Annotated in this window: 51 protein-coding genes (1 of these 51 running past the window's edge); 42 read left to right on the forward strand and 9 right to left on the reverse strand. The window is 60.3% G+C overall.

Going from position 1 to position 57,671, the window contains the following annotated elements:
* The first annotated feature begins 224 nt into the window (after window positions 1-224).
* The 24 genes from C7U61_RS02975 to folD all read left to right on the forward strand — a co-directional run bounded on the left by C7U61_RS02975 (window position 225) and on the right by folD (window position 23,067).
* Window positions 225-1,205, forward strand: a complete 981-nt coding sequence (locus tag C7U61_RS02975; RefSeq protein ID WP_106996623.1) for a flagellin — start codon at window positions 225-227, stop codon at window positions 1,203-1,205.
* A gap of 238 nt (window positions 1,206-1,443) precedes the next feature.
* Window positions 1,444-2,076: a hypothetical protein gene (locus C7U61_RS02980; protein ID WP_106996624.1), complete on the forward strand. Its 633-nt coding sequence runs from the start codon at window positions 1,444-1,446 to the stop codon at window positions 2,074-2,076.
* A complete protein-coding gene (locus C7U61_RS02985; RefSeq protein WP_106996625.1) occupies window positions 2,073-3,500 on the forward strand; it encodes a MotB family protein in 1,428 nt (475 codons plus the stop codon). Before C7U61_RS02980 ends, C7U61_RS02985 begins: the two co-directional genes overlap by 4 nt.
* A gap of 3 nt (window positions 3,501-3,503) precedes the next feature.
* A complete protein-coding gene (gene motC / locus C7U61_RS02990; protein WP_106996626.1) occupies window positions 3,504-4,808 on the forward strand; it encodes a chemotaxis protein MotC in 1,305 nt (434 codons plus the stop codon).
* 1 nt (window position 4,809) lies between these two features.
* Window positions 4,810-6,420 (forward strand): flagellar hook-length control protein FliK, encoded by a 1,611-nt coding sequence (locus C7U61_RS02995; protein WP_106996627.1) that lies wholly within the window; start codon window positions 4,810-4,812, stop codon window positions 6,418-6,420.
* A complete protein-coding gene (locus C7U61_RS03000; protein ID WP_106996628.1) occupies window positions 6,368-6,955 on the forward strand; it encodes a transglycosylase SLT domain-containing protein in 588 nt (195 codons plus the stop codon). The genes C7U61_RS02995 and C7U61_RS03000 overlap by 53 nt, the downstream gene beginning before the upstream one ends.
* A 279-nt stretch (window positions 6,956-7,234) precedes the next feature.
* A complete protein-coding gene (locus C7U61_RS03005; RefSeq protein ID WP_106996629.1) occupies window positions 7,235-7,906 on the forward strand; it encodes a winged helix-turn-helix domain-containing protein in 672 nt (223 codons plus the stop codon).
* A 273-nt stretch (window positions 7,907-8,179) separates the two neighbouring features.
* Entirely contained in the window at window positions 8,180-8,395 is a 216-nt protein-coding gene (locus C7U61_RS03010; RefSeq protein WP_106996630.1) for a hypothetical protein, read from the forward strand.
* Window positions 8,396-8,419: 24 nt separating this feature from the next.
* The gene (gene flgK, locus C7U61_RS03015) at window positions 8,420-9,910 is read left to right on the forward strand and encodes a flagellar hook-associated protein FlgK (RefSeq protein WP_106996631.1); all 1,491 of its coding nucleotides are present in this window, start codon (window positions 8,420-8,422) and stop codon (window positions 9,908-9,910) included.
* Between the two features lie 3 nt (window positions 9,911-9,913).
* On the forward strand, window positions 9,914-10,957 hold the full coding sequence (locus tag C7U61_RS03020; RefSeq protein WP_106996632.1) for a flagellar hook-associated family protein: 1,044 nt from the start codon (window positions 9,914-9,916) through the stop codon (window positions 10,955-10,957).
* A 37-nt stretch (window positions 10,958-10,994) separates the two neighbouring features.
* Entirely contained in the window at window positions 10,995-11,342 is a 348-nt protein-coding gene (flaF, locus tag C7U61_RS03025; RefSeq protein WP_106996633.1) for a flagellar biosynthesis regulator FlaF, read from the forward strand.
* Window positions 11,339-11,791, forward strand: coding sequence for a flagellar biosynthesis repressor FlbT (gene flbT, locus C7U61_RS03030; RefSeq protein WP_106996634.1), 453 nt, complete (start codon window positions 11,339-11,341; stop codon window positions 11,789-11,791). Before flaF ends, flbT begins: the two co-directional genes overlap by 4 nt.
* Window positions 11,779-12,285 carry a flagellar hook assembly protein FlgD gene (gene flgD, locus C7U61_RS03035; RefSeq protein WP_106996635.1) on the forward strand — a complete coding sequence of 169 codons (507 nt, stop codon included), beginning with the start codon at window positions 11,779-11,781 and terminating at the stop codon, window positions 12,283-12,285. The genes flbT and flgD overlap by 13 nt, the downstream gene beginning before the upstream one ends.
* 29 nt (window positions 12,286-12,314) lie before the next feature.
* Window positions 12,315-12,581, forward strand: coding sequence for a flagellar biosynthesis protein FliQ (fliQ, locus tag C7U61_RS03040; protein ID WP_106996636.1), 267 nt, complete (start codon window positions 12,315-12,317; stop codon window positions 12,579-12,581).
* A 250-nt stretch (window positions 12,582-12,831) separates the two neighbouring features.
* Window positions 12,832-14,919: a flagellar biosynthesis protein FlhA gene (gene flhA / locus C7U61_RS03045; protein WP_106996637.1), complete on the forward strand. Its 2,088-nt coding sequence runs from the start codon at window positions 12,832-12,834 to the stop codon at window positions 14,917-14,919.
* The gene (fliR, locus tag C7U61_RS03050; RefSeq protein WP_106996638.1) at window positions 14,916-15,668 is read left to right on the forward strand and encodes a flagellar biosynthetic protein FliR; all 753 of its coding nucleotides are present in this window, start codon (window positions 14,916-14,918) and stop codon (window positions 15,666-15,668) included. The genes flhA and fliR overlap by 4 nt, the downstream gene beginning before the upstream one ends.
* Window positions 15,669-15,738: 70 nt before the next feature.
* A complete protein-coding gene (locus C7U61_RS03055; protein ID WP_106996639.1) occupies window positions 15,739-16,158 on the forward strand; it encodes a hypothetical protein in 420 nt (139 codons plus the stop codon).
* A 131-nt stretch (window positions 16,159-16,289) separates the two neighbouring features.
* Window positions 16,290-16,886, forward strand: a complete 597-nt coding sequence (locus tag C7U61_RS03060; protein WP_106996640.1) for a rod-binding protein — start codon at window positions 16,290-16,292, stop codon at window positions 16,884-16,886.
* 14 nt (window positions 16,887-16,900) lie between these two features.
* Complete coding sequence (locus C7U61_RS03065) at window positions 16,901-17,269, forward strand: hypothetical protein (protein ID WP_106996641.1); 369 nt, start codon at window positions 16,901-16,903, stop codon at window positions 17,267-17,269.
* The gene (locus C7U61_RS03070) at window positions 17,266-17,793 is read left to right on the forward strand and encodes a hypothetical protein (RefSeq protein WP_106996642.1); all 528 of its coding nucleotides are present in this window, start codon (window positions 17,266-17,268) and stop codon (window positions 17,791-17,793) included. The genes C7U61_RS03065 and C7U61_RS03070 overlap by 4 nt, the downstream gene beginning before the upstream one ends.
* Window positions 17,794-18,043: 250 nt before the next feature.
* Window positions 18,044-18,883 carry a WecB/TagA/CpsF family glycosyltransferase gene (locus C7U61_RS03075; protein ID WP_106996922.1) on the forward strand — a complete coding sequence of 280 codons (840 nt, stop codon included), beginning with the start codon at window positions 18,044-18,046 and terminating at the stop codon, window positions 18,881-18,883.
* Between the two features lie 251 nt (window positions 18,884-19,134).
* A complete protein-coding gene (locus C7U61_RS03080; RefSeq protein WP_106996643.1) occupies window positions 19,135-19,710 on the forward strand; it encodes a dihydrofolate reductase family protein in 576 nt (191 codons plus the stop codon).
* Between the two features lie 423 nt (window positions 19,711-20,133).
* Window positions 20,134-22,050 carry a succinoglycan biosynthesis transport protein gene (locus tag C7U61_RS03085; RefSeq protein ID WP_106996644.1) on the forward strand — a complete coding sequence of 639 codons (1,917 nt, stop codon included), beginning with the start codon at window positions 20,134-20,136 and terminating at the stop codon, window positions 22,048-22,050.
* 117 nt (window positions 22,051-22,167) lie between these two features.
* Window positions 22,168-23,067 (forward strand): bifunctional methylenetetrahydrofolate dehydrogenase/methenyltetrahydrofolate cyclohydrolase FolD, encoded by a 900-nt coding sequence (gene folD / locus C7U61_RS03090; RefSeq protein ID WP_106996645.1) that lies wholly within the window; start codon window positions 22,168-22,170, stop codon window positions 23,065-23,067.
* A gap of 7 nt (window positions 23,068-23,074) precedes the next feature.
* On the opposite strand, the gene C7U61_RS03095 is transcribed toward folD, so the two are convergent.
* On the reverse strand, window positions 23,075-24,106 hold the full coding sequence (locus C7U61_RS03095; RefSeq protein WP_106996646.1) for a substrate-binding domain-containing protein: 1,032 nt from the start codon (window positions 24,104-24,106) through the stop codon (window positions 23,075-23,077).
* 310 nt (window positions 24,107-24,416) lie between these two features.
* Between C7U61_RS03095 and C7U61_RS03100 the strand changes: the two genes are divergently transcribed.
* The 6 genes from C7U61_RS03100 to C7U61_RS03125 all read left to right on the forward strand — a co-directional run bounded on the left by C7U61_RS03100 (window position 24,417) and on the right by C7U61_RS03125 (window position 31,420).
* A complete protein-coding gene (locus C7U61_RS03100; RefSeq protein ID WP_106996647.1) occupies window positions 24,417-25,778 on the forward strand; it encodes an ABC transporter substrate-binding protein in 1,362 nt (453 codons plus the stop codon).
* Between the two features lie 124 nt (window positions 25,779-25,902).
* Window positions 25,903-26,919 (forward strand): sugar ABC transporter permease, encoded by a 1,017-nt coding sequence (locus tag C7U61_RS03105; protein ID WP_106996648.1) that lies wholly within the window; start codon window positions 25,903-25,905, stop codon window positions 26,917-26,919.
* A gap of 1 nt (window position 26,920) precedes the next feature.
* Window positions 26,921-28,075: a carbohydrate ABC transporter permease gene (locus tag C7U61_RS03110; RefSeq protein ID WP_106996649.1), complete on the forward strand. Its 1,155-nt coding sequence runs from the start codon at window positions 26,921-26,923 to the stop codon at window positions 28,073-28,075.
* A 36-nt stretch (window positions 28,076-28,111) separates the two neighbouring features.
* Window positions 28,112-29,764, forward strand: a complete 1,653-nt coding sequence (locus tag C7U61_RS03115; RefSeq protein WP_106996650.1) for an alpha-glucosidase family protein — start codon at window positions 28,112-28,114, stop codon at window positions 29,762-29,764.
* A gap of 22 nt (window positions 29,765-29,786) precedes the next feature.
* The gene (ugpC, locus tag C7U61_RS03120; protein ID WP_106996651.1) at window positions 29,787-30,875 is read left to right on the forward strand and encodes a sn-glycerol-3-phosphate ABC transporter ATP-binding protein UgpC; all 1,089 of its coding nucleotides are present in this window, start codon (window positions 29,787-29,789) and stop codon (window positions 30,873-30,875) included.
* 191 nt (window positions 30,876-31,066) lie between these two features.
* Window positions 31,067-31,420: a hypothetical protein gene (locus C7U61_RS03125; protein ID WP_106996923.1), complete on the forward strand. Its 354-nt coding sequence runs from the start codon at window positions 31,067-31,069 to the stop codon at window positions 31,418-31,420.
* 135 nt (window positions 31,421-31,555) lie between these two features.
* On the opposite strand, the gene edd is transcribed toward C7U61_RS03125, so the two are convergent.
* The 5 genes from edd to C7U61_RS03150 form a co-directional block, all read right to left on the reverse strand.
* Window positions 31,556-33,379 carry a phosphogluconate dehydratase gene (gene edd / locus C7U61_RS03130; RefSeq protein ID WP_106996652.1) on the reverse strand — a complete coding sequence of 608 codons (1,824 nt, stop codon included), beginning with the start codon at window positions 33,377-33,379 and terminating at the stop codon, window positions 31,556-31,558.
* 168 nt (window positions 33,380-33,547) lie between these two features.
* On the reverse strand, window positions 33,548-34,246 hold the full coding sequence (gene pgl, locus C7U61_RS03135; RefSeq protein WP_106996653.1) for a 6-phosphogluconolactonase: 699 nt from the start codon (window positions 34,244-34,246) through the stop codon (window positions 33,548-33,550).
* Between the two features lie 14 nt (window positions 34,247-34,260).
* The gene (gene zwf / locus C7U61_RS03140) at window positions 34,261-35,736 is read right to left on the reverse strand and encodes a glucose-6-phosphate dehydrogenase (RefSeq protein ID WP_106996654.1); all 1,476 of its coding nucleotides are present in this window, start codon (window positions 35,734-35,736) and stop codon (window positions 34,261-34,263) included.
* A 132-nt stretch (window positions 35,737-35,868) separates the two neighbouring features.
* Window positions 35,869-37,167 carry an FAD-binding oxidoreductase gene (locus C7U61_RS03145; RefSeq protein ID WP_106996655.1) on the reverse strand — a complete coding sequence of 433 codons (1,299 nt, stop codon included), beginning with the start codon at window positions 37,165-37,167 and terminating at the stop codon, window positions 35,869-35,871.
* 12 nt (window positions 37,168-37,179) lie between these two features.
* A complete protein-coding gene (locus C7U61_RS03150; RefSeq protein WP_106996656.1) occupies window positions 37,180-38,616 on the reverse strand; it encodes a glutamine synthetase family protein in 1,437 nt (478 codons plus the stop codon).
* 136 nt (window positions 38,617-38,752) lie between these two features.
* On the opposite strand from C7U61_RS03150, the gene C7U61_RS03155 reads away from it, so the two are divergent.
* The 3 genes from C7U61_RS03155 (at window position 38,753) to C7U61_RS03160 (ending at window position 43,093) form a co-directional block, all read left to right on the forward strand.
* Window positions 38,753-39,934 (forward strand): NAD(P)/FAD-dependent oxidoreductase, encoded by a 1,182-nt coding sequence (locus tag C7U61_RS03155; protein ID WP_106996657.1) that lies wholly within the window; start codon window positions 38,753-38,755, stop codon window positions 39,932-39,934.
* Between the two features lie 153 nt (window positions 39,935-40,087).
* Window positions 40,088-40,231 (forward strand): hypothetical protein, encoded by a 144-nt coding sequence (locus C7U61_RS19435; RefSeq protein WP_181315772.1) that lies wholly within the window; start codon window positions 40,088-40,090, stop codon window positions 40,229-40,231.
* Window positions 40,232-40,552: 321 nt separating this feature from the next.
* Window positions 40,553-43,093 (forward strand): HAMP domain-containing methyl-accepting chemotaxis protein, encoded by a 2,541-nt coding sequence (locus C7U61_RS03160; protein ID WP_106996924.1) that lies wholly within the window; start codon window positions 40,553-40,555, stop codon window positions 43,091-43,093.
* On the opposite strand, the gene C7U61_RS03165 is transcribed toward C7U61_RS03160, so the two are convergent.
* A complete protein-coding gene (locus C7U61_RS03165; RefSeq protein WP_146143942.1) occupies window positions 43,066-43,428 on the reverse strand; it encodes a hypothetical protein in 363 nt (120 codons plus the stop codon). The genes C7U61_RS03160 and C7U61_RS03165 overlap by 28 nt on opposite strands.
* Between C7U61_RS03165 and C7U61_RS03170 the strand changes: the two genes are divergently transcribed.
* The 5 genes from C7U61_RS03170 to C7U61_RS03190 all read left to right on the forward strand — a co-directional run bounded on the left by C7U61_RS03170 (window position 43,418) and on the right by C7U61_RS03190 (window position 48,578).
* The gene (locus tag C7U61_RS03170; protein ID WP_106996925.1) at window positions 43,418-44,290 is read left to right on the forward strand and encodes a LysR family transcriptional regulator; all 873 of its coding nucleotides are present in this window, start codon (window positions 43,418-43,420) and stop codon (window positions 44,288-44,290) included. The two genes, C7U61_RS03165 and C7U61_RS03170, sit on opposite strands and share 11 nt — an antisense overlap.
* Window positions 44,291-44,483: 193 nt before the next feature.
* The gene (locus C7U61_RS03175; protein ID WP_245410734.1) at window positions 44,484-45,572 is read left to right on the forward strand and encodes a polyamine ABC transporter substrate-binding protein; all 1,089 of its coding nucleotides are present in this window, start codon (window positions 44,484-44,486) and stop codon (window positions 45,570-45,572) included.
* A gap of 130 nt (window positions 45,573-45,702) precedes the next feature.
* On the forward strand, window positions 45,703-46,845 hold the full coding sequence (locus tag C7U61_RS03180) for an ABC transporter ATP-binding protein (RefSeq protein WP_106996660.1): 1,143 nt from the start codon (window positions 45,703-45,705) through the stop codon (window positions 46,843-46,845).
* Between the two features lie 2 nt (window positions 46,846-46,847).
* Window positions 46,848-47,759: an ABC transporter permease subunit gene (locus C7U61_RS03185; protein WP_106996661.1), complete on the forward strand. Its 912-nt coding sequence runs from the start codon at window positions 46,848-46,850 to the stop codon at window positions 47,757-47,759.
* A 3-nt stretch (window positions 47,760-47,762) separates the two neighbouring features.
* The gene (locus C7U61_RS03190) at window positions 47,763-48,578 is read left to right on the forward strand and encodes an ABC transporter permease subunit (RefSeq protein ID WP_106996662.1); all 816 of its coding nucleotides are present in this window, start codon (window positions 47,763-47,765) and stop codon (window positions 48,576-48,578) included.
* 15 nt (window positions 48,579-48,593) lie between these two features.
* On the opposite strand, the gene C7U61_RS03195 is transcribed toward C7U61_RS03190, so the two are convergent.
* Window positions 48,594-50,495: an AsmA family protein gene (locus C7U61_RS03195; protein ID WP_106996926.1), complete on the reverse strand. Its 1,902-nt coding sequence runs from the start codon at window positions 50,493-50,495 to the stop codon at window positions 48,594-48,596.
* Window positions 50,496-50,659: 164 nt separating this feature from the next.
* Here C7U61_RS03195 and C7U61_RS03200 point away from each other — a divergent pair, with 164 nt between their 5' ends.
* The gene (locus C7U61_RS03200; protein ID WP_106996663.1) at window positions 50,660-52,612 is read left to right on the forward strand and encodes an acetoacetate--CoA ligase; all 1,953 of its coding nucleotides are present in this window, start codon (window positions 50,660-50,662) and stop codon (window positions 52,610-52,612) included.
* 354 nt (window positions 52,613-52,966) lie between these two features.
* Window positions 52,967-54,877: a DEAD/DEAH box helicase gene (locus C7U61_RS03205; RefSeq protein ID WP_106996927.1), complete on the forward strand. Its 1,911-nt coding sequence runs from the start codon at window positions 52,967-52,969 to the stop codon at window positions 54,875-54,877.
* Window positions 54,878-54,961: 84 nt separating this feature from the next.
* On the opposite strand, the gene C7U61_RS03210 is transcribed toward C7U61_RS03205, so the two are convergent.
* Window positions 54,962-55,984 (reverse strand): class I SAM-dependent methyltransferase, encoded by a 1,023-nt coding sequence (locus C7U61_RS03210; RefSeq protein WP_106996664.1) that lies wholly within the window; start codon window positions 55,982-55,984, stop codon window positions 54,962-54,964.
* A gap of 373 nt (window positions 55,985-56,357) precedes the next feature.
* Between C7U61_RS03210 and C7U61_RS03215 the strand changes: the two genes are divergently transcribed.
* Together C7U61_RS03215 and chrA are read left to right on the forward strand one after the other, a co-directional pair.
* Window positions 56,358-57,170: a sulfurtransferase/chromate resistance protein gene (locus C7U61_RS03215; RefSeq protein ID WP_106996665.1), complete on the forward strand. Its 813-nt coding sequence runs from the start codon at window positions 56,358-56,360 to the stop codon at window positions 57,168-57,170.
* Window positions 57,171-57,176: 6 nt separating this feature from the next.
* Window positions 57,177-57,671 carry the start of a chromate efflux transporter gene (gene chrA, locus C7U61_RS03220; protein WP_106996666.1) on the forward strand. It continues 909 nt past the right edge of the window, so the window shows 495 of its 1,404 coding nt (coding positions 1-495); it begins with the start codon at window positions 57,177-57,179; the stop codon falls past the right edge of the window.

Raw genomic sequence — 57,671 nt, forward strand, 5'->3', positions numbered from 1 at the left:
GCGGCATTTCCCTCTTGTCGTCGCGTATAAGCTTTTGTTAACGTTGCCGCTAATTGATTTGCAGTCTATGCGCAGGTCCGGCTTTCGTTCTCCTTCCAAGCGGTTGCCGGACTGCGCTTTAGCGACGGGCCGTGCTGGGATCTTTCCCGCTGGTGGGCATGAGGCCAATCGTTGCTGCCGGATCGGTCCGGCTTGCCAGTTCCAATGGAATTACGGATTTTCAGATGAGCAATGTGACGACGAATCCTACCACGTCGGCGGCGCTGACCGTGTTGCGCGGTATCAACAAAGATCTCGATGTCGTACAGCAGCAGGTTTCGTCCGGTTACCGCATTCAGACGGCGAGCGACGATCCCACCTATTGGTCGATGGCGACCACCATGCGCTCGGACCGGAGCAGCCTTTCCACGATCACGGATGCGCTTGGTCTCGGCGCCTCGAAGGTCGATACCGCATCCACCGCCATGGATACGGTCGTCAGCCTGCTGACCCAGATCCAGTCCAAACTGGTTTCCGCAAAGGAATCGGGCACAAACAAGAATGCGATCAATGCCGATATTCAGCAGCTCAAGGACCAGCTGCAATCCGTTACCCAATCGGCATCCTTCTCCGGCGAGAACTGGCTTTACAACACCGATCAGCAAGCCACTACGCAGCAATCGGTGATCAGCAACTTCACGCGGGGCACAGGCGGCGAGATTAACTTTACGACGATCGATTACGACAGTTCCCAAACCCTGATGATCGATACCGCCCAACCGCAGCGGGGCTTGCTGACGAAGAATGTCGACGCAAGCACGCTCGGCGCTCCGGGAACCAGCGGCGGGACGGCCCGCAACTACTACCTCCTTGCCGCCAGCGGCGGTTCGACACCATCAGGTGGAACGGAGATCGCGATCTCCAGCAGCACGACGGACGACGAATTGACGGACATGATCAATGTCACCAATTCGCTGCTGAAATCGGCCACATCAGCCGATTCGACCCTGGGTCTGATGTCGTCCAACATCAGCGACCAGTCGGATTATATTTCCAAGCTGGGCGACGCTATCAAGAGCAGTGTCGGCGACCTGGTCGACACCAACATGGAAGAGGCCTCGGCGCGGCAGAGCGCCCTGCAGACGGCGCAGCAGATGGGTGTCCAGGCATTGTCGATCGCCAATAGCATGGCGAGCAAGGTTCTGATCATCCTTCAATCGAAATGACCGTCGGGCGGCACTCGGATCGGCCATGCCGCATCGCATTCATCCTCGCACAAGTTTGACTGCCTACGGTCCTTTGCAGTGGCTTGGCTGCAAAAAGTGCCGGTGACATCGGTCCCGGAAGCTGCCTGAGGACGGAAATCGGAAGCGTGATGATCGACGTTTTGAGAATGGGAATGGATCGGCCGGCTGCCAGCATCGACTTGCAGCGTCTCTGCGACGCAAATGGGGAGATGCGCGCGTGAGCTTGACGCTGTCCCGATATCTCAAGGATTTCGGCGCCGAACAGGTTCCTCCACCGCATGTCGAGGATATGGTCTTTGCGGAGCCGATGGAGTTTGCCGAAATTCCCGGCGAGCCGCCCGTCGATGTGGAGGCCGAGCGTCGTGCAGCCTATGCCGAAGGGCATGAGGCGGCGACACAGGAATTGACGCAGAAGCATCAGGCCGAACTCGATGCCATGGCCGAGTCGTTCCGCGCCGAAACGGATGCGCTGCGGGTGCATTACGAAGAGCAGGCGGCGGAGAAGATCGCGGCGGATATGAACCGCATTGCGGCGATGCTCGGGCAGGCGATCAGCACGGAAGCCGCCGCCATCCTTGCGCCGATCATGACCGAGACGCTGACGACCAGGGCGGTCGGCGATCTTGCCGAGCTGGTCAAAACTTCGATCCTCGACGGCAGCGTCGGGCCGATCTCGGTCAGCGGTCCGCGCCATCTATTCGAGGTTCTCCATAGCCGCCTCGGCGATGATGGCGCGCTGTTGCGCCATGTCGAGGCAGAGGATGTCGATCTCACCGTCACCATCGGCGAGAGCGTTCTCGTGACCCGTATGTCCGCCTGGGCCGCCAGTCTGAAAGAGATCCTGAAATGAGCGACGGCGATCAAAATCACGGCAAGCACGAGATCATCATCGTCAAGCGCCGCGGCGGCGATCACGAAGGCGGCCATGGCGGCGCGTGGAAGATCGCCTATGCCGACTTCATGACCGCGATGATGGCCTTCTTCCTTGTCATGTGGCTGGTGAACGCCGCCAATGAGGAGACGAAGGCCTCGGTCGCCTCTTATTTCAATCCCATCAAGCTTGCGGACGAAAAGCCGACGGAAAAAGGCCTCAAGAAGCCGGTCGACCAGGCCCAGGGCGAAAAGAATCAGCAGAAGTCCGACAAGCCGCAGGAAAAACCGAATGACGGCAAATCGGCCAAGACCGGCGAGGATCTGACCTCGACATCCGGCGACCAGACGAATTATTCCGAAGCCGATTTCTTCGAAAATCCCTATTCCGTCCTGGCGGAGATCGCACAGGAAGTCGGTCAGCAGGCCAATGTCAGCGCCAAGGGCGAGGGCGGTGCCGCGCAATCGGGTCCGGCGACGGGGGCGGATGGCGGCCAGGCTTATCGCGATCCGTTCGATCCGGATTTCTGGACGAAGCAGGTTCAGGTTTCCAGCGCGTCGAAAAAGGCAAACGAGGAACAGTCCGCCAAGTCGGATCAATCCCCCAGGGGTGAAGTCATCGCTCTGTCGAAGGCAACGGCCGCCGATACGGGCCAGCCGGCCGATCAGCCGCAAACGCCCGAACAGCAGCCGACGGTGAGCCCGCAGCAGGCGCCCGGCAAAGCGCAGGAGAAGCAGGCGCAGGCTCAGCAGGTTGCCAAAGCCACCATGCAGAACGACGCATCCCCGCCTGAAGACAACGCCGCTTTGCCGGAGAATAAGGATGTTCAGCCGACAAAGGCGCAGCAGCAGGAGGCCAAGGATCTTCAGCAGGCAATTCAGGCCGAGATCAAGGGCGTTGCCGGACAGCTGGCCGAAGGACTGCAGGTGACAGCGGCCGAAGGCGGTGTACTGGTCACGATTTCCGACCAGACCAACGATCCGATGTTCAATATCGGTTCGGCGGTCCCCCGGCGGGAGATGGTGCTGGCGATGGAGAAGATCGGCAAGCTTCTCGCGGAACGCAATGGATCGATCCTGATCCGCGGCCACACCGACGGGCGGCCTTATCTGGTCGGCGGGCGCAACGACAATTGGCGCCTGTCGCTCGATCGCGCCCAGAGCGCCTATTACATGCTGACCAGCGGCGGGCTGGATGAGAAACGGGTCGTTCAGGTCTCCGGCTTCGCGGACCGGCGTCTGAAGCTGCCCAACGATCCCTTCAACGACGCGAACCGCCGTATCGAGATCCTGATCGCGAGCCCGTCCGCTCAGGCGGCGACGGACCCGGCGGCTTCGGGCACGCAAGCCCCCGTCAAGCCGGCTTCAGGCAAGGGCAAGTCCGGTCAAGGCAAGCAAGGATAGTTCATGGCGCGCAAACAGCATCGTCATCGCCTTGCGCTCACGCTTACCCTCGGCATGTTGATGCCGGGGGTTGCAGGCGCCGAGGGACAGGACGGCCTGCCGCTCTACAAGATGCTGCGCTCGCTCGAATTCGTGCAGGATTCCGTTGTCGCGGGCGACAGTTCTGCCGCGGAAATGCAGCGGTTCCTGCTCGGAACTATAGACGAGCGCCTGCGCAGCGCCGACAAATCCGTCTTCGAGGACAACCGCAACGTCGATGCGGCACTGATCTATGCCATGAGCGGCGGCAACCCCGAAACGCTCGAATATCTGATGTCGCGCGACGTCAACGGCAATTTCGACAATCGCGTTGCGGATGTCCTGAGGAAATATCTGAACGGCAAGGGTCTGCTCGTGGTCAACACGCTTGCCGACATCGCCAAGGAGTATCGCGGCAAGCCGATCGGCCCCTACCTCTCGCTGGTTGCAGGTAATGTCATGTCGGGCAAGAATGCCAAGGCGGCCTTGCAGCTCTACGACTGGGCGCGTTTGATGGCACCCGGCACGATCGTCGAGGAATCGGCATTGCGCCGCTCGCTGGCGCTGTGCGCCGATGCGGGCATGGTGCCGCAGGGGCTCGATTATGCAAGGCGCTACACGCGGCGCTTTCTGCATTCGCCCTATGCCAGCCAGTTTGCCGATCTTTCCGTGCAGCTGGTGGTGGATCACGATTCCGACGTCAAGCAGCAGGATATCGTCGATATCCTGTCCTTCATGGATCCGCCGAGACAGCGGGAAATCTATTTGCGCATGGCGCGCCGGGCCGCGATCGCGGGCAAGGCCGATCTCGCCGCGCTGGCGGCCGACCGCGCCCAGGCGATCTCCAATGACGGCGGCGATGCCTTTGGCGCGCTGGCGAACTTCTATGGCGGCGTGGCGGGCATATCCACGCCAGAATTGAAGGCGGCGATCAACGATGTGAACCAGATGCCGGCGGGCGAGCTGAATGCGCGCGACCGCGCTTTGCGCGACGCCGCAAAGGCGGTGGCGGCGGAGATATTACGGACACCCGATGCTGCAAGCCTCGGGCAAGGCAGCGTTCCTAACCTGCCCAACCAACGCAAGACTGAACACGATGCTGCTGTGACGAATCAAGCGGGAGGCCAATCTCCCGGCACGGCGGGTGTTGAGCAGGGGGCCCCGGCAAACGCGGCTCCCGCCCCGGAGGGAGGGCGGCAGGAGGCCGACTCTTCGTTCAACGCATTCGTCACGACGAGCCGCTCGAAGCTGGAAGCCATCGACGGCCTGTTGAAGCAGGAAAGTCATTGATATGAACGACATCGGTGTGTCCGGCGCCTCATCGGGGGCGGATATTCGTGCTGTTGCCCAAGGCAGCCGCTCGACGAAGCAGGATGACAGCACGAGTTTTATCGATGCGCTGACGAGCTCGCTCGGCAATGGTGGCAAATCTTCAAGCTCCAATGCCGGTGCCGATACCTCGGCCAATGCGGACCCGACCGTCGATATCGACAAGGATACGGGCGCGGCAAAGACCGTCGCGGGGAATTCCTCTGCGGCAGCTCTCTCCCTCGATGACAATACCAAGGCCGGAATTGGGATGATCGATACTTCCGGAGCCAACCTCCCCAATCTCCCCGCCCTGGCCAAGAGCGCGAAAGCTGCGCAGGCCGCAGGCCCCGCTTCGCTCTCGAAATCGCTGATCGAGCTGCAGAATGCAGTCTCTGCCGCGGGTGAGGCCAGCGCAACATCCGCCGGATCCGAACAGCCTGCGGCAGCCCCAGACCCGGCGATGCCCGTGGCGGCCGATACGAGCAAAGCGCCGGTGCAGTCTGCCGCACTCGATCAGCTTGCCGAGATCGCGCAGCAATTGGCCGACGTCGCACCTACGGGGGGGCAGACGGCACCGGTCAAGAGCGACGGCAAGACCTCCGTCGCAAAGGATGGAAAGGATGCCCAGGTCGCGGATGACGGTAAGCCTGCATCGACGCAAGGCAGCCAGCCGATCAATACGATTTCCGATGCCTTGTCGCTGTTGAACGTTGCGCAGCCGATCGTCGCCACGCAGGTTAGCACAGCACAGGCAGGCAAGACGGCAGACGATGCCAAGGTCCAGGCATTGCCATCAGGCAAGGCGGTACTTGCGAATGATGCCTCGGACACGGCCTTGACGTTGCCGGATGATGGCAAGGGAGCAAATGCCGTGCAAACATTCCGCCTGAGCCGGGCGGACGGCCGTGGCGGCGCGCTCGATCTGTCGATCAGCAAGGGCGGCGAGGATGTTGCCGATGTCAAAGTCGGCGCTGCTGCAGGTGGCGATGCGGTGGCAGTCACCGTGCTGGATTCGCGCCGCTATCTCGGCCTTGCCGCCAATTCCAACGCGGCGTTGGTCGCTGGAAGCCTGGCCGGCGACCGCGAATGGTCGGCCGCGATGCAGCCTGGATCGGCGCTTTACAACGCCGCGAACCTGACGAGCACCGGCAAGGTCGTCAACACGCTGAAGATCCAGCTGCGTCCGGACAATCTCGGTGAGGTTACGGCAACCATGCGGCTTTCAGGAGATCAATTGAGCGTCGATCTGAAGGTTCAGACGGGCGAAGCCTACAGGCAGCTGCATGCCGATCAGAGCCGGATGGTCGATGCGCTGCGCGCGCAAGGCTATCAGGTCGACAATATCACCGTCACCCTCACGTCCAATGCCGAACAGCAGTCGGATGGCGGCCGCAATTCCGGATCGAACCAGCCACAGCAGCAGTCCCTGTTGAACCAGGGGCAGGGGGGCGACGCGCGCTCCAGGGGCCAGAACTATTCAGGGCAGCAGGCAAATGCAAACGAAGGCAATCGCAGTTCGGGTGAGCGCAGCGTTGAGGATGGTGCTGGTGGTGGCCTGCAGCGTTCTCGCTCTGGTGCGGTTTACCTCTGAGGCGCACGCATCGGGCAATCCGGCGCCGCCGGACAATGGTGCCGCAGGACTTTGCGAACGCGAAATCCAGTCTGCCGCCGCGAAATACGGGATACCGGAAGGAATCCTTTATTCAGTCGGCCTGACGGAGACCGGGCGCAAGGGATCGCTTTACCCCTATGCTCTCAATGTCGAGGGGCGGCCGATCTTCCCGCCATCGGAGGGCGCCGCCCTGCAGATATTTGCCGCAGCCCGGCAGAGCGGGGCAAAGCTCATCGACGTCGGGTGCATGCAGATCAATCAGTATTTTCATGGTGAAAACTTTGCCTCCGTCGCCGCCATGTTCGATCCGCGCAGCAATGTCGAATATGCCGCAAAGTTTCTCCGCAATCTGCATGACAGGCACGAGACCTGGACGATGGCGGTAGCAAGATACCATGCCGGACCGAACAACGACCCCGCCCAGAAGGTCTATGTCTGCCGCGTGATCGCCAATCTGGTCGCTACCGGTTATGGAAAATGGACGCCAAACGCGGCCACGTTCTGCCGGGAATAAGCACCCGCAGGTTGCATATGGGATCCGGTTAGCCCACGCTAACCCAACCGAAGCAGTTGACTGCCGTGGTTTTGCCCAAAATGCTAGTCTTAATTATACGTCTGCTAACAAGTTTTTTATCGGTGTGGAACGCCGATCACCTACTATATCTAGTGCAAATCGCACCCCTATGGTTAATCAATTATTAATTTCCGTCACTCATTTCCGACAGTTGTTCGTGATTCGCCCGATTCGTACCCATAGGTCATCGAAACACCACACTGATTCGGAGGCGGACGAATGATCGTAGTGGTTGATGAGCGAGAGCTCGTTAAAGACGGATACACATCACTCTTTGGACGCGAGGGCATTCCTTCGACGGGATTTGATCCGCGTGAATTCAGCGAATGGGTCTCGACCGCGGCAGAGGGCGACATCGCTGCGGTCGAAGCCTTCCTGATCGGACAGGGGCAGCAGGTGCTCGAGCTGCCGAGGGCGATCCGCGACAGGACGGCGGCACCTGTCATCGCGGTCAGCGACCAGCCCTCGCTGGAAGCCACGCTTGCCCTTTTTGATTGCGGCGTGGACGATGTCGTGCGCAAGCCGGTCCATCCCCGGGAAATCCTGGCTCGGGCCGCGGCGATCCGCCGCCGGCTGAAGGCGATCAGCAACTATACCGATATCGGCCCCATTCGCGTCTTCGCGGACGGCCGCGATCCGGAAATCAACGGTTCCGTATTCGCCTTGCCGCGCCGCGAGCGCCGCATCCTCGAATATTTGATCGCCAATCGCGGCCGTCGCGTGACGAAGACCCAGATCTTCAACGCCATCTACGGCATCTTCGACGAGGAAGTCGAAGAGAACGTCGTCGAAAGCCATATTTCCAAGCTGCGCAAGAAACTGCGCAAGAAGCTCGGTTTCGACCCGGTCGATTCCAAGCGCTTCCTCGGCTATTGCATCGACTGGAGCTGATGCCGCCGGTCGCGCATTCCAGATATCAAAAATTGCTTAGAGGCCCGGAAATCCCTTGATTTCCGGGCCTACTCTTTTGCGCCGCATGGGACGGTCATCGCGCAGATGGTGCGTTCTCTCTTACCGTTCCGCGTCGTAATAGCGAACGGCAACGTCCGGACTTCGACCTTGCTTCGAAGCTTTTCGCGATGATCGCTTTTTCGTTCTCTCAGACAGCTTCACGCAAGGCCCGCCACCTACTCTCAGTCGTATGAAGGATAACGAGGATTCCAGATGAGGAATTTCGGCAGCAGAGAGACTGCGTTTGCGGAAGTGAGTGCAGAGGCAGCCCGCTTCAGCGCCGCTTTTGGCGGCGGCCTTAATGTGACACGGGTTTCCTGCGGGAATCGTCCGTCCGTTGCCGATGACGATCTGGTCTATTTCGCCGGCCTTGCTCCGACAGGCTATTCCGACACTTGCAGTGCGTCTTCGGCTGATCTGTCGCGCTAAAACGAATAGGGTATCGAGTCAGTCATGTCGCTTACAACAGCTCTCAACAACGCGCAGGCAATATTCAACAATACCGGCACGCAGAGCAGCGTCGTGTCGAACAATATCGCCAACGCCAACAATACGAACTATTCACGGCGCCAGGCAATGTTGACCACCGACATGGCCGGCGCTCAGGTGGTGCAGATCTCGCGCAGCAGCGAACCTGCGCTTCAGAAGGCCTATCTCAGTTCGACGTCGTCGGATTCGGCGCAGCAGCTGCTGCTGAACGCCTACAGCAATCTTCAGTCGGCAACGATCGGCGGCAACGACAACGAAATTGCGCCGGCGACCTATCTGTCCGCATTTCAGGATGCGATGCAGAATTACGCCGGGTCGCCATCGAATGCCACGGCGGCCCAATCCGCGATCAATGCGGCTCAGAGCCTGGCTACATCTCTCAACAATGCCACGACGGCTGTACAGGGCGCCCGCGCCGATGCCGACAAGCAGATCAGCTCCGACGTCGACACGCTGAATAGCCTTCTGAAGCAGTTCCAGACGGCCAACGAGGCGGTAAAATCGGCCACGGCGGCCGCCAATCCCACGTCTAGTGCCCTTGCCGACGCGATGGACCAGCGCGATTCGATCCTGAACCAGATCTCAAAGATCGTCGGCGTCACGACGGTGACGCGCGGCAACAATGACATGGCGCTCTATACCACCAGCGGAACGACCCTGTTCGAGACTATTCCGCGCACGGTGACGTTTCAGCCGACCCCGACGTATACGGCCACCACTCCCGTCCCCGGCAACAGCGTCTATATCGACGGCGTTGCGCTGACCCCCGGCCAGGGTGCGAATACGACGGCGCAGGGCACTCTTCAGGCGGCGCTTCAGATCCGCGATGATGTCGCGCCGACCTACCAGAAGCAGCTCGACGAAATCGCCCGAGGATTGGTGAGCGTCTTTGCGGAAACAAACAGCGATCCTTCGAAGCCGACATTACCTGGCCTTTTTACCTGGAGCGGCGGCAGTGTTCCTGCCAGTGGTACCGCGGTCACCGGCTTGGCCGGTTCGATCGCCGTTAATTCGAAATTAATCACATCCCAAGGTGGCGATCCGTCGTTGCTGCGAGACGGTGGTATCAACAATGCCGGGACTGAGACCGGCTATACGAAGAATACCAGCGGCGGCAGCGGCTATTCCACACAGCTCGATGCTTTCATTACGGCAATGAACGCAAAGATGGCGTTCGATCCTACCGCAGGCTCCAGCACCAATGCCAGCCTCATGGATTATTCAGCCAGCTCCATTGGCTGGTTGGAAGGCCAGCGCAGCGCGGCGACGACCGCGGCGGAAAATACGTCCGCCGCTCTCTCGCGCTCCTCGGGCGCCTATTCGAATGCGACCGGCGTCAGCCTCGATGAAGAGCTGACGCTGATGATGGATATCGAGCAGTCCTACAAGGCTGGGACGAAGATACTGAACACCGTCAACCAGATGCTTCAAGCTGTCCTGGATCTTGCGAGCTAAACCATGAAACTCTCTTTCATTTCGAGCACAGCCATTCAGAATGCCATGCGCCAGACGATCCGTCAGGCACAGAATGAGATGACGAGCGCCTCCACGGAGGCGACCACCGGCGTTTACGCCGATATCGGTGTTTCGCTCGGCGGCAGCACGTCGCTCAATGTAAACCTGACGCGGGAGGTGTCGCGTATCGACTCCATCCTCAGCAGCAATTCCATTGCCAACCAGAGGATGACGACCTCGCAGACCGCCCTGACCGGCATGGGCACGCAGGCGCAGAAGCTGATGGACCAGCTGGTGGCACTGAGCGGCAACACCGACGGCAGCAGCGTCGCCTTGGCGCAGCAGGCGGCCTCATCGACCCTGTCGAACGTTATCGCTTCCGCCAACACCATGGTCAATGGCGAGTACCTTTTTGCCGGGACGAATACCGATGTCCAGCCGATGACCGATCAGTCCGCGACAACGAACGGGAACATTCAGTCGGCGCTGACGACCTACATGTCCACGAAAGGGGTAACCGCATCGACCATATCGGCAGACCAGATAACGGATTTCATCAAGACCCAGGTCGAGCCGATGTTCACGTCCGACGCCAGCTGGTCGAGCTGGTCGAGTGCATCCGATCAGAATATGACCAGCCGCATCAGCAATTCGGAAGTCATCGAAACCTCGACGAATGCGAACTCGTCCGGCATCCGGTATCTGGCATTGGCGACCAGCGTGACCAATGCGCTCATGGGCACGCCTCCCGGCCTCAATCAAAGCGCCGTGAATGCCGTCACGAAGCAGGCCATCAGCTATACGCGTCAGTCTGTTGACGGGTTGAACAGCCAGGCAAGCCAGCTCGGCCTGTCGCAGTCGCGCCTGTCGGACGCGAATACGACGCTCAATGCCCAGAAGACCATTCTCAACACCAGCATTGGTGACCTGACCGGAGTCGATCCCTATGAGGCGTCGACCAAGGTCAACAGTCTCCAGACGCAGCTCCAAACGGCTTATACTATTGTTTCCAAGATCCAGCAGCTAAGCCTTGTAAATTACCTTTGATGATCAAAGGGATGTAATGACCAGGAAGGATGCATGAATGTATCAGTTCTCATATGCGGAAGTCATGCAGGATGCTGTGGCCGACGCCAAGGAACGAGAACGCCAAGTTCTGGACCGGTCGATAGCTCTTCTCTCCGCGGCCCGTGATGCGGAAAAATACGGTCGTGAGGCGATCGAGGCACTCTTCTATACGCGCCGCGTATGGGTGAGCTTCGTCGACGACCTGAAAAGCCCGGAGAACCAGCTCAATGTCGAACTGCGGGCCAACCTTATCTCGATCGCCATTTGGATTTTGAAGGAATGCGATCGAATTCGGCTGCGCCAGTCGGAAAATTATCAAGGCATCATAGATGTCACCACCATCATCAGGGATGGACTTAAATGAAAAGTACGCTTCGCATATCGCTCAAAGCCGGGGAAAAGATCTTTATCAATGGGGCCGTCCTGCGTGTCGATCGCAAGGTTGCCCTGGAATTCCTGAATGATGTGACGTTCCTGCTCGAAAACCACGTGCTTCAGCCCGAGGACGCGACGACGCCTCTGCGTCAGCTCTATTTCATCGCGCAGATGATCCTTATCAATCCGGAGGGCAAGGAGCAGTCGACGGCTATGTTCCGCAAGTCGATCGTCATGCTACTGTCGTGCTTCCACAATGAGGAAGTGCTTGCCGAGCTCAAGCGCATCGACGGCCTTGTCTCCACCGGCCGCGCCTTTGACGCGCTGAAGGCGATCCGCAGCTTGTACCCGATCGAGGACCATATTCTGAACAGCCAGGAAATGCCGGCGGCAACGATCGAGCACATCCGCCGGGAGATCGCTCCATGGCAGCGGTAGACAGCGTCGGCAGCAGCACCGGCACGAACTCTTCGAGCACCGCCAACAATGCTGCCGCCGCATCCGCAAAGGCTACGTTGAACTATAACGATTTCCTGCAGCTCCTCATCGCGCAGATGAAGAACCAGGATCCGACCAGTCCGATGGATGCCACCCAGCAGATTTCCCAGCTGGCGAGCTTCTCCCAGGTCGAGCAGCAGATCCAGACGAACTCGCATCTGGAAACCGTGCTGCAGAACCAGTGGATCTCGCAGGCCTCCGATTATATCGGCAAGCAGATCATGAGCGCCGACGGCAAGACCACCGGCACGATCAAGCAGGTAAGCGTCTATACGGACGGTATCATTGCCGAAACCAATGCCGGCGACAAGATTCTGATTCAGGCCGGCGTGACGATCGCTCCGGCGGGCACGACCATTGATACCTCGCCCACGTCGAGCGATAGTAGCAGCAGTGATTCGTCATCGAATACGAATCAGACCAGCGGCACATGACGTGCCGCTGAACCGGGAGTGGACAGGTCATGAATGAAGCCGATGCATTGGATATTTTCCAGGCTGCGATCTGGACCGTGCTTGTGGCTTCCGGTCCGGCTGTCGCCGCCGCTATGGTCGTCGGTCTGGTCATCGCTCTGATCCAGGCGCTGACGCAGGTGCAGGAGGCTACCTTGACCTTCGTGCCGAAGATCGTCGCCGTCATGGTCACGATCGGCATTTCGGCGCCATTCGTCGGCGCACAGATTTCGATCTTCACCAATCTCGTCTTCTCGCGCATTCAATCGGGTTTCTGACATAGATCCGCAGGCGGCTACGGCCTCGGGATCGCGGGAATCCATGGCAACGGCCATGCTCGCGCAAGCTTCGGCCTTTAGAGATCGGTTCCACCAGAGCATTTCCAGGAAAAGTGCGTAGCGGTTTTCCGTCCGGAATGCGTAGGGAACAAGAAGACAGAGCGTTTTCGCGATTCGAAGAAAAACGGAAATGCTCTAGGGCAGGCGGTGCAGCCGTCTGCCTCCTCTCATGAAGAGACGGAACCGGTCGATGGCACAACCACCCGCAATAGCCCTTCCCAAAGCCAATCCCAGCATTCGCGATATCGGGTTCGCCCTTGGTATCATGGTCATCCTGTGCGTGCTGTTCCTGCCGATCCCACCGTTTCTGATCGACCTTGGACTGGCCTTCTCGATCGCCCTTTCCGTCCTGATCCTCATGGTGGCGCTCTGGATTAAGAAGCCGCTGGAATTTTCGTCGTTCCCGACGATCCTGCTGATCGCCACGATGACGCGTCTGGCGCTGAACATCGCCACCACCCGCGTCATCCTTTCGCATGGTTATGAAGGGCACGATGCCGCCGGCGGCGTCATCGCCGGTTTTTCCAGCCTCGTCATGTCGGGCGATTTCGTCATCGGCCTGATCGTCTTCCTGATCCTCATCACCATCAACTTCATCGTCATCACCAAGGGCGCGACGCGTATCGCCGAAGTCGGCGCCCGCTTTACGTTGGACGCCATCCCCGGCAAGCAGATGGCGATCGACGCCGACCTTTCAGCCGGCCTGATAGACGAGAAGGAGGCGCAGCGCCGCCGCCGCGAACTGGAAGAGGAAAGCTCCTTCTTCGGCGCGATGGACGGTGCCTCGAAATTCGTGCGCGGCGATGCGGTCGCCGGCCTTCTGATCACCTGCATCAATGTCTTCGGCGGCATCATTATCGGCTATTTCCGTCACGGCATGCCGATCGGCCAGGCTGCGGACGTTTTCGTGAAGCTCTCCGTCGGCGACGGTCTGGTGTCGCAGATGCCGGCCCTCATCGTCTCTCTTGCTGCCGGCCTCCTCGTTTCGCGTGGCGGCACGTCCGGTTCCACCGATCAGGCCGTGGTCAATCAGCTGAGCGGCTATCCGCGTGCGCTCGCCGTCTCGGCAGTCCTCATGGGCATCCTGGCGATCATGCCCGGCATGCCCTTCCTCCCCTTCGTTTTCCTAGGGGGCCTGATGGCGGCCGGCGCCTGGTTCATTCCGCGCCAGATCGAAGCCGAAAACAAGCTTCGCCGCGATGCCGAAGAGCAGAAGGTGATGCAGACGAAGGAAATGGAAAAGGATTCGGTCAAGTCGGTTCTGAAGACTGCGGAGATCGAACTGGCGCTCGGCAAGATCGTCTCGACCCGCCTGCTCGGCGCCCACCAGGAACTGGCTTTCCGCGTCGGCAAAATGCGCAAGAAGTTCGCGACGCAATACGGCTTCGTCGTGCCGGAGATCAAGGTGATCGACGATATGGCGATTGCCGACAAGTCGTATCAGATCCGAATCCACGGCACGACGATCGCCTCCAACATGCTGCGCGTCGGTGAAGTGCTCGTGGTCACCGGTTCCGGCCGCAAGCCGACCGTGCCGGGCGACGAGATCCGCGAACCCGCTTTCGGCATGCCGGCCTTCTCTGTCCTCGAAGCCTTCGCCGAGGATCTGAAGCGCGAGGGCTTCCAGCCGATCGACAATGTCTCCGTCGTGCTCACCCATATGAGCGAGGTTATCCGCAACAACCTGCCGGCGCTGCTGTCCTATAAGGACGTGAAGGTCCTGATCGAGCGCCTCGATCCGGAATACAAGAAGCTCGCCGACGAAATCTGCTCGTCGCATATGTCCTATTCCGGTTTGCAGGCGGTACTGAAGCTGCTGCTTGCCGAGCGTGTCTCGATTCGCAACCTGCACCTCATCCTCGAAGCCGTTGCGGAGCTGGCGCCGCATGTGCGCAAGACCGAGCAGATCGTCGAGCATGTGCGCGTGCGTATGGCGCAGCAGCTCTGCGGTGATCTCGCCGACAACGGCGTGCTGCGCGTCCTGCGCCTCGGCAGCAAATGGGACCTCATCTTCCATCAGGCGCTGAAGCGTGACCAGAAGGGCGAAGTCGTCGAATTCGACATCGACCCCCGCAGCCTGGAAGAGTTCAGCGAGCAGGCGGGCAAAGTTATCCGTGAATACATGGACCGGGGCATGCCCTTCGTTCTTGTCACGTCGCCGGAAACGCGCTCCTATGTGCGCATGATCATCGAACGTCTGTTCGCGACGCTTCCCGTCCTGTCGCATGTGGAACTGGCCAAGGGGATCGAGATCAAGATTCTAGGTTCGATTTCATGATATCAGATCCCCAGGGGACCATTCTGGCGCTGTTCGTCGCCTTCTGCCGCATCGGCGGCTGCATGATGGTCCTTCCGGGATTTTCTTCGGGCCGTGTTCCCCCGCAGATCAGGCTGCTGCTTTCCGCGGCTCTGACGATGGCGATCCTGCCGTTGCTCTGGAATACGATCTATCCGCAGGTGTCGAAAGGCAATGCGAGCTATATCGGCCTCATCTTCACCGAAGCCGTCATCGGATTGATGTATGGGATGATGGCCCGCATCTATACGCTGGGCCTGCAGTTTACCGGCACGGTCATATCGATGCTGATCGGCTTCAACGCGCCAGGCGGCGCCGATATCATCGAGGAATCGAGCGAGACGTCGCTCACCAGCCTCATCAGCTTTTGCGGGCTGATGATCCTCTTTATTCTGGATTTTCATCACTATGTTCTGCAGGCGCTGGTCGATTCCTATACGGTCATTCCCTTCGGGGGGCATATCGAGCCGCGTGCCGCGCTGATCTCCATCACCGACACGCTGGCAACGACCTTCTTCATCATGCTGCGATTGGCAAGCCCTTTCCTGCTTTACGGCCTGATGTTCCAGATATCGATCGGTTTCATCAACAAGCTGGCTCCGCAGATCCCGATCTATTTCATTTCCACGCCCTATCTGCTGATGGGAGGGCTGTTCATGCTCTATCTCAGCATTGCGGCGTTGGTCAGTCAGTTTTCTAATGCGTTCCTAACCGTCTTCAATGGGCATTAGCCGTATACGGGACAAGGGCGGACAATGATTCGAGCGCAGCCGGCACAAGGTAACCGGCGGGCAGGGAGCGATGGCGGAGAAAAACCGGTCTGAAAAACTGAAACGCCTGGTCGCCGTGCAGCGCCATCTGGAACGGATGGCGGAAAACGAACTGGCCGACACCACCCGCCAGCGCTCCGAAGTCACCGAATCGATGGAGCGGGTCATGGTTGCGATCGGCTCGGACGATCCCGTTCACATGGCATTCTCGATCCATTATGCCGAGCGCTACGGCCGCCTGATGATACGGGACCAGCAGCTGGAAAGCATCCAGACACTCATTCAGATGAAGGTCCAGCAGGAGCGCACCAAGGCCGACAGGCTGGAAGAGCACATGAAGGATGCCCGCGAGCTGGAGGCGCGTGAGGCGGACGACAATGCCGTCTACGACGTCATCGATCAGCGCTTCGCCGGCGCAACGCCAGCCTCCAGCAAGGTTCAAAAACCATAATCCACACGATCATGGAGCAGGATTCGCGGCGTTGGTTTGCCAATCCGTTCCGACAGTTTGATTCGACATGCCCTGGCACGAGCGCCGAGCCGCTCGTTTTCAGCGTATGCGAGAGCAGAAGGAGACGTGACATGGCTATTTCGCCTCCGAGTGATTTGGTCCTTGATGTCGTCAAGGCCGCCAATCCCGCCGATGTCGAGGCCGCGCAGGCCAAGCTTGCCGCCAACCGCGCCGCTTTTGCCGCCACCAGCCTCGCCGAAAATGGCAACGGCTTCGGCGCGACGGTGGATGCGATGAACAGCGCCGCCACCCAGGCAGGCCTTGGCAATGCCAATACGCATATGGCCGGGACCAAGGTCCCGCAGGCCTATCGCAACTTCGAGTCCATGGTGCTGCAGAACTTCGTGAAGAACATGTTGCCGAGCAGCGAGACGCTCTACGGCAAAGGCTCTGCGGGCGAGATCTGGAAGGGCATGATGGCCGAGCAGCTGGGCGACACCATCTCTAAGAACGGTGGCGTGGGCATCGCCGAAAAAATGTACAAGGAACAGGTCGATAAGATGCGCAATACCGGCGCCATCCACACAGCGACCGACGAGAACGACAAGAAATTGGCGCTCAGCGCGATTACCGATTTTCAGCGCAAGACGCTGGCCGCTGCCAATGCCGACAACGACGGCAACACCAGCATCACCAACCAGAATTCGTTGACGTCCCAGAAAGCATGAGCGAGGTAACAAACATGGAAATGATGTCGCAGGACTATCGGATCAAGTCTGTCCTTGGCCGCCTGGAGATGATTATCGACAATGAGAACAACCGAATCGGCACCGACCCGGAATTCGATCTCAAGGTATCGAACGCACATAAGAGCCGCTGCCTCTACGAGTTGTCCATGCTCTTTCGCGATACCGATCCGGCCGATCTCGCAGCCGCCCATGTCGAGCAGCTGCATGATCTGAAGAAGAAGCTGGTTCTGAACGCCCGCCGTGTCGAGGCGCATCTGGAGGCCGTGCGTGCCGTCGCCGACATTTTGAAGAATGCCGTGCAGAATGCCGATGGGGACGGCACCTATTCGCAGGAGCAATTCCGCGTCCGTGAGGCTGGATGATCAAGCTCGTTATCACCGGCCTGTGGGTCTGCGCCGTGACATTGGCCTCGGTCTATTTTTCGGTGCAGGTGGCGACGGCGCCCGCGATCAGCCCTGACGATGCCAAGAAGGCGCAGCAGGAGCTCGTCAAGGGCGAGTCGATCAATGTACCCGTTATCGCCAACGGTCAGGTGACCGGCTATTTCCTGACGCGCATCTCCTTCATGGTGGAGAAGGGCAAGGCGAATGCTCTGCAGATCCCGCTGCCGGAATTGACGACCGACGAACTCTTTTCCTTGCTGATCGGCAACAAGGCGATCGATATCGCTCATGCGCAGAATTTCGATATCGCCGCCTTCCGCAGCGATCTGAAAAAACGGATGAACGAGCGGCTTGGCGGTGATTACGTCGCCGACGTGCTGATCGAACAGCTCGACTATCTTTCCAAGGAAGAGACCCACGGCGGGGAAAGCGTGGGCAAGAGAACGGTCAAGCCCATCAAGATCGTGCAGGACGCGGCAAAGGACAAAGTGCCGGTCGAGTAATATGTCCTGGCCGCAAGTGGGTCGATCGCGATTGACGTAAGTATTTCTTACGTTTGAGAACATGCCTAATAAATTCCTGATGGATTCCAGCAAATCCGTCCTTCCTTCCTAACGGAAAGTTGGATTTGTCTTGCTATAAATATTTCCAAGCCATGCCTTCCAGTCGCCGCACCCATGAATGGTGCGGGGCATGAGCCCTATATGTCCCGGCATCATGCGCTTTGACGATGCCGGGCAGGAGGTTGTTGGATTGAACCAGGTAGCCGACTTTGCCGTCGTCGCGTCACGCCGCATGATTTTCGATCTGCCGGTGTGCGATCTCGATTGGGATGACGCGCTGACCTTCGTCAACGAACTCGCTTGCCTGCCGGTCGGACAGACGTCGATCTCCTTCGTCAACGCTCACAACATGCTCGTGATGCTGCGCGATGTAACCTACCGCCATGTTCTCGAGCGCAATCTGGTGCTTCCCGATGGCGTCGGCCTCGACATCGCCTCGCGCGTTGCGCATGGCGAACCCTTCCCCGCCAATCTGAACGGTACGGATTTCGTCCCCGCGCTGCTGACATTCATGGAGCGGCCGAAACGGATCGGCCTCCTGGGGGGCAAGCGCTCCGTCGTCGAAAAGGCAGCTGAGAAATTTCGCCAGCATGCTCCGTGGCACCAGTTCGTGATCGTATCGGATGGCTTCTTCGACCCGGCCCGCAGCAGCGCCGTGACTGCCGAAATCAGCCGCCAGAAGATCGATGTGCTGATCGTCGGCATGGGCACGCCGCTGCAGGAAAAATGGGTCGCCGAACATATCGGCCCACAGCACGCCCGTCTTGTCCTGACTGTTGGCGCTTTGTTCGATTTCGTTTCGGAGACGGTGCCGCGGGCGCCGAGGCTCGTGCGCGCGATGCGCGGCGAATGGCTCTTCCGCCTGGTGTTGGAGCCCGGCAGACTCTGGCGGCGCTACATGCTGGGCATACCGTTGTTCCTCTACCAGGTTGTGAGGCATCAGTTCGGCCGCAAGGAGCGCGTCCTTCGTGCAGAGCCGCTTCCGCTGCCGCAGCGGCGCATCGTCTCGCCGGACAAACTGGCAAGTTAGGGTCGGACTACCTCCTCGACGATCCGGCTCAGTAGCGACCGGCTTCCCGGTCGCAAACGGCGAAGTCGAAGGCCTTATCCGCTCTGCCGCTATTAGTCGCGACCCGCAGCATCCGGATCAACGTCGTAAGCCCGAGAAGTTGGGAAGCTCCAAGAGGCCGAGACGAGTTATTTTTTGCCCAGATGTAGGCTTGACCGACCCTCATTCGTCATGAAGGTGTGACCTCAATCGATCGGTCACGGAGAACGCAAATGACCAAGGTCGCTTTCAATATCAGCATGTCACTCGATGGTTTCATTACAGCAGGAAACCAGACCAGGGAGGAACCACTCGGCAAGAACGGCGAATTTCTTCACGAATGGTTCTTCAACAGCGGTGCAGAGGGCGATGCATATGTACAGCGCCTCATCGGCAATATTGGCAGCGTGATCTGCGGGCGGAAATGCTATGACGACTCGATTCCATACTGGGACGAGAACGGGCCGACGGGGTCGTTAAAGCTGCCGCTTTTTGTCGTCACCCACCGACCATTACTCGCCTCGCACAGCACTGGGATCTATCACGCGGCTGGGACAATTGCCGACGCAGTGAAGCAGGCGAAGTCGGCGGCCAGAGGCAAGGATGTGAGCCTCATGGGCGGAGCTGACGTCTTTCGCCAAGCACTGGCCGGCGGGCTTGTCGACGAGATCGAGTTGCATATCGTGCCGGTGCTCTTTGGGGCTGGGACTCGCCTGTTCGACACGCTGCCCAATCAGATCAAGCTTGAGCCCACCAGCATGCTCGACACGCCGCTCGCTCGGCATATCGCTTACCGCATCGTGAAGTAAGCGAACGCAACCAGCCCTGTCTGATCGGGACGTAGGCCAACGGACGCTCCCGCGGCGGACTGACGATCAGAATCCATGCCCTGACCGAGGCCCTCTGCCGGCTGATTACATTCCTGTTGACGGGCAGCCAAGTCGCTGATCGTACTGGCCGCTTTGGATCTGCTCGAAAGTCTGCCGAGGTGTTGGATCCTGTACACCGCCGAAGGCTACGACACCGACCCCATTCGCCGCATCCCGACACGCTAAGGCGGTCGCGCAGCCACGTTTCTCGCCGCCGTCCAAATCGCGGCGACGTCGTCTAATGGTTATGAGTCCGGAACCAGGTATTTGCGGGTTTGGCGTTAACTCTTTCTTTGGCATGAAATTTTAGAGTGGGTTAACCATTTGCATTGGTCTCGGACCATGCGCGCGAGATAGCCCGCTATGTTTGAAAGCAAAGCCAGGACCGGATTTCATCCTAACGATGCGCAAACCCCTGAGGTTTCGCGGCGCGCCGGCACACGTGCCTCTCCCTATGGCGACGACGACGGTTTTGGTAGTGCAGCCGATCTGCGCGCCGCCAATGCCGACGATCCGCGTGATGTGGCATTACGTGCCATCTTGCGCAGACGGTTGAATGGCGACCCCTATCCGGTGTCCGGCCGCGAAAGATCGCAGGAGAGTGGGCCAGCGGCCGCACAGGCTGAAAATATCTCGCATGTCCACCATGCGGAACGCCGCCGGCTGCTGGAGCAAGCATCGGAGCCTACACCCGATTTGCTGGATTTCGTGCCCGATCTGCTTGAAGGCATGCCGGAGCTTCCACCACGGACCGCCTCCACTCCGGTAGCCGTTGAACATATATTTCGGGGCGGACGCTGGTCCCTCAGTCTCCGTGCGCTCTGCTTCGTTGCCGCCACAGCGCTGATGGGTGCGGCCATTCCCATCCTGCTTGCGCCGCCGCCGCGCTATGTCTCGCAGGCGGTGCTCCACGCGGAAGGCGAGGGCCGCGGGCGTCAGGCTCTGTTGGATGTTGCGGCGAAGCGTGTCGTCGCTCCGTCCGTATTGTCCGACGTCGTCGCCAGGATGAAGCTTGACCGCGATCCGGAATTTACCGGCAGCCGGGCAGGTGCCCTCGGCGTGGCCGTCGAGCTGCTTTCCGGCAGCGGCAACGCGTCCGACGCGCCGTCGCGTGCGCAGACAACGCTGCGCAAAGACGTGGCCGTCGATATCGATAATCAGACGGGTCTGCTGCGCCTGGCCGTCACGTCGGGCGATCCAGCCAGATCGGCCGATATCGCCAACCGGCTTGTGATTGCAACCCTCTATGATCCGGCTGTTGCGAAGGCGGCCGGTACGTCGCTCGGAGGCGAAACGGCGGACGACCGCAGCCGCAAGGAACTCGATCGCGCCTCCGCCGCCCTTGCCGAATTCAAGGCGCGTTATGGCGAAGACAGGATCGCTGCGACGGAAGCGTTGCGGCGGCAGCGTCAGCAGTTGGATGTGCAGATAAAGGCAGCCGATCTGGCGGTACGCAACGCCAGGGCCCGTCTCGCAGCTGTCAAATTGGCAACGCCGGCATCGGTGCTTAGCGGCGCATTGTCGGGTGATCTTTCGTCGCCGGCACTTGATGACGTGCGCAGCCGCTACAACGCCGCCAAGTCACAATTGACGCAGCTTTCGGTGCAGCTTGGCCCGCGTCATCCCCGCCTGCTGGCGCAACAGGCAACGGTCGATGATCTTGCGGCCAACATGCGCAGCCAGCTGCAGCGGCTGGCGGTCAGCAGCGAGGCGGACGTGAAAGCGGCTCTGGAAAAGCAGACCGCTCTGTCGGCACAAATGACGGCCGCAAGTCAGACGGCGAGCGATGTCGACCTCGCTCGCCTTGGGCAGCTGCAGGATGCCGTAACGGCGGCGCAGGCTCGCTACGAGGCCGATCAGCAGAATGCTGGCATGGCGATTTCCGAAGTCAGGCCGCCGCTAACGGTATTGTCTCAGGCCGTCGCGGCCGCCGCACCGTTGGACAACCGGCTCGTGAGCAATCAGGTTGTCGGTTTTCTCGCAGGCCTCGGCCTGGCACTTTGCGTCGTATTCCTGCGCAAATGGCTGACGGGTGCCGCGCCGGCGGAAGAACAGGCAGACGACCAAAGCATCGGGCCGGCAGCCCAAGTTTTAGGCCGTGAGGACGATCCGGAGCCTCCGTTATTGCCCGTGATCGCGCCTGAACCATCGGCTGCTCTCATCGATGATGCGGACCGGCTCGATATCGCCGACGAGTGGGGCCGCATCCGGCAGGAGCTCGCATCGCTGCGTGCCAAAGTCGAAACCTACGCAGTGCGCAGGCATCCGGACCGCGCCTGATCGTCTCATCCTTTTCTCTTGCAATTACCGCTTTCAGACACCATAGGGCGTTTGCAGGCAATTCCATCGGAGAGATGGCCTGTAGATTGCCAGCGAATTCATGATCGGGAGACGAGCGTGACGACAGTGATCGACGGGAAACAAGCGGCGGCTTCGGTGATCGAGGCCGTGAAGGCTGCGGCGGCGGGACTTGAGAAAGAGGCCGGTGTGAAGACCGGGCTTGCGGTCGTCATCGTCGGTGACGATCCGGCCAGCCACACCTATGTCGGCGCCAAGGGCCGCATGGCCAAGGAATGTGGCTTCAACTCCATCCAGCACACGCTGCCGGCAGAGACGACTCAAGAAGAGCTGGCCAAGCTCGTGGCTTCGCTGAACGAAGACCCGTCCATCCATGGCATCCTCGTACAGCTGCCGCTGCCGAAACATCTCAATTCCGATGCGATCATCCAGTCGATCAAGCCGGAGAAGGATGTCGATGGCCTCCATGTCGTCAATGCCGGCAAGCTGGCGACCGGCGATCTCGAAACCGGCCTGATTTCCTGCACGCCGGCCGGCGCCATGCTGCTGGTACGCCGGGTGCATGGCGAGGACCTGTCGGGTCTGAATGCCGTCGTCATCGGCCGCTCCAACCTGTTCGGCAAGCCGATGGCGCAATTGCTGCTTTCGGCCAATGCGACCGTCACGACAGCCCATTCGCGGACGAAGGATCTCGCCTCGGTAGCGCGCGGCGCCGATATTCTGGTAGCGGCCGTCGGCCGTCCGGAGATGGTCAAGGCCAACTGGATCAAGCCCGGAGCGACCGTTATCGATGTCGGCATCAACCGCATCGATGCCCCGGAGCGGGGCGAAGGCAAGAGCCGGCTGGTTGGCGATGTCGCCTATGCTGAAGCCTCTGAAGTTGCCGCAGCGATCACTCCGGTCCCGGGTGGTGTCGGTCCGATGACGATCGCCATGCTGATGGCCAATACCGTCATCGCGGCCCATCGCGCCGCGGGTCAGAAGCCGCCGAAATTCTAAACCGATATCAGTCGGCCGGCGCAACGCCGGTCGATGCGCGCACGATCAATTCGGCCTTCCACAATTCCTGCGCAGGAAATGTTTCCATTTGCTTGATTTCGCCGATCAGCCGCTCGGCGATGCGCACGCCGGCTGCGCGCAGCGATGAGCGCGTGGTCGTCAGCGGCACGGTGAAGTTTTCCGGCTTGAGCAAGGTCAGCACGTCGTCGTGGGCGATCATCGAGATGTCCTCGCCAAGCCTGAGCTTTGCCTGATTGATGGCGCGAACGGCGCCGAGCGCCAGCACGGTACTGGAGCAGAGCACTGCGGTCGGGCGCTTGTCCTTCTCCATTTGCAGGATGCGCTCCATGGCCAATAAGCCTTGTTCATCCGTCATCGGCGTATGGCTGACACAGGCTTCGTCAAGCGCCAGGCCACGCTCGGCTAGGGCCGCATCCATGCCGTTCTTCCGGCGAATGGCGAAATCGAAATAGATCGGGCCGTTCAAGAGGGCGAAGCGCCGGTGTCCGAGTTGCAGCAGCAGCTTCGTGGCGTCGTAGAAGGCGGCTTCATTGTCGATGTCGAGGAAGGGGTAGTCGGGTTCGGAGCCTATGGAGCGTCCATGCACGAGGAAGGGCATGGATAGCGACTTCAGCATCTCCAGGCGCGGATCGTGGCCGCGCATGTAATTGACGAAGAGGGCATCGACATTGCCGCTGGCCGCCAATCGTCTGAGGGCGCCCACTTCATCATTCGGATCCGCGGGCGTCAGGACGAAATGGAAATCGTGCCGCAAGGCCTCTTCTCCCAGTCCTGTCAGGAACTCGCTGAAATGCACGTCCGAGGAATTGCCGGGCGAGGTCGGCATCACCAGCCCGATCGAGCCGGCCTTGCCCGTCGCAAGTCTTTGGGCTGCCTTGTTGGGTCGATAGCCGGTTTCCCGAACCGCTTTGAGAACGCGCTCGCGAGTTTCGCGATTGACCTCCGGATATCCGTTCAATGCCCGGCTGACTGTCGTCTGCGACAGCCCGAGCATTTGCGATAGCTGTTTCAGATTCACGGTATTCCAGCTCCTCCCACTGCATGCCGCCAAGATGCCGAGACAACCTCCCGAAAAGCCCCGGGCTTTCAAAGCGCTTTCAATTATGTAACAGGAGAAATGCGTGAGACAAGATAATTAGGAAAAAATCGACACCTATTCTGTGCTGCAGCGCGAGAATTACCATGTATATCGGCCGCAAACTGAAAATCGCTTGACTTTAACCCGCGCTCAATGGATGAGAGAGATAGCCAAAGCGCTTTGAGGAATGGGGCGCATAGCACGAGATCGTGTTTGGGCTCATGGGTTTCGTTATTTGGGAGGACAACGCATGAAAAAGATGTTTTTGATGACCGTTGCTGCCGCTGCTCTGGTGGCTGGTACCGCAATGGCGGCGGATCTGAAGTTCCAGCCCGGCCAGGACTCCAAGTTCAACTGGAAGAGCTATGACGACTTCAAGGCGGCGCATGCCGACCTGAAGGGCGAGACGCTGACCATCTTCGGTCCCTGGCGCGGCGAAGACGAAGCGCTCTTTACCAGTGTCCTGAACTACTTCACCGAAGCGACCGGCGTGAACGCCAAATATTCGTCCTCGGAAAATTACGAGCAGCAGATCGTCATCGACACGCAGGCGGGCTCGCCTCCGAACGTCGCCATTCTCCCGCAGCCGGGCCTGCTTGCGAACCTTGCCAGCAAGGGCTACCTGACGCCGCTTGGCGACGATCTCGCAAGCTGGGTCAAGACCAATTACGGTGCCGGCGACAGCTGGGTCGGCTACGGCACCTATAAGGGCAAGGACGGCAAGGATGCCTTCTATGCCTTTCCCTACAAGGCCGACCTGAAATCGCTGGTCTGGTACGTGCCCGAGAATTTCGAGGAAGCGGGCTACAAGGTTCCGACGACCATGGAGGACCTGATCAAGCTCTCCGACCAGATCGTCAAGGACGGCGGCACCCCCTGGTGCATCGGCCTTGGTTCTGGCGGCGCGACCGGCTGGCCTGCAACCGACTGGGTCGAAGATCTGATGCTGCGTCTGAACACGCCGGAGGATTACGATCACTGGGTCGATAACTCGCTGAAGTTCAACGATCTGAAGGTCGTTGCCGCGATCGAGGAATTCGGCAAGTTCGCAAAGAACCCGAAATATGTTGCCGGCGGCGTTGCGGCCGTTGCCTCGACCGACTTCCGCGACAGCCCGAAGGGTCTCTTTACGGTTCCGCCGAAATGCTACCTGCACAAGCAGGCATCCTTCATCCCATCCTTCTTCCCGGAAGGCACGAAGCTTGGCCAGGATGCGGACTTCTTCTACTTCCCGCCCTTTGCTTCGCATCCTGAGCTCGGCAAGCCGGTCGAAGGCGCTGGCACCCTCGCGGCCATCACTAAGGATTCGAAGGCTGCCCGTGCCTTCGTCCAGTTCCTGCAGACACCGATCGCCCAGGAAATTTGGATGGCTCAGTCCGGTTTCCTGACTCCGTACAAGGGTGTCAATACCGCAGCCTACGCCAATGACACTCTGCGCAAGGAAGGCGAAATCCTGACCACGGCCACGACCTTCCGCTTCGACGGGTCCGACCTGATGCCGGGTAAGATCGGTGCAGGCTCGTTCTGGACGGGTATGGTGGATTTCGTCGGCGGCAAGTCTGCTCAGGATGTAGCCGACGGTATCCAGAAGTCCTGGGACGCCATCAAGTAAGACATCATAGCCCCAGCGCCGCCGGTCAAACCCGGCGGCGCCATACTGCATTATAACGACGCGCCCTTCAGTGCGGCCGATGCCCGACTGATGGATAAAAGCAGAGAATTCGGGGAGGGAAGGGATGTTTTCGCAGATCGTGTCGGCAATTGGCGCCATGATATTCGGCGTTGCCATTTGCGCCGCTTATTTCTGGTTCTCCAACAGGTTTCTGGACTTGATTTTCCCGGCGCGGGAGGGTGACGACGTCCATCGGGCGGCCGTCAATCTTCGCCGCCGTGGTCTCATCCGCCCCTGGCTGTTCCTCGGGCCGGCACTGTTGCTGCTTGTCGTCTATCTAGTCTATCCCGTCGTCGCGACCTTCATCCTGTCCTTCTACGGGCCTGATGGCGGCAAGTTCGTCGGCGGCGCCAATTATCTCTGGGCCCTCAACGACACCGAATTCCGCCAGTCGATCTTCAACAACATTCTTTGGCTCGCCGTCGTGCCGGCGGCCTGCACCTTCTTCGGCCTTGTCATCGCCGTCATGACCGACCGCATCTGGTGGGGCAACATCGCCAAGGCGGTCATCTTCATGCCGATGGCGATCTCCTTCGTCGGCGCTTCCGTCATCTGGAAGTTCATCTATGAATATCGAGGCGGCACGGATACACAGATCGGCCTCCTGAACGCGATCGTCCAGCTGTTCGGCGGCACGCCGGAGGTCTGGATCACCATTCCGTTCTGGAACAATTTCTTCCTGATGGTGATGCTGATCTGGATCCAGACCGGCTTTGCCATGGTTATCCTCTCGGCTGCTCTGCGCGGCATTCCGGAAGAAACCATCGAGGCCGCCGTCATCGACGGCGCCAATGGCTGGCAGATCTTCTGGAAGATCATGGTGCCACAGGTCTGGGGCACGATCGCCACGGTGTGGACCACCATCACCATCCTCGTCCTCAAGGTGTTCGACATCGTTCTCACCATGACCAATGGCCAATGGAACACGATGGTGCTCGCCAACCTCATGTTCAACTGGATGTTCCGTGGCGGCGGCGACAGCGGCCGGAGCGCCGTCATCGCGCTCGTCATCATGGTCGCGGTCACGCCGATCATGATCTGGAACATCCGCCGCGCAAATGCTGAGACGAAGGGGCGCTGACATGATTGGAAATCTCGGCCGTATCGGCCCCGCCCGCATTTTCGTGCACGCAGCGGTGCTGCTCATCGTCATTCTCTGGCTGTTGCCGACGCTCGGCATCTTCGTCACTGCCCTGCGCGAGCGGGACCAGATCGTCGCCTCCGGCTGGTGGACGGCCTTTGCGGGTTCCTCGCGAACGACGGCCGCCCGTCTCGATGGCCCGGACAAGGCAAAGCAGGATGGTGCGAATTTTGTCATTGCAGGTACGCTCAATGTGGAAGGCGGCGGCAAGATCCAGTCTTTCGGTCTGCGCGTGCAGGAGCCCGCAGCCTATAAGGCAGGCTCGCCAGCGGACCTGGAGAATGGCGAGACGCTGACGATCAATTCCGATGGCAGCTACCGCTACCAGAAGAACGGCCCGTTTGGGGCGGATGCGCGGGCCAAGCGCGTCTATTTGACCGTCGCCACGCCGCCGCAGTTTACGCTCGCGAACTATCGCAACGTGTTGGGCGGCGAAGGTATCGGCCAGTCCTTCATCAATTCGCTGACGGTAACGATCCCCGCAACCGTCATTCCGATCCTGATCGCCGCCTTTGCGGCCTATGCGCTGGCCTGGATGGAATTTCCCGGGCGGGCGATCCTGATCGCGCTCGTCGTTGGCCTGATCGTCGTGCCGTTGCAGATGTCGCTGATCCCGCTTCTGCGCATCTACAACGAGATCGGTCAGATGTTCGGCGTGCCGTCGAAGACCTATCCCGGTATCTGGCTGGCGCACACGGCCTTCGGCCTGCCGCTCGCCATCTATCTCCTCCGTAACTACATTGCCGGCCTGCCCAAGGAAATCATCGAATCCGCCCGGGTCGACGGCGCCAGCGATTTCGATATCTTCGTCAAGATCATCCTGCCGCTGTCTTTCCCGGCGCTGGCCTCCTTCGCGATCTTCCAGTTCCTCTGGGTGTGGAACGACCTTCTGATCGCCATGGTCTTCCTCGGCACCGACAAGGATCACCTCGTGCTCACGGCCGCCCTGAACGCGCTGCTCGGTTCGCGCGGCGGCAATTGGGAAATCCTGACCGCATCGGCCTTCGTCACCATCCTTATTCCGCTCCTCGTCTTCTTCGGTCTGCAGCGCTATCTCGTGCGCGGTCTGCTCGCCGGGTCGGTGAAGGGGGGCTGATCCAAAATCATATTATCCAGACAGGACCCATTCAGCATGAGCTTTGCCTCTCAATCGGCTTTGGAAGTTGACAAGGACTGGTGGCGTGGCGCGGTGATCTATCAGATCTATCCGCGTTCCTATCAGGACTCCAACGGTGACGGCATCGGCGACCTCAAGGGCATCGCCGTCCGTCTGCCGCATGTCGCAGCGCTCGGCGTCGATGCGATCTGGATTTCGCCCTTCTTTACCTCGCCAATGCGCGATTTCGGCTACGACGTCTCCAATTACGAGGACGTCGACCCGATCTTCGGCTCGCTCGCCGATTTCGATGCCATGGTGACGGAAGCCCACCGCCTTGGCATCAAGGTGATGATCGACCTGGTGCTGTCGCACAGCTCCGATCGCCATCCCTGGTTCGTCGAAAGCCGTTCGAGCAGGGATAACCCGAAAGCCGATTGGTATGTCTGGGCTGACGCCAAACCCGACGGTACGCCGCCCAACAACTGGCTGTCGATCTTTGGCGGCTCCGCCTGGGCGTGGGATCCGACGCGCATGCAATATTACCTGCACAACTTCCTGACCTCGCAGCCGGATATGAACCTGCATAATCCGGAGGTGCAGGACCGCTTGCTTGACGTCGTACGCTTCTGGCTCGACCGCGGCGTCGACGGCTTCCGTCTCGACACCATCAACTTCTATTTCCACGACAAGCAATTGCGCGACAACCCGGCGCTGGAGCCTTCGCGCCGCAACGCGTCTACGGCACCGGCCGTCAATCCCTATAACTTTCAGGAGCATCTCTACGACAAGAACCGGCCGGAAAACCTCGAGTTCCTGAAGCGTTTCCGTGCCGTGCTCGACGAATATCCGGCGATTGCCGCCGTCGGCGAAGTCGGCGACAGCCAGCGCGGCCTCGAAATCGTCGGCGAATACACCTCCGGCGGCGACAAGATGCACATGTGCTATGCCTTCGAATTTCTCGCGCCGGACGCCCTGTCGCCGGAGCGCATCGAAGAGGTCATGAACGATTTTGATGCAGCAGCTCCGGAAGGCTGGGCCTGCTGGGCCTTCTCCAATCATGACGTCGTGCGCCATGTCAGCCGCTGGGGTAATCTCGTTGCCGACCGCGATGCTTTTGCCAAGCTTTACGCGGCGCTGCTGCTGACCCTGCGCGGTTCCGTCTGCCTCTATCAGGGCGAGGAACTGGCACTCACCGAAGCCGATCTTGCCTATCAGGATTTGCAGGATCCCTACGGCATCCAGTTCTGGCCGGAATTCAAGGGCCGCGACGGTTGCCGCACCCCGATGGTCTGGGACAGCCAGGTGGCGCAGGGCGGTTTTTCCACCGTCAAGCCCTGGCTGCCGGTGCCGGTCGAACACATCCTGCGCGCCGTCAGCGTCCAGCAAGGCGACGAGCATTCGGTGCTGGAGCAATATCGCCGCTTCCTCGCCTTCCGAAAGCAGCATCCGGCCTTCGCCAAGGGCGAAATCGCCTTTTCGGAGCCGCAGGGCGACGTGCTGATCTATACTCGCACCTATGCTGGCGAGACCATTCTCTGCGTCTTCAACATGAGCCCGGTCGAAACGCTGGCGACCCTGCCTGGCGGCAATTGGCAGGCGTTGACGGGACACGGCTTTACCAGCAACAACTACGGCAGCAAGATCGATATTCCGGCCTGGGGCGCCTACTTCGCGCGTCTTGCCTGAGCCTTTGGGAGGAGGAAGCATAATGACGGGACTTGTTCTGAAGGATATCAAGAAATCCTACGGCAGCGTGCACGTGCTGCACGGGATCGATCTGGAGATCAACGAAGGCGAGTTCATCGTCTTCGTCGGCCCTTCCGGCTGCGGCAAGTCCACTCTACTCAGGATGATTGCCGGGCTGGAGAGCATCACGGCCGGGGATATGATGATCGCCGGCCAGAAGGTGAACGAGGTGCCGCCGTCGCGGCGCGGCATCGCCATGGTCTTCCAGTCCTATGCGCTCTATCCGCATATGACCGTCTACGACAACATGGCTTTCGGCATGCGCATCGCCGGCGAAAGCAAGCAGGAAATCGACCGTCGTGTGCGTGCGGCGGCCGCGAGCCTCCAGCTGACCCAATATCTGGAGCGCCTGCCGAAGGCGCTTTCGGGCGGTCAGCGCCAGCGCGTCGCCATCGGCCGCGCCATCTGCCGAAACCCGAAGGTCTTCCTGTTCGACGAACCGCTCTCCAACCTCGATGCCGCCCTGCGCGTCGCGACCCGCATCGAGATCGCCAAGCTCAACGATGCCATGCCCGAAACGACGATGATCTACGTCACCCACGATCAGGTGGAAGCCATGACGCTGGCCGACCGTATCGTGGTGCTGTCGGCGGGCCGCGTCGAGCAGGTCGGCGCTCCGCTCGAACTCTACGAGCGCCCGGCCAATCTGTTCGTCGCCAAGTTCATCGGCTCGCCGGCCATGAACATCATTCCGGCAACGGTAACCGAAACCGGCGCTACGACCACCGTGACGCTGGCGGGCGGCAAGGCGGTAACCCTCGACGTGCCGACGGAGGCTTCCGAGAAGGGCAAGACCGCGAGCTTCGGCGTGCGTCCGGAAGATCTGCGTCTCGCGACCGGCGACGACTATCTCTTCGAAGGCGAAGTCTCGATCGTCGAGGCGCTGGGTGAGGTGACGCAGCTCTATATCGAAGGCCTGGTCGATGGCGAGCCGATCATCGTCAAGATCCCCGGCATCGCCGATATCCACCGCGGCCAGAAGATGCGCTTCGCGGCCGACAGGCAGAAGCTGCATCTCTTTGACGCCGCTGGTCATTCCTATCGAAAGTAGCGCCTTAGAAGATCGCGCCGATTCAAGCAAAGGTGAATGACAAAATTCCTCTTGGACCGGCGCGCTCAAACCTTCTGTTAAAGACCGGCTGATAGTCTCACCATCCTAATATACCTCAGGGATCTACGAAGATGGCCCCGTTCGGCAGAACCAATTCAGGTCAGCATTTCCTCAATAAGGAAGAATCCTTCATGTATGACCGCGAAGCGCGGTTTCGCATGGAAGACACGATGAACGCGGCACGCCTCGAATACACCGAAAAGGGCGTGATGAATCTTGCGTCCCGTCGTTGCGATATTATCCGTATATCGCAGAGCAGCGCGGTTCTCGCGATCCTCACCCAGTATAATCTGCCGAAGCAATTCTACCTGGATATCCCCGACGCGCGCATCAGCAAGATCGGCTGCGTGCTGATGAAAGTCTTCTCCAACAACACAGTCGAAGTTCGCTTCCTGCGTCTTCTCACGGAGAAGGAGATGAACAAGATCTTCGTCTACAGCACGCATCCGGCTCACAAGAACCGCGTGCTCGATATCCGCGCCTGATTGGCCGGCATACAAACGGGTATAGCGATCCACGCGGCGGACGGTTCAGATTTCCGTCCGCCATTTTTCGAGCGCATGCTCAAGATACTTGACCAGCGGCAGCGATGCCGCCTTGCCGAAATCCCGCGGGTTCTCTCAGTGCCGGAACAGGACGCTTGCGCCCTGATCCGCCGGTCCTGCGGCGTGGCGGAAGGGAGCAAAGAGTTCGCGGCCCATGCCGAACTCGTTTTCCGAGAGATCGGCCACGACCGGCTCGCGCTCCGCCATATCGGCGGCATCGACGAGGACTTCCAGCGTGCCGGCGATCGCATCGATGCGGATGATGTCGCCTTCACGAATGCGTGCGATCGGGCCGCCGTCGACGGCTTCCGGCGTCACATGGATAGCGGCCGGAACCTTGCCCGATGCGCCCGACATGCGGCCGTCGGTCAGGAGCGCCACGCGGAAACCGCGATCCTGCAGCACGCCGAGCGCCGGCGTCAGCTTGTGCAGCTCGGGCATGCCGTTGGCCTTCGGTCCCTGGAAGCGGACGACGGCGACGAAATCGCGGTTCAGCTTGCCGTCCTTGAAGGCCTGCTGCATTTCCAGCTGGTCATGGAAGATCACGGCCGGCGCTTCGATGATGTGGCGTTCCGGTTTGACGGCGGAAATCTTGATGACTGCCTTGCCGATATTGCCACGCAGCATCTTTAGGCCGCCATTGCTCTGGAACGGTGTATCGATGCTTGCCAGCACCTTCGGGTCGTGGCTTTTGTCCGGGGCGGGCTCGCGCACCACATTGCCGTCGGCGCCGAGCTTGACGTCGATGGAGTAGCTCTCGAGACCCTGGCCGTAGACGGTGCGGACATCGTCGTGCAGCAGCCCCTTCTTCAGAAGTTCCTTGATGAGGAAGCCCATGCCGCCGGCGGCGTGGAAATGGTTCACGTCGGCAAGCCCGTTCGGATAGACACGGGCGAGCAGCGGGATGATGTCGGACAGCTCGGAAATATCCTGCCAGGTGAGCACGATGCCGGCCGCGCGCGCCATGGCGACGATGTGCATCGTATGGTTCGTCGAGCCGCCGGTCGCATGCAGGCCGACGACGCCGTTGACGATCGAGCGCTCGTCGATCATCTCGCCGGCCGGCGTGAATTCATTGCCCATGGCGGTGATTGCGAGCGCGCGCTTGGTCGCCTCGCGCGTCAAGGCCTCGCGTAGCGGCGTGCCGGGATTGATGAAGGAGGCGCCCGGCATGTGGAAGCCCATGATCTCCATCAGCATCTGGTTGGAATTGGCCGTGCCGTAGAAGGTGCAGGTGCCGGGGCCGTGATAGGATTTCGATTCCGCCTCGAGAAGTTCGGCGCGTCCGACCTTGCCCTCGGCATAGAGCTGGCGCACGCGCGACTTCTCGTCGTTCGGCAGCCCCGAGGTCATCGGTCCGGCCGGGATGAAGACGGCAGGCAGATGGCCGAAGGAGAGGGCGGCAATGACGAGGCCGGGAACGATCTTGTCGCAGACGCCGAGGAAGACGGCCGCATCGAACATGTTGTGCGACAGGCCAACGGCTGCCGACATGGCAATCAGGTCGCGCGAGAAGAGCGAGAGCTCCATGCCCGGCTGTCCCTGCGTGACACCGTCGCACATGGCCGGCACGCCGCCGGCAACCTGGGCGACGCCGCCCGCTTCGGCCGCCGCCTGGCGGATGATGGCGGGATAGGTCTCGAAAGGCTGATGCGCCGAGAGCATGTCGTTATAGGAGGTGATGATCCCGAGATTGGGCACCTGGTCCCCCGCCAGCGCATCTTTTTCGGAGGGAGAACAGATGGCGAAGCCATGCGCAAGGTTGGCGCAGCCGAGCACGGAGCGTTGCGCTCCCTTGCTCGCGGCATTGCGTAGGCGGTCCAGATAGCGCTCGCGCGTCGGCTTCGAGCGCTCGACGATGCGTGCGGTAATCGCTGATATGCGGGCGTCAGCGGCCATGGTCGATCTGCCTCCGTCTGTTCTGCGCAATGCCCTTGATATCCGTTCGCTAGGGGCGCGGCGCGAGGTCCAAAAGTCAATGCTTTGCCGCTGCGCCCGCAGCGGGCACATGGCGCAGCACAGGTTGCTGTGTCTGTCAGGGTTCGATGACGAGGCCTTACGGCCGTGTCAGGGAGCCCAGTAAATCTCGACCGGGGAAGCCGCCCGGCGCAGCATGGCGCGGATCGGCATCTCGGTTTCTTCGCCCGGCGCTTCGGCCTCGGCCAAAACGTCCTTCTTTCCTTCTCCCTCGATATGGAGCACCAGCAATCGGGCATCCTGAAGGCTGGAGAAAGTGAACGTCAGCCGCGGCTCGCCGGCACCCTCCGCTTCCATCGTGATGATGCCGCGCGGAGTGTTCGCATCGAGTGCGGTCTTGAGGTTGCTGCCGCCCGGAAAGAAGGAAGCCGTGTGGCCGTCATTGCCCATGCCGAGGATTACGACATCGAAGGGATGGCCAACAGCCTTGGTTTCTTTCGTGGCGATGACTGCGGCTTCCTCGACGGAAGCCGCAGCCTGATAGAGCGGCAGGAACATGGCGGCAGCCGCCCTGTCCTTCAGCAGGTTTTCCCGGACAAGCAGGTGGTTCGAGCGTGGATTGTCTGGTGGTACGAACCGTTCGTCGACGAGGGTGATCGTCACCTTGGGCCAGTCGATCGAACGCGACGACAGCGCCTGGAAGAAGGCCTTCGGCGTCGAACCGCCGGAAACCGCCATGCTTGCGGAGCCGCGTGCGGCGATCGCACCAGAAAGCGTTTCGGCCACCTTGTCCGCGAGCTTGCCGGCGAGTTCGGCACCATTGGCAAAAGCATGCATGTTGGCTGTCATCGTTCTCGTCCCGGTTAGATATCGTCATGCCAGGTGCGGCCGTCACGCTCGATGAGCGCGATGGCCTGGCTCGGACCCCAGGTGCCGGCCGTATAGCCCTGTACCTGTTGACCGGCCTCTTCCCAACCCTTGAGGATCGGGTCCACCCACTTCCATGCGGCTTCCACTTCGTCACGGCGCATGAACAGCGTCTGGTTGGAGCGGATGACGTCCATCAGCAGGCGTTCGTAGGCATCCGGATTGCGGACGTTGAAGGCAGACGCGAAGCTCATGTCGAGCGAGACGTTGCGCAGACGCATGCCGCCGGGACCCGGATCCTTGATCATCAGCGACTGCTTGACCCCTTCGTCCGGCTGCAGGCGAATGATCAGCTGGTTGGCGACGATGCGGCCGGCGGCCTGATCGAAAATCGTGTGCGGAATGTGCTTGAAGGTGATGACGATCTCCGACACGCGGCCGGCAAGGCGCTTGCCTGTGCGGATGTAGAAGGGAACGCCGGCCCAGCGCCAGTTGCCGATCTCGGCCTTGATGGCAACGAAGGTTTCGGTGTTGGAAACGCCGCCTTCCAGCTCGTCGAGGTAGCCCTTGACCGGGCCGCCTGCCGAAGCGCCGGCACGGTACTGGCCGCGAACCGTCGCCTGCTCGACATTGGAAGCGTCGATCGGCTTCAGCGCGCGCAGAACCTTGAGCTTCTCGTCGCGAACAGCTTCCGAATCCATCGAGGAGGGGATTTCCATCGCGGTCAGGCAAAGCAGCTGCAGGATGTGATTCTGCACCATGTCGCGCAGTGCGCCGGCCGTGTCGTAGTAGCCGGCGCGGCCTTCGAGACCGACCGATTCCGCCACCGTGATCTGCACATGGTCGATATGGTTGGCGTTCCACAGCGGCTCGTAGAGAGCGTTGGCAAAGCGCAGCGCCATCAAGTTCTGCACGGTTTCCTTGCCGAGATAGTGGTCGATACGGAAGATCTGCTCTTCCTTGAAGACCTTGCCGATGGTGTCGTTGAGCTGCAGGGCTGAGGCGAGATCGCGGCCGATCGGCTTTTCGACGACGATGCGGGTCTGCTTGGTGATCAGCTTGTGATCGTGGATCTTCTGCGAGATGTCGCCGAAGATCCCTGGAGCGACGGCGAGATAGAAGGCGCGCACGCGCTCCTTGCCTTCGTCCAGAAGCTTCTTTAGCTGATCCCAGCCGGCGTCGCTGCGCGCATCGACCGGGACGTAGAACAGGCGAGCCAGAAACTTCTTGACTTCGGCGTCGTCATATTCGCCCTTCTTCAGGTGTTCCTTGAGAGCGGCATCGGCGAACTTGCGGTATTCTTCGTTGGAAAGCGCGCTGCGCGAAGCGCCGATAATGCGGGTCGGCTCGGAAAACTGACCTTCGACCTGACGATGATAAAGAGCGGGCAGGAGCTTGCGTTCGGCAAGGTCGCCGCTGCCGCCGAAAACGACATAATCAAATGGTTCAACAGGAATGATCTGGCTGCTCATGAGCTATCTCTCAATCGGTCTTGGTTGAGGCCCCTTTTAATCTAATCGATTTAAAAAGGCCAGTGTGCATCGCAAAATTCAGATGCGGCTTTTTAGAACGGATTGCCGGCGGAAGAAATCGACTTCCGGTTTTCAAAACCTGTCGCGCAACGCAAACCACGAGAGCGCCAGGAACAGCAGAGGCGCCCGCATGCGGGCACCGCCGGGGAAGGGTGGCACGTTCAGCTCCTTGAAGAGACGAAGCTCGTCCGCATTCCCGAGAACCGTTTTCGCATAGAGTTTACCGCAATAATTTGACAGCATCACCCCATGGCCGGAATAGCCGCCGATGGAAGTGACGCCCGGCATGACCTCGCGCACGAAGGGCTGCCGCGGCATGGTGATGCCGACCGAACCGCCCCAGGCATAATCGATGCTGATATCGCTGAGAGCCGGATAAATTTCGGTAATCTGCCGGCGGATGTGCTGCGTTATGTCGCGCGGATTATCGGCCGTATAGGCCTCGCGGCCGCCGAACAGCAGCCGTCCATCCCGCGATTTGCGGAAGTAACGCACCACGAAGCGCGAATCGGCGACGGCTTCGTTGCCAGGCAGCACGGCTGGAAAGCGATCGAGCGGTTCGGTCGCGCCGATGAAGGAGCGGATCGGCATGACATGGCCGGCCGTCACCGGCTCCAGATTGCCGATATAGCCGTTGCAGGCGATAAGCACCCGATCGGCGGTGATCTCGCCGCCATCCGTTTCGATGACCGTCTTGCCGCCGGATTGCCGGAAGCCCTTTGCTTTCGTCATCTCGAAAAGAGAAGCACCGGCTTCGGCCGCGACACGGGCAAGGCCGATGAGCAGTTTCAGGGGATGGATATGACCCGTGCCCATATCGCGTACGCCATAGAGATAGAACGTCGATCCCAGCCGTTCCTGAGTTTCGGTCTGATCCATGAATGTCATATGCGGATAGCCGTAGCGGGTCGCTGCGATCTCCGCATTGTCCATGTAGTCGCGCTTGTAGCTGCGCTTGTGCGTGACATTCATCTGGCCGGGGAGGAAATCCATGTCGATGCCATGCTCGGATGCGAAATCGAGCAGATGCCGCTTGGCGTCTTCGGCCAGGTCGAAGAGGGCCTTCGACCGCTCATAGCCGATCTTCTCTTCCATCTCTTCCGGCCACCAGCGCTGGCCGGTGCCGAGCTGTCCGCCATTGCGGCCGGAGGCGCCGTCGCCGAAGCGGTTGGCGTCGATCAGAACGACGTCGACACCGCCCTTGGCGAGATTATAGGCCGCCTGAAGACCTGTATAGCCGCCGCCGATGATCGCAACGTCGGCCCGGCGCGAGCCGTCGAGCTTCGGATAGGCCGCGCGCGGGCCGACGGTCGCCTGATAGAAGGAAAGGCCGGGCGCGATCGGGCTCTGCCATGTTTCCTGCAGCGTCATGGGCAGCTCCTGTCACACGTTGAGCAGAAGGAATTCCCGCTCCCACGGACTGATCACTTCCATGAAGGTTTCGAATTCCCCTCGCTTCACGCCGGCATAAATGCCGATGAAATCCTTGCCGAAGACTTCTTCGAAGGCCGGCTCGTCTTCCATCAGCGCGATGGCTTCGAGCAGGCCGCGCGGAAGGTCGATGGAGCCTTCGTTGGCGGAATCCTCGGTCGGTGCCGTCGGCTCCACCTGCTTCATGATGCCGAGCAGGCCCGATGCGAGCGAAGCGGCAAGCGCCAGATAGGGATTGGCATCCGAGCTCGGCAGCCGGTTTTCCACGCGCCGCGCCTGCGGATCGGAGACGGGAACGCGGAAGGCGGTGGTGCGGTTGTCGTAGCCCCAGGCATTGTTGACCGGGCAGGACATGTTCGGCGCCAGCCGGCGATAGGAGTTCACATAGGGTGCCAGCATGGCGAGCGCGTTCGGCACGAAGCGCTGCATGCCGCCGATGAAATGGAAGAATTCGGGCGAGGGGCTGCCGTCCAGATTGGTGAAGACGTTCTTCCCGGTCTCGATGTTCACCACCGACTGGTGGATATGCATCGCCGATCCCGGCTGGCCCTGTATCGGTTTGGCCATGAAGGTCGCATAGATGCCGTGTTTCAGCGCCGCCTCGCGGATGGTGCGCTTGAACATGAACACCTGGTCGGCAAGCTCGATCGGATCGCCGTGACGCAGGTTGATTTCCAGCTGCGCCGGCCCTTCCTCATGGATGAGCGTGTCGATCTCGAGACCCTGCTTTTCCGAGAAGTGATAGATGTCGTCGATCAGCTCGTCGAATTCGTTGATGCCGGCGATCGAATAGCCCTGCCCCCCGAGGATCGAGCGCCCCGAGCGGCCCTTCGGCGGGTGCAGCGGATAGTCGGGGTCGTCGTTCTTCGCGACGAGATAGAATTCGATCTCGGGGGCTACCACCGGCTTCCAGCCGCGGTCGCGGTAGAGCGCCATGATGCGCTTCAACACGTTGCGCGGCGTGTAGGAGACTTCTTCGCCATCGGAATTGACGATGTCGCAGATCACCTGCGCCGTCGGATCGCTCTCCCAGGGTACAACGGACAGGGTCGAAAGATCGGGCACCAGCTTCAGGTCGCTGTCGCGGGGCTCGTAACGGAAGCTTTCGGTCTCCTCCGGATATTCGCCTGAAATCGTGTGGCGATAGATCGCCGAGGGCAGTGCCAGCGATGTGTTGGAGGTGAATTTCGAGGTCGGCATCATCTTGCCGCGGGGCACACCGGCAAGATCCGGCGTGATGCATTCTATGTCTTCGATCCCCCGTGCCCGCAGCCATTGCGCCGCTTCCTTCCAATTTGCCACGCCGCGTGCCGATCTCAGAGAAGGAGGTACCGTAGGGGCTTTCGAGACGGGTATGGAAGCTTTCAGCGGGGTCTTTCTCGCAGGCATAAAACACCGTATTTGGGTTGATCGGTGATCGCATCATAACTGCAGTTCGCCAATTGGCGAGGGGGAAACCGCTCGGACTTTCGCCGTATGATGGAAAAATGACGAGAGCGCGCGGCGAAGAATAAAGGGCTGAATTGTGGCTGGCAGATATGATGTGATCGTCCTCGGTGCGGGTGCGGCCGGCATGATGTGTGCCATCCGCGCCGGCCGGCGCGGTCGGTCCATCCTCGTGCTCGATCACGCTGCGGCGCCGGGCGAAAAGATCCGCATTTCCGGCGGCGGCCGCTGCAATTTCACCAACATCCATGCCGGGCCGAAGAACTTTCTCTCCGCCAATCCGCACTTCGCCAAATCGGCGCTCGCCCGTTTCACACCGCAGGATTTCATCGCCATGGTCGAGCGCCATGGCATTGCGTGGCATGAGAAGACGCTCGGCCAGCTCTTCTGCGACAACAGCGCCAAGGACATCATCCGGATGCTGACCGACGAGATGCGCGACGCGGACGTGCAACTGCGATTGCGGACGGAAATCGGCGATATCGTGCAAACCGCCGGCGGCTATCGCGTCAGCACATCGGAAGGCACTTTCGAAGCATCCTCGCTGGTCGTCGCCACCGGCGGCAAGTCCATTCCCAAGATGGGCGCCACCGGTTTTGCCTATCGCATCGCCGAACAGTTCGGCCTGCCTTTGGTCGAAACCAGGCCGGGCCTCGTGCCCCTGACGCTCGATCCGCAGCTGCTTCAGCGCCTGGGCCCGCTTTCCGGTATTGCTGCGCCCGCCGAGATCCGTCACGGGAAAACATCCTTCCCCGAAGCTCTGCTCTTTACCCATCGCGGTCTCAGCGGCCCAGCCATCCTGCAGATCTCCTCCTATTGGCGGGAAGGCGAGGAGATCACGGTCGTGATCGAGCCCGATATCGATCTCTTCGCGTTTCTCAAGAATGCCAAGCAGGTGAATGGCCGACAATCCGCGCAGACCGCCCTTGCGGAAATCCTGCCGAAGCGGCTGGCCCAGTATGTCGTCGAGAGCGAAGGTATCTCCGGCAACATGGCCGATCAATCCGACAAGCGTCTGCAGCAGCTGGTGGCAGCCATCCAGTCGTGGAGCGTCAAGCCCTCGGGCTCGGAAGGCTATCGCACCGCCGAGGTGACGCTCGGCGGTATCGATACCGCTTGTCTCGATTCGAAGACGATGCAGGCAAAGACCATACCCGGCCTGTTCTTCATCGGCGAATGTGTCGACGTGACCGGTTGGCTCGGCGGCTACAATTTTCAATGGGCCTGGGCCTCGGGCCATGTAGCGGGCGAAGCTGCCTGAGGCGCCATTTCAGCCGCTTGCCGGCCCTCGCGAAAATGGAACCCGCCTCTGTTTCTCGCGTTTTCCTTTCCTACATTATTAGTGAATACATTGGCAGTTGCCGAATGCACCATTTGCCGGTTATCGTGTCAGTGCGAAAATGGGAATATACTCATGAACAGAACACAGCGTCGCGCCCGCGCCATTGCAATCGCTCAAACCCGTGACAATGCCAAGCTCCTGGCGACAAGACTGTTGATGTTGGCGACCGGCGTGACAGCCGCTTGCATCGCTTATCTCGCCGTACGCGGTTTCTGACTACAGCCGCCCCATTGTTCTGGGCCGTCGCCGAGCGGCGGTTCTGCTCGCGCATACAGATAGGCTTCATCGTCCGCTTTTCAGCGTTTGATTGTATGCCGCAGGCCCGAATTACATCCTTATCTGAAAATTAATTAATCACACCCACAATCCCAGTCGATTTCTTGGGGCGCGCTCCTCTGCAAGCTGGAGCCGAAGCAATGATTGCTTCTCGACTTATACTCGGGAACCCCGCCTGCGGATATTTCAAGAACGATGATTGTACATCCGGTCAGCGCCGAGGCGGCGTCGACGGGGGAGCGGTGTGAGGTCTGGGCCAAAATGTTCATTGACAAGATACTGTCGCGTTTCAACATCAGGACGAAGGTTCTGATATTCGTCCTGCCGTTCGTCATCAGCATTTCTGCCGTGGGGCTTACGGGGCTTTATGCGTCGGGCCTGCTTCAGGGGCGCATGGAGATTTCCAACAGCGTCCTGCAGTCCCTGACCGGGTTCAAGAACCTTTACGGTTCCATGGACGATTTCCTGCGCATCACCAACGTTCGCCAGCGCGACAAGCTCTATGAGGACATCAAGTCGCAGCAGAGCGTGCTCAATTCGACGCTCAGTCAGCTTGGCCCGGAGGCGGAGGGCCGCGACAACCTGACCGAGGCGACGACGAAGACTGCCGACTTGTCCAACCTCGTCGGCAGGCTGTGGTCGCTGCACGAACAGGAACTATCGCTGCGCAAGACGATCGACGATGCCCAGCGCGCCCTGATCAGCGCCCGCTTCAACGTCAATTTCAACAGCCAGCAGCTTGAAGACCAGATGCGCAAGGATCAGGCGGATGCGACCTCGACTTTGCGCTCTGCCGATCGCTTGCTGAAGGGCGGGGACATGCTCGTCTCCGTGGCCGAAGATTTCAACAAGGCGGCGACCCCAGCCGACAAGGTCAAGCTTCTGAAGGATCGTCTGCCGGATCTGAACAAGGCGCAGCGGTCGATCGACCTGGCCTTGCCGCAGAACCAGAAGAGCGTCGTCCAGTCGCTGGTAGGCACGATCAAGGATCTCGCCGCCTTTACCGAAAGCACGGATGCTCCGACCGACGACACGATCACCAATATCGGCCGGCTGCTCTCGCGCTTCCGCCAGACCTCGACCTATACGCAGCTGACGGCGACGCAGATGATGCGTCAGGCGACCACGACCTTCGTGTCCCTCGACGCCCGCGTCGCACAGACCAATTCGGTCCTGCAGGATACGCGCCGTCTGCAGGATTCCATCTATTCGCTGCAGCTGGTCCTGGCGGATTTCGACGCCAATACCAACAAGGACAATCTCGTCCGCCTGCGCCAGGAAGTCTCCAAGCTCGGCGGCGATATCGATACGCTGAACCAGAGCGCCAAGAGCATGGATTTTGCCGGCGATATCGACTCGGCCATTCGTCCGGCGATCAAATCCATGGATGACGCCGGCGGCAAACTGGTCGAAACCATCGACCAGCGGATCGCCGAATATGCCGGCGCCCGACAGCAGCTCGATCAGGTCTGGGGTCAGCTCACCGCTTTCGCTGAGACGCAGAAGCAGAGCGCCGGCAGCGAGCGCAACCAGGCAAATTCCATATCCATCCTCGCAACCGCGCTTGGCATCATCCTTTCGGTTGCCGGCGGCATCGCGCTCGTCCTGACGCTGCAGCGCCCGATCGGCCAGATCACCGCCGCCATGCGCCGCATCGCCGACGGCATGCTGGAGACTTCGATCTCCGGTGAGCAGCGCCGCGACGAAATCGGCGATATGGCCCGCGCCCTCGGCATCTTCAAGGAAAACGCCATCTCGAAAATTCGTATCGAGGAACAGAGCGACGAGGAGCGTGCGGCCGCAGAGCACGAACGTCAGCGCAACGACGCCGAAAAGCGGGAACTGGACCGTCAGATCGACTATGCCGTCAGCGAGCTTGCCGCCGGTCTCGAGCGGCTTGCCCAGGGCGATATTTCGGCAACGATCGACAAGCCATTCATCGGCCGCCTCGAGCAGCTCCGTCAGGATTTCAACAGTTCGCTGTCCCGGCTGCAGCAGACGCTGAGCCAGGTTCGCAGCAATGTCGAGATGATCCAGAGCAATGGCGCTCAGATGGCGGCTTCCGCCGAGGCTCTGTCGAAGCGCACCGAGCAGCAGGCTTCTTCGCTGGAGCAGACCGCCGCCGCCGTTGACCAGATCACCACGACGGTTCGTTCGTCTGCCGAACGCGCCAAGGATGCGGATGCGATCGTGCGCGAAGCCAAGCGCAGCGCCGACGACAGCTCCGTCGTCGTCGGCAATGCCATCGATGCGATGTCGCGCATCGAGGACGCCTCCCGCCGGATCGAGCAGATCATCGGCGTCATCGACGAGATCGCCTTTCAGACCAACCTTCTGGCGCTCAATGCAGGCATCGAAGCCGCCCGTGCCGGCGATGCCGGCAAGGGGTTTGCAGTCGTTGCCATGGAGGTACGCGAACTTGCACAGCGTTCGGCCGCTGCCGCCAAGGAGATCAAGGGACTTATCAACAAGTCGACCGAGGAGGTCAATTCCGGCTCGCAGTTCGTGCAGGAGGCCGGTTCGGTACTGGCGCAGATCAGCAGTCAGATCGTGACGATCAGCCACCATGTGGAAATGATCGCCCGCGCCAGCCACGACCAGGCAGGCGCCCTGCAGGAGGTCAACTCGTCGGTCAATCACATGGACCAGATGACGCAGCAGAATGCCGGCATGGTTGAGGAAACCACGGCTGCCAGCCGCGAACTTGCCGCGGAGGCCGATGCCTTGCTGCACCTCATCCAACAGTTCAAGATCGAGGCTGGCTACAGCACGAATTACATGCGCGAGCAGGCGGCGGCCTGACCGCAGCTATCGTTGCCATTGCAGGCGGATCGGCCGGTTTCCGGCCGGTCCGCCTTTTTCATTGCCTTGCGGCGGGTGTTCAAGACCGCAAATATCCGTCCAATCCATATGAAGAGGCGTGGCGGCTCGAACCCATAATCGAGGTAGAATAGATCCTCGTTGCGGCGCCATTGCTCTTCGCGCGCCAGGCTTTGTAGTTCTATGGCCTTCGCCAGAGCCATGCTGTCCATCATCACGAGATGTCTCCTTCCTGTGAGGCATCTCTTCAAATACACATCGGAATTTGCTTTATAAACAGCTATGATCGGCTTATGTTTTTCAATTATGAAAAACACGACGTGGGATTCCTACCAGCTCTTTCTCGATGTAGCCCGTGGTGGTGGCCTCACGGGGGCCGCCGCTTCGAGCGGCCTCAGCCCGGCGACGATCGGCCGGCGGATGCTGGAGCTGGAAGCGCAGATCGGCCGCCCCCTCTTTGAGCGCAGCCAGGCCGGCTACACGCTGACCGGTGATGGTCAGGCACTGTTCGATCAGCTGCTGGAGATGGAGGCGGCTGCCCGCAAGGTCGACAGCTGGCAGCGCGACGGCCAGGGCATGTCCGTCGTCCGCATCGCTGCCGGCACCTGGGTCGGCTGGCTGCTCAGCCAGAACATGCCGACCATCTGCTCGGAGCGGGACGGCTTCCGCATCGACCTGCATCTCGGCGAGCGTCGCGCCAGCCTTGCCCATCGCGAGAGCGATATCGGCATCCGCGCCTTCGAGCCGGAAGAGACCAATCTCGCCGCCATCAAGATCGGCGATGTCGCCTATGCCGCCTATCAGGCCCGCAATATGCGCTTTGTCGGCCCGCAGCGCTGGATTGCCGTGGCGGAGGAGGAGGCGATCTCGGCCTATCTGCGCTGGCCGCATCAGAACAAGCGCGAGGAAATGGCCTTCACGGTCAGCCGCCCGCGCTCGCTGCACGATCTGGTGCTTGCCGGATCCGGCGTTGCCGTTCTGCCCTGTTTCGTCGGAGATCAGGAGCCGCGACTGGAGCGAGTGGGGGAGGAAATCGCGGAGCTGCGCCACCGGCAATGGATCGTCATGAACAATGCCGACCGCCATCGCCGCGAAATCCGCACCGTGGTCGACCGCATGACCAAGCTGCTGAAAAGTCATGCCGAACTTTTTGCCGGCAAGCGCCCGACATATGCGTAATCTATCGCCTCCACGCCCGCTTTCCAAGGCACGAGTGTGTCTTGGAGACGAGGGACCGCAAAGACTTGAAAGCGTGTGAGCCGACGCTTTTTCCCTTGTCGCCTTCCGATTTCCTTTCTAGTCTAACGGGAAAAACAGAGGGTTGGGCATCGCCTGGATGTCCTTGAACAAAACAGGAGAGACTATGAAGTCCATGTTCGCACGGCTTGCAGCAACGGCGTTCGCTGTCGTTTCGCTGGCAACGGTCGCTCAGGCAGAAGACAAGGTTGTCAACATCTATAACTGGTCGGATTATATCGACAATTCGATCCTGGCGGATTTCACCAAGGAAACCGGCATCAAGGTCGTCTACGACACCTTCGACCAGAACGAGACGCTTGAAACGAAGCTGCTGGCCGGCAAGACCGGCTATGACGTCGTCGTGCCGACGGCTTACTTCCTGCAGCGCCAGATCAAGGCCGGTGTCTTCCAGAAGCTCGACAAGTCCAAGCTGCCGAACATCTCCAACATGTGGGATACGGTGCAGCAGCGCATCGCCACCTACGACCCGGGCAATCAGTACGCCATCGACTACATGTGGGGCACCAGCGGCGTCGGCTATAATGTCGACAAGGTGAAGCAGATCCTCGGCACCGATGCGGCACCCGATATCAACGTGATCTTCGATCCCGCGCTGGCTGCCAAGTTCACGGATTGCGGCATCTATGTGCTGGATTCGCCGACGGACGTCATTCCGGCCGCCCTGCGCTATCTGGGTCTCGATCCGAATTCGACCAAGCAGGAAGACTTCAAGAAGGCCGAGGATCTCCTGACCGCGATCCGTCCCTTCGTCCGCAAATTCCACTCCTCGGAATATATCAATGCGCTTGCCAATGGCGACATCTGCCTGGCGTTTGGCTATTCCGGCGACGTGCTGCAGGCCCGCAACCGCGCCGCCGAAGCCAAGAACGGCGTCAACATCGCCTATTCGATCCCGACGAAGGGCGCGCAGATGTGGTTCGACGTCATGGCGATCCCCGCCGATGCGCCGCATGTCGAAGAGGCGCATATCTTCCTCAACTACATCATGAAGCCGGAAGTCATCGCCAAGGCGAGCAACTTCACCTCCTATGCCAACGGCAACAAGGCATCGCAGCAGTTCGTGAGCAAGGACGTGCTGGACGACCCGTCCGTCTATCCGACAGATGCGGTCCGCGAGAAGCTGTTCACGCTGACCCCATGGGACGCGAAAACGCAGCGCGTGGCGACGCGCCTGTGGACAAAGGTCACGACAGGCCAATAAATCGAAGCGGCCCGGACGGCAACGTCCGGGCCTTTCCTTATGAGGATAAAGTCAGGAATCACGAGCGTGCCGGGATGGGGAAGAGCCGGCGCGACGCGCGCCCATCCGGGCATCCATTTGGGGATAGATAATGAAGTCACTCGGTAATATCCGGCGTTCCTTTGCTCCTTGGGCCGATCCTTCGGCCAAGCCTTACATTTCCTTCAAGAACGTGACGAAGAAGTTCGGTGATTTCACTGCCGTCGATAACCTCTCCCTGAATATCTACAATCGTGAATTCTTCGCTCTTCTCGGCGCATCGGGCTGCGGCAAGTCCACGCTTCTGCGCATGCTGGCGGGCTTCGAGCAGCCGACCACGGGCGAGATCGTGCTCGATAGCCAGGACCTTGCCGGTACGCCGCCCTATCGCCGTCCCGTCAACATGATGTTCCAGTCCTACGCGCTGTTTCCGCACATGTCGGTGGAAAAGAACATCGCCTTCGGCCTGCGCCAGGACGGCATGCCGAAGGCCGAGATCGACGACCGCGTCGGGCAGATGCTGAAGCTCGTCAAGCTCGAGCAGTTCGCCAAGCGCAAACCCAACCAGCTTTCCGGCGGCCAGCGTCAGCGCGTGGCTTTGGCGCGCTCGCTAGCGAAACGTCCGAAGGTGCTGCTGCTCGACGAGCCGCTCGGCGCGCTCGACAAGAAACTGCGTGAGGAAACGCAGTTCGAGCTCATGGATCTGCAGCAGAGCCTGGGGCTGACCTTTGTCGTGGTCACCCATGACCAGGAAGAGGCGATGACGATGGCCGACCGTATCGCGGTCATGAGCCACGGCAAGGTGGTACAGGTGGCAACGCCGGCCGAGATCTACGAGGCGCCCAATTGCCGCTTCGTCGCCGACTTCATTGGTGACGTGAATATCCTCGACGGCAACGTCACCTCGGCGCAAGCGGGCGTCGTCGAGATCGCGGTCGATTCGGGATTCGCGGTGCGCACCGCTTCTGGCGATATGCCGTCGGCAGGAACTCGCGCAAGCCTTGCCATCCGTCCGGAAAAGCTTCGGGTTTCGCCGCGCCCGCCGGCCAATGCATCCCTCAATGCCGCCGAAGGCGAGATCTGGGACATCGCCTATCTCGGCGACATGACCGTTTTCCACGTCAAGCTGAAGAGCGGCCAAGTGGTCAAGGCTTCCTCGCTGAATGCCGTGCGCGCTGTGGAAGAGCCCTTCACCTACGATCAGAACGTCTGGGTCTCCTTCGACGAAAATGCCGGCGTCTTGCTGAAGGATTGATCATGAAAGCGCTCGGTTCCCTAATCTATCAGCGCCTCGTGATCGTCGTTCCCTATGCCTGGTTGCTGCTCTTCTTTCTTGCGCCCTTCCTTATCGTCTTCCGCATCTCGCTGTCGACGAAGGCTTTGTCGGTGCCGCCCTATGATCCGTCCTTCGCCTGGAGCGACAGCTTCAGTGACTGGTGGGACAAGCTGCAGACCATGTCGTTCGATAACTACACATGGCTTACCGGCGATCCTCTCTACATGAACGCCTATATCGAGAGCCTGCAGATCGCCGGCATCTCGACGCTATTGACGCTCATGATTGCCTATCCGATCGCCTACGGCATGGCACAGGCGCCGCGCACGATCCGGCCGACCTTGCTGATGCTGGTCATCCTGCCCTTCTGGACGAGCTTTCTGATCCGCGTCTATTCCTGGATGTCCATTCTCAGCACGACGGGCCTCTTGAACCAGCTGCTGATGGCGCTCGGGATCATCCACGAGCCGCTTGTCATCCTTAATACCAATACCGCCGTCTATATCGGCATGGTGTATTCCTACCTGCCCTTCATGGTGCTGCCGCTCTATTCTGCACTCGAGAAGATGGACGGCACGCTGATCGAGGCAGCACAGGATCTCGGCTGCACGCCGATCGGCGCCTTCTGGCGCGTCACCTTTCCGCTCTCCATTCCCGGCATCGTCGCCGGCTGCATGCTGGTCTTCATCCCGGCCGTCGGCGAGTTTGTCATCCCCGACCTGCTCGGCGGCTCGCAGACGCTGATGATCGGCAAGGTGCTCTGGACGGAGTTCTACAGCAATACCGACTGGCCGCTCGCATCGGCGGTGGCGACCATTCTGCTTCTGATGCTGGTGGTGCCCATCGTCTTCTTCCAGCATTTCCAGGCCAAGGCCGACGAGAAGGGGAGATAATTTATGATCCGCTGGTCCCGCTTCAATATCGTCTCGGTCACGCTCGGTCTGGCCTTCCTCTACCTGCCGATCCTGCTGCTGGTCATCTATTCCTTCAACAGCTCGCGTCTCGTCACCGTCTGGGGCGGTTTCTCGACGCAATGGTACGTGCATCTTTTCAGCAATGATACGATGCTGAATGCCGCATGGCTGACGGTCCGCATCGCTCTGCTTTCAGCGACGATTGCAACGGTGCTCGGCACGCTTGCGGCCATTACCCTTGTACGCTGCACGCGTTTTCGCGGCCGCATCCTGTTTTCAGGCATGATCTATGCGCCGCTGGTCATGCCAGACGTCATCACCGGCCTGTCGCTGCTGCTGCTCTTCGTGACGTCGGGCGTCGATCGCGGCTTCTGGACAATCGTCATGGCGCATACGACGCTGACCATGTGTTTCGTCGCCGTCGTCGTGCAGTCCCGTCTGCTGACCTTCGATCGTTCCATCGAGGAGGCGGCGATGGATCTCGGTGCGCCGCCGGTGCGCACCTTTTTCGAGGTGACGCTGCCGATCATCGCCCCGGCCGTCTTCTCCGGCTGGGTGCTGGCGCTCACCTTGTCGCTCGACGATCTGGTGATTGCGACCTTTGCTTCCGGTGCGGGCGCCAAGACCCTGCCGATGCTGATCTATAGTCAGGTGAAGCTTGGCGTGACGCCGGAAATCAACGCGATCTGCACCATCCTGATCGGTGTCGTGACTATCGGCGTCATTTGTACGTCCATCGTGACGAAGCGTCGCGAAGTGCAGCGGCAAAGAGACGAGCAGGCCGCCGCCGCTGCCTGAAGCAGATGTCAGCGGCTATTGTTGCTGCTGCTGTATGGGTTTTTGCAGAAGCGTTGCGACCGGCGAAATCACCGGGTTCGGCCAGCTGCCGCCAATGAAGAAGGGCAGCATCGGCAGTTCGTCGGCGTCGGAGGGGGAGGTCGCCTCGATCGCGCCGGAAAGTGCCAGTCCGTTGGTGCGGAACGGAACGACACCGTTGAAGCTGATCGTTTCATTGCGGCCCGTAATGGCTGCGTTCTGTACTTCGGCGGAGCCTTTCGCAAAGCTTGCGTCCGCGTTGATGCTGTCGAAGTCGAACGACGAGTCGGCGATGTCGCTCATCCGGAAGAATGCCTTCTGGGCGGCGAGCGTCCGGAAGGTCGCGAGATCGAATTGGCGGAACGACCCTGCCGACGAGGAGAAGTGCAGGGTACCGGCAACGTCGCTGAGCGTGGCAACCCAGATCGGCTTCGAGGTACTGAGCGACAGATCCAATGATGCCGATGAAGGCATGGGCAGGGGACCGATCAGCTTCAGGCGCGTGAAGAGGCCGCCGAAATCGGCATTTCGAATCGATATCTGCAATTTGCCGCCGCCGTCGAAGTCGCCTGGTGCGACCTCAAGATGCGCGGTCAGCGAACCGTTTTCGAAACCGCTGTCGCCTATGTCGAATTTCGCCTTGCCGCCTGCCACCAGCAGACTGGCGCCGATATTATCGAACTGGAATGGGCCGAGAGCCGCCTTGCTCGACGAGAGCCGCAGGTCGAGGTCGAGCCGCTGCAGCGGGTTGCCGTTCAGTAGGGCATCGATGGCGGTTTGGGCGGCCAGACGCATGGAGAAGGCGGCAAGGAAAGGATTGAGGTTCATCTGATCGAAAGCAAGCGTGCCGGAAATCTTCGGTTTGCCCGCTTTCGTATAGTTCAGGTCCATGATGCCGGAGGCAGCGGAATCGTTGACCTTGAAGCTCAGATTGTTGAAGCGCAGGCCATTGTCGATCGCTGCGATATTGGCGCTGAGCGAGATATTCTTGAGGGCGTCGGCAGCCGGCAGGCGCTGACCGCTCCAGGCGATGAAGGAGGGAACGTTCGGCACGCTCAGATCCAGATTACCCGAGAGCGCCGAAAAGTCCGATATGCTCGTGATACCCGTATAGGTCCAGCTGATCATCGGCGAAACGAACTTGGTCGTGGTGTTTACATTCTTGCCGGCGAAGAAGAGCAGGGGCTGCGCTGAATCGAAATTCAGCTTGATGTCCTGACCGTTGAAGCGGGCAAGAATGACCGCGCTCAGCGACTGGGAAAGCCGTGGCCATGCGATGTCGGCATTGACTGCGCTAAGCTTATAAATATTGCCGCTGCGCTCGTCGGCCATCTCGATGCTGCCGTCCTCGATTGTCAGCATGCCGATGGCTGCATCCTGTTCCTTGCTCATCCGCATGCCGTCGCCGGAGGAGGCCTCGGCCTGCTCAATCGCCTTGGAAAGGCGGCCTTCGTTCGTCCAGTCGATCAGGCCATTCTCGTCGCGGCGGACGTAGAGGATCGGACGCACGAAATGGAATTCGTGAAAATGCGCTTTCCCGCGGATCGCCGCCCACAGCGAGAAATCCGCAGAGAGGCTATCGACATGGCCGAGGACCTTGCCGTTCTTCGACGGTTCACGGATGGTGACCTGATTGAGTGTGACGCGCGGCGTCGGCCAGAAATCGAGCGTCGGATCGCCTTCGATCTGGGCGCGATATCCCGTCCAATCCGACAATGCCTTCTCGATGCCGGAGCGCACCAGGCCGCTTGAAATCAGAAAAGGTGCGGTCGCTCTGAAGACAGCGAACACGATGAGGATCGTGAGAAGAATGATGCCGGTCGTGCGAGCGAAGGCAGGCAGCCAGCGCGAGGCCGAACGCATCGTCAACCGCCACTTGTTATTTTTCGAAGCTCTCATGATCCCGAGGAGACTCTTGAACTGATGGGGATAATCTGCCTGAGTTTGCCGGATATAGGAAATGTTTGCCGGATGCAAACATCACGCACTGGCAATGCCCATGACACCGTGTTTTATAATGCGCTGCAACATCGCTAGATAGAGCGAAAAGCGGGGAGAGAAATATGCAGGATCAGCAGCCGCTCTGGACGCCGTCGGAGGAGTTTCGCCGCCAAAGCCCGATGTTTGCCTTCATGCAGGAGTGCAACCGCCGTTTCGGCCTTTCGCTGGCGGATTTTGCCGGTCTCCATGCCTGGTCCATCGCCGACCGTGAAAACTTCTGGTCGGCCGTCTGGGATTTCTGCGGCGTGAAGGGCAAGCGCGGTGAGCGGGCGCTGATCCACGGCGATGTCATGCTGGAAGCCCGCTTCTTTCCCGATGCCGAGCTGAACTTCGCCGAAAACCTGCTGTCGCGGAGCGGCGAGGGCGATGCACTGGTGTTCTGGGGTGAGGACAAGGTGCGCGATCGCTGGTCATGGGACCGGCTGGCCGCTATGGTGTCGCGCCTGCAGCAGGCCTATCGCGCCGAGGGTATCGGCAAGGGAGACCGCGTCGCGGCCATGATGCCGAACATGCCGGAAACCATCGCCTGCATGCTGGCGGCGGCATCGATCGGCGCGATCTGGTCCTCCTGTTCTCCGGATTTCGGCGAACAGGGTGTGATGGACCGTTTCGGCCAGATCGAGCCGAAGCTCTTCATCGCCTGCAGCGGCTACTGGTATGCCGGCAAGCTGCAGGACGTCACCGCCAAGGTCAGCGCCATCGCTCAGCGCCTGAAGGCGCCTGCCGTCGTCGTGCCCTATGCCGGCAATTTGGAGGCGGTCGTTGCGGCGACGCCTGGTGCGCGAACCCTCGACGATCTGGTTGCGCCCTTCGAGGCGAAAGCGGTCGAGTTCGAACCCGTCTCCTTCTCCCATCCGCTGTTCATCCTGTTTTCCTCCGGCACGACCGGTGTCCCGAAATGCATCGTGCATTCGACGGGCGGTGCACTGCTGCAGCTCATCAAGGAACATCGTCTGCATTGCGGCGTCGTGCCCGGCGAAAAGGTCTTCTATTTCACCACCTGCGGCTGGATGATGTGGAACTGGCTGGTGACGGGCCTCGCCGCCGGCGCGACGCTCTGCCTCTACGATGGATCGCCTTTCGCGCCTGACGGCAACATCCTGTTCGACTATGCGCAGGAGGAGAAGTTCGCGCTATTCGGCACCTCCGCCAAATATATCGATGCCGTCCATAAGAGCGGTCTGACGCCGAAGACCTCGCACGATCTTTCGAGCTTGCGGCTGATGACCTCCACCGGCTCGCCGCTGTCGCCCGAAGGCTTCACCTTCGTCTATGAGGGCATCAAGGATGATATCCAGTTGGCTTCGATTTCCGGTGGCACCGATATCGTCTCCTGCTTCGTGCTCGGCAACCCTCTTCAGGCGGTCTGGCGCGGCGAAATCCAGGGGCCGGGCCTCGGCCTCGCCGTCGATGTCTGGAACGACGAAGGCAAGCCTGTGCGCGGCGAGAAGGGCGAGCTCGTCTGCACCAAGGCCTTTCCCTCCATGCCGGTCATGTTCTGGAACGATCCGGAGCGCGCCAAATATCGGGCAGCCTATTTCGAGCGCTTCGACAATATCTGGTGCCACGGCGATTTTGCCGAATGGACGGAGCATGGCGGTCTCATCATTCATGGCCGCTCCGACGCGACGCTCAATCCCGGTGGCGTGCGCATCGGCACGGCCGAGATCTACAATCAGGTCGAGCAGATCCCTGAGGTTCTGGAGGCGCTCTGCATCGGCCAGGATTGGGACGATGACGTCCGGGTCGTGCTTTTCGTTCGCCTTGCCGCCGGCATCTCCCTGACCGAGGATCTCGTCAAGGCGATGAAAACCCGCATTCGCTCCGGCGCCTCGCCGCGCCACGTGCCGGCCAAAATCATCGCCGTTGCCGATATCCCTCGCACGAAATCCGGCAAGATCGTCGAGCTCGCGGTGCGCGAGGTGGTGCACGGCCGCCCGGTCAAGAACAAGGAAGCGCTCGCCAATCCGGAAGCGCTCGATCTCTTCGCCGGGTTGGAAGAACTCAAAAGTTGAGTTCAGCCCTAAAACTGAGGGGCAAACGATCGCCCTTATTTGGTAACCCGGCGTTAAGAAAGCTTGGTCAAAGGTAAAGCCAACTTGAGGCCGTTCGCATGAGCTTGAGCGGATTGGAGCCATTCTCGGCTCCCGAGACATGAAGTTCCCCGACTCGAGCTTGCTTTCGACAGCAGAAACTCCAAAGGCAGCGCAGTTCGCTGCCTTTTTTTCGTTTCGCCCCGCATGAAAACGCGTCTGCTCTGTACATTGCGGCATTGAGCAAGTATGTGCACGCCTGAAGAAGAGGTTCGCGACGTGCGAACCACGATGATCGCCGCCTGATGGTGCGCGAAGAATTCCGAAAGACAGATGATGACTGAATTCGAAGGCATCGCTCCTGCGATTGCCCAGGCTTTGGCGAAGCGCGGGTATGAAACGCTGACGCCGGTGCAAAAGGCGATGCTCGATCCGGGCCTCGCCGGCAAGGATGCGCTTGTCTCGGCCCAGACCGGCTCGGGCAAGACGGTTGCTTTCGGCCTGGCGCTGGCGCCCGGCCTGCTCGATGGCGCGGAACGGTTTGGTCCCGCCGGCGCGCCTCTGGCGCTGGCGATCGCGCCGACCCGCGAACTGGCGCTGCAGGTGCAGCGCGAGCTGGAATGGCTCTATGGGCTGACCGGCGCGACGATTGCCTCCTGCGTCGGCGGCATGGACATGCGCACGGAGCGACGCACGCTCGAGCGTGGCGCCCATATCGTCGTCGGCACGCCCGGCCGTCTCTGCGATCATATCCGCCGCAACTCGCTCGACATATCCGAATTGCGCGCCGTCGTGCTCGACGAGGCCGACGAAATGCTCGATCTCGGCTTCCGCGAGGATCTGGAGTTCATTCTGGAAGCCGCACCCTCCGAACGCCGCACCCTCATGTTTTCCGCGACAGTGCCGCGCTCGATCGCCAAGCTCGCCGAAAACTATCAGCGCGACGCCGTGCGCATCGCCACGGCTTCCGAAGCTAAGCAGCATGTAGATATCGAATATCGCGCCCTGACCGTGGTGCCGAGCGACAGGGAAAACGCCATCATCAACGTGCTGCGCTACTATGAGGCGCGCAATGCCATCGTCTTCTGCTCGACGCGCGCCGCCGTCAATCACCTGACGGCCCGCTTCAACAATCGTGGCTTTTCGGTCGTTGCACTCTCAGGCGAACTCAGCCAGAACGAGCGCACGCACGCGCTGCAGGCCATGCGCGACGGCCGCGCCCGCGTCTGCATCGCAACCGATGTTGCCGCTCGCGGCATCGATCTGCCGGGCTTGGAATTGGTCATTCATGCCGATCTGCCGACCAATCCGGAAACGCTGCTGCATCGCAGCGGCCGCACCGGCCGCGCCGGCAACAAGGGCGTCAGCGCCATGATCGTGCCTCTCAGCGCCCGCCGGCGCACCGAGCGCCTGCTGGAAGCCGCCCGCATCCGCGCCACTTGGGCAAAGCCGCCGTCCGCCGACGAGGTGAGCCAGCGCGACGATGAGCGCCTTCTCGCCGATCCGGTCTTTACAGCGCCGCCTGCCGAAGACGAGCAGTCGATCGTCCGGCAGCTGCTGGAGCGCCATGGCGCCGAGCAGGTTGCGGCTGCGTTCCTGCGGCAGTACCGCGCCGGTCATTCCGCGCCCGAGGAATTGCAGGACGTGCCGGCCGAGGGCGAGCGCCGGAAGCCGCGCCGGGACGATTTTCCCGTTACGCCGCGCGATGAGAGTGCAGGGCGGAATGACTTTACCGACGGCATCTGGGTGTCCCTGTCCGTCGGACGCAAGCAAAATGCCGAGCCGCGCTGGCTGATCCCCATGCTCTGCCGCAACGGCAATCTCACCAAGCGCGACATCGGCGCGATCAAGATGCAGCCCGAAGAAACCTTTGTGGAGCTCTCGCCGGAGAGCGCTGAGCGCTTCCTTTCTGCCATCGGTCCGGACAAGACGCTCGAGCGCGGCATCCGCGTTAAGCCGCTCGCCGGCGCGCCGGATTTCCAGGCCAAGCGGGAAGGCGGCTTCGCGAAGAAGAAATCCTTTCCTGAGAAGGGCGCCCGTTCGAATGATGGACCCAAGCCGAAGTGGAAGTCCGACCGCAAGCCGGAGAGGGCGCATGCAGGTGAGGGCGGCGTTTCCGAGCGCTCGGAGACGAAGCCTTGGGCCAAAAAGCCCGGCAAGCCGAATTTCGCCAAGAAGGACGGCGGCCCGCCAGCAGGCAAGCCGAATTCGAGGGCCAAGCGCAAGGCTGCGCGGGCTCAGGATTAATTTCTGTCACGAGTTCAAGGGGCGGCGGCCCCTTGGCGCTGTCTCCGCATCTTCCGGCAAAGGGAGAGCGATATCCGACCACGGTTACTCGAAGAAGATCAAGCTCGACGGCGTTGGTGGTAGTGGCTTCACCCTCACATTTTGAAAACCGGCAAGCCTAGCCATCTTGACCAGGTCCTTCTGCGTGTAGGCCTCGCCTCTTGGCGTACCGGCCAGCATCTCCCATGAGAAAGCGGCCGGGAAGGGCGGCGAGACGAGATCGTCGTTCGGCACGAAGTCCACCGCAACCGCCTTGCCCTCGGCGCTCAGGCTAGCCCGGCTCTTCCTAAGCAATCCCGCGCAGGTTTCGAGGTCGAAGTGATGCAGGAAGTTCGGCAGCAGGATAAGATCGTAGTCCGTGCCCCAGTCCACTTCGAATGCGCTGCCGGGAATGACCTCGTAGCGTTCGGCGACGCCAAATTGCTGCGCGTTTTGTTTGGCCAATTCCAGAACGGAGCCCCAATCGACCGCAACGATCTGGGCTGACGGAAAAGCCTTCGCCATCTCGATCCCGAAAAGCCCGTGCCCTGCAGCGATATCAAGTATCTTCCTTGGCTGCATGGGCAGGTTGGACATTTCTCTGGCGAGGCTGATCGCGCTGCCACCTGTGAACGCGCCCATGCCGCGAGCAAATTTTACCCAAACCGGATTGTCCGGAGACATGTTTGCCAATCCAATGGACCCGCCGTTGCGGACATAGGAAGTCGGATCGTCCAGGATCTGCTTGAGAATTTCCGGTGCTGCCAGGAATTCGATGGCCGCGCCCATATAGGCTGGTGAGTGCCGGTCGAGGAAAACTCGGCTGGATGGGGTCAGAGCATATCGATCGCCTGCTTTCGTGAGAAAGCCGTTTACAACGAGATAGTCGCACAGAATGCGCACGCCTCTTTCGGCTGCGTTTGTTGCGGCCGCTAAGGATGCTGCATTGCTGCCGTCACCAATCAAGGTAAAAAGATCGAGTTCTATGGCGGCTACGATGGCGGCCGTCTTTCGGCAGGCAAACATCGCATCGACTACTAGATTAGGTGAAACTTCGCCTACGTCTGCTTCTACTGCCGTCGTTGACATTGAATCCCCCTTATGTGCCCAATGACCGACCGGAATAGTCGGTCCCAAGAATGAACTATCTCACAAAAGCCGACTGATTTTAAGTTTTCCATCGATAATACTGAAAGGATACATCAGATATTCTTGACCGGTGGCGCGACCGAAGCATCAAGGCTCCCATCGTCGCTGCAGAAACTTCGCAACAACCACGCCATTACGCACAATTTGTAAGCGGCTGCGGAAATCCGGGAAATGTCTGCATGATGCAGCACGGGTTATTCGGCTTGACATTTGAAGCGCGTCTGGCAGAAAATCGATCATGGGGTTGCGATCACCCCACGAGGCTACGGCTGAAGAATCGCGTCCGTAAAACCGAGCCAACGGAGGACGCGCTATGCCGTCATTTCTGGAAATTACACCCGACAAGCTCAATCGTATTATCGGCACGCCCAATTTGCCGATGATCATCGACGTTCGCAACGACGAGGATTTCGCTGCCGATCCCCGTCTTATCCCTGGCTCCGTCCGTCGCGACTATCGAAGGATAACCGACTGGGCGAGCGAACTAGCGGGGCCTGCCATCATTCTCTGTCAGAAAGGACAGAAACTCGCTCACGGAGTGGCCGCCCATCTGCGCGTCGTAGGAAAGGAGGCGGAGGTTCTGGAAGGCGGGTTCGAAGCGTGGCGCAGCGCGAAGTACATGCTGGTCGCCGGGGAAAAGCTGCCTCCGCGAGATGCCAAGGGACGGACGGTATGGGTAACAAGGGCGCGGCCGAAGATCGATCGCATCGCTTGCCCATGGCTGATCCGGCGCTTTATCGATCCATCAGCGATCTTCCTGTTCGTTCCCGCAACCGAAGTTGCGGCTGTCGCCGATCGCTTCATGGCAACGCCATTCGATATCGAGGATGTCTTCTGGAGCCATCGGGGCGAGCTATGCACCTTCGATGTCATGATCGAAGAGTTCGGCCTCGGCAGCGAGCCTCTGCTTCATCTTGCAACCATCGTTCGCGGCGCCGATACCGCCCGGCCCGACCTGGCACCTGAAGTGTCCGGCCTGCTTGCGGCCTCGCTGGGGCTTTCGCGAATGTTCAACGACGACCTGCAGCAGTTGGAAGCCGGCATGACGCTTTACGACGCCTTCTATCGTTGGTGTCGTGACGCGACGGAAGAGAGGCACAACTGGCCAAATCCGAGGAAGATGTAAACGACGATGACCGATCTCGTAAAAAATGTAGCCCAGCGATCAAGCGCGGCTGATCGGGATATCGTTCCCCTCCAGGAGGCGGTCAGGGTCTGGGCCCGTGTTGCCGCCCTGAGCTTCGGCGGACCGGCGGGACAGATCGCCGTCATGCACCGTATCGTCGTCGACGAAAAGAAATGGGTGGGAGAGCACAGGTTCCTTCATGCCCTGAACTACTGCATGTTGCTGCCTGGCCCCGAAGCGCATCAGCTCGCCATCTATATCGGCTGGTTGCTGAACAGGACGCTGGGTGGGATGATCGCCGGCATCCTGTTCGTCCTGCCGGGCTTCCTGGCAATTCTCGCACTCAGTTATGTCTATGTCCTGTTCGGGAACCTGACCTTTATCGAAGGGATGTTCTTCGGGCTCAAATGCGCCGTGCTGGCGGTCGTCATCCAGGCCGTCTTTCGTATCGGCAGTCGAGCCCTCAAGAGCAGAGCTATGGTTGCTTTGGCCGCCGCCGCC

The sequence above is a fragment of the Rhizobium sp. JAB6 genome (genome assembly GCF_003024605.1).
Classification (GTDB): Bacteria; Pseudomonadota; Alphaproteobacteria; order Rhizobiales; family Rhizobiaceae; genus Rhizobium.

Excerpts from the sequence above, each read along its gene's own strand:
- C7U61_RS03055 (WP_106996639.1), top strand. The coding sequence starts at position 15,739 with ATGGCGGAGAAAAACCGGTCTGAAAAACTGAAACGCCTGGTCGCCGTG.
- flaF (WP_106996633.1), top strand. The coding sequence starts at position 10,995 with ATGTATCAGTTCTCATATGCGGAAGTCATGCAGGATGCTGTGGCCGAC.
- C7U61_RS03100 (WP_106996647.1), top strand. The coding sequence starts at position 24,417 with ATGAAAAAGATGTTTTTGATGACCGTTGCTGCCGCTGCTCTGGTGGCT.
- C7U61_RS03085 (WP_106996644.1), top strand. The coding sequence starts at position 20,134 with ATGTTTGAAAGCAAAGCCAGGACCGGATTTCATCCTAACGATGCGCAA.
- pgl (WP_106996653.1), bottom strand. The coding sequence starts at position 34,246 with ATGACAGCCAACATGCATGCTTTTGCCAATGGTGCCGAACTCGCCGGC.
- C7U61_RS02995 (WP_106996627.1), top strand. The coding sequence starts at position 4,810 with ATGAACGACATCGGTGTGTCCGGCGCCTCATCGGGGGCGGATATTCGT.
- C7U61_RS03115 (WP_106996650.1), top strand. The coding sequence starts at position 28,112 with ATGAGCTTTGCCTCTCAATCGGCTTTGGAAGTTGACAAGGACTGGTGG.
- C7U61_RS03160 (WP_106996924.1), top strand. The coding sequence starts at position 40,553 with ATGTTCATTGACAAGATACTGTCGCGTTTCAACATCAGGACGAAGGTT.
- C7U61_RS03060 (WP_106996640.1), top strand. The coding sequence starts at position 16,290 with ATGGCTATTTCGCCTCCGAGTGATTTGGTCCTTGATGTCGTCAAGGCC.
- zwf (WP_106996654.1), bottom strand. The coding sequence starts at position 35,736 with ATGAGCAGCCAGATCATTCCTGTTGAACCATTTGATTATGTCGTTTTC.
- C7U61_RS03190 (WP_106996662.1), top strand. The coding sequence starts at position 47,763 with ATGATCCGCTGGTCCCGCTTCAATATCGTCTCGGTCACGCTCGGTCTG.
- flgD (WP_106996635.1), top strand. The coding sequence starts at position 11,779 with ATGGCAGCGGTAGACAGCGTCGGCAGCAGCACCGGCACGAACTCTTCG.
- C7U61_RS03145 (WP_106996655.1), bottom strand. The coding sequence starts at position 37,167 with ATGACGCTGCAGGAAACATGGCAGAGCCCGATCGCGCCCGGCCTTTCC.
- C7U61_RS03105 (WP_106996648.1), top strand. The coding sequence starts at position 25,903 with ATGTTTTCGCAGATCGTGTCGGCAATTGGCGCCATGATATTCGGCGTT.
- C7U61_RS19435 (WP_181315772.1), top strand. The coding sequence starts at position 40,088 with ATGAACAGAACACAGCGTCGCGCCCGCGCCATTGCAATCGCTCAAACC.
- fliR (WP_106996638.1), top strand. The coding sequence starts at position 14,916 with ATGATATCAGATCCCCAGGGGACCATTCTGGCGCTGTTCGTCGCCTTC.
- edd (WP_106996652.1), bottom strand. The coding sequence starts at position 33,379 with ATGGCCGCTGACGCCCGCATATCAGCGATTACCGCACGCATCGTCGAG.
- fliQ (WP_106996636.1), top strand. The coding sequence starts at position 12,315 with ATGAATGAAGCCGATGCATTGGATATTTTCCAGGCTGCGATCTGGACC.
- C7U61_RS03020 (WP_106996632.1), top strand. The coding sequence starts at position 9,914 with ATGAAACTCTCTTTCATTTCGAGCACAGCCATTCAGAATGCCATGCGC.
- flhA (WP_106996637.1), top strand. The coding sequence starts at position 12,832 with ATGGCACAACCACCCGCAATAGCCCTTCCCAAAGCCAATCCCAGCATT.
- C7U61_RS03205 (WP_106996927.1), top strand. The coding sequence starts at position 52,967 with ATGACTGAATTCGAAGGCATCGCTCCTGCGATTGCCCAGGCTTTGGCG.
- C7U61_RS03175 (WP_245410734.1), top strand. The coding sequence starts at position 44,484 with ATGTTCGCACGGCTTGCAGCAACGGCGTTCGCTGTCGTTTCGCTGGCA.
- C7U61_RS03195 (WP_106996926.1), bottom strand. The coding sequence starts at position 50,495 with ATGAGAGCTTCGAAAAATAACAAGTGGCGGTTGACGATGCGTTCGGCC.
- C7U61_RS03065 (WP_106996641.1), top strand. The coding sequence starts at position 16,901 with ATGGAAATGATGTCGCAGGACTATCGGATCAAGTCTGTCCTTGGCCGC.
- C7U61_RS03080 (WP_106996643.1), top strand. The coding sequence starts at position 19,135 with ATGACCAAGGTCGCTTTCAATATCAGCATGTCACTCGATGGTTTCATT.
- C7U61_RS03180 (WP_106996660.1), top strand. The coding sequence starts at position 45,703 with ATGAAGTCACTCGGTAATATCCGGCGTTCCTTTGCTCCTTGGGCCGAT.
- C7U61_RS03070 (WP_106996642.1), top strand. The coding sequence starts at position 17,266 with ATGATCAAGCTCGTTATCACCGGCCTGTGGGTCTGCGCCGTGACATTG.
- C7U61_RS02985 (WP_106996625.1), top strand. The coding sequence starts at position 2,073 with ATGAGCGACGGCGATCAAAATCACGGCAAGCACGAGATCATCATCGTC.
- C7U61_RS03010 (WP_106996630.1), top strand. The coding sequence starts at position 8,180 with ATGAGGAATTTCGGCAGCAGAGAGACTGCGTTTGCGGAAGTGAGTGCA.
- flbT (WP_106996634.1), top strand. The coding sequence starts at position 11,339 with ATGAAAAGTACGCTTCGCATATCGCTCAAAGCCGGGGAAAAGATCTTT.
- C7U61_RS03185 (WP_106996661.1), top strand. The coding sequence starts at position 46,848 with ATGAAAGCGCTCGGTTCCCTAATCTATCAGCGCCTCGTGATCGTCGTT.
- motC (WP_106996626.1), top strand. The coding sequence starts at position 3,504 with ATGGCGCGCAAACAGCATCGTCATCGCCTTGCGCTCACGCTTACCCTC.
- C7U61_RS03000 (WP_106996628.1), top strand. The coding sequence starts at position 6,368 with ATGGTGCTGGTGGTGGCCTGCAGCGTTCTCGCTCTGGTGCGGTTTACC.
- C7U61_RS03210 (WP_106996664.1), bottom strand. The coding sequence starts at position 55,984 with ATGTCAACGACGGCAGTAGAAGCAGACGTAGGCGAAGTTTCACCTAAT.
- C7U61_RS02975 (WP_106996623.1), top strand. The coding sequence starts at position 225 with ATGAGCAATGTGACGACGAATCCTACCACGTCGGCGGCGCTGACCGTG.
- C7U61_RS03200 (WP_106996663.1), top strand. The coding sequence starts at position 50,660 with ATGCAGGATCAGCAGCCGCTCTGGACGCCGTCGGAGGAGTTTCGCCGC.
- ugpC (WP_106996651.1), top strand. The coding sequence starts at position 29,787 with ATGACGGGACTTGTTCTGAAGGATATCAAGAAATCCTACGGCAGCGTG.
- C7U61_RS03125 (WP_106996923.1), top strand. The coding sequence starts at position 31,067 with ATGTATGACCGCGAAGCGCGGTTTCGCATGGAAGACACGATGAACGCG.
- C7U61_RS03215 (WP_106996665.1), top strand. The coding sequence starts at position 56,358 with ATGCCGTCATTTCTGGAAATTACACCCGACAAGCTCAATCGTATTATC.
- C7U61_RS03110 (WP_106996649.1), top strand. The coding sequence starts at position 26,921 with ATGATTGGAAATCTCGGCCGTATCGGCCCCGCCCGCATTTTCGTGCAC.
- flgK (WP_106996631.1), top strand. The coding sequence starts at position 8,420 with ATGTCGCTTACAACAGCTCTCAACAACGCGCAGGCAATATTCAACAAT.
- C7U61_RS03150 (WP_106996656.1), bottom strand. The coding sequence starts at position 38,616 with ATGCCTGCGAGAAAGACCCCGCTGAAAGCTTCCATACCCGTCTCGAAA.
- C7U61_RS03005 (WP_106996629.1), top strand. The coding sequence starts at position 7,235 with ATGATCGTAGTGGTTGATGAGCGAGAGCTCGTTAAAGACGGATACACA.
- C7U61_RS03170 (WP_106996925.1), top strand. The coding sequence starts at position 43,418 with ATGAAAAACACGACGTGGGATTCCTACCAGCTCTTTCTCGATGTAGCC.